Genomic DNA, 55,297 nt, shown 5'->3' on the forward strand with positions numbered 1-55,297 from the left:
CCGGGCACCCCGCTACGACGTCGGCAAAACCGTCAAGCGCCCCGAGACTCTCAAAGCCATCGGCAAGCCTGGCAGGTCCTGGTAGATAAAGAACAAGCTAGGGGCGTCCCGGTCAACCCCCGTAAGGGATGTCACAGCTCGGCCGCAAAGGACCCCCCGAACGGCCGGGCCCGGCACGTCACTCTCCGGGACCAGGTACGTTCGAAGGCGTGGCTGGATTCAGGATCGGACGCGGCCGGGACAACGGCGCTCCAAACGCGCGACCGCAACGCCCCCCGTACGGACAGCAGGCGCCCCAGGGACCGTCGTACGGCGGCCCCGCGACGCCTCAGCCCCCGTACCCGCAGCAGCCGTACGGGGGCGGTGCCCCCGCGCCCGGCGGCTCCCCGTGGCCCCAGGCACACGGCGGCGGACACGGCGGACACGGTGAACCGGAGTACTTCGGCGACGGCGGCTACGGACCCGGCGGCGGCCCCCACCAGGCCCCCTACGACCCGTACGCGGCCAACAACCCGGGCCACACCCAGGCGTTCACCGTCGACGACCCCTACAGCCAGGGCGACACCTACCGCGCCGGCGCCGCCCCGGCCCCCGGCCCGGTCGGCCCCCGCCTGCACTGGAAGGACCTCCTGAAGGGCGTGGTCCTCGCGCCCAACCAGACCTTCCTCCAGATGCGGGACTACGCGATGTGGGCCCCGGCGCTCATCGTCACGTTCCTCTACGGCCTGCTGGCGGTCTTCGGCTTCGACGGCGCCCGCGAGGAGGCGATCAACGCCACCCTCTCGAACGCCATCCCGATCGTCCTGACCACGGCGGTGGCGATGGTGCTCAGCGCCTTCGTCCTGGGCGTGGTCACCCACACCCTGGCCCGCCAGCTCGGCGGCGACGGCGCCTGGCAGCCCACGGTCGGCCTCTCCATGCTGATCATGTCCCTCACGGACGCCCCGCGCCTGGTCGTCGCCATGTTCGCCGGCGGCGACGCGCCCTTCGTCCAGATCCTCGGCTGGGCCACCTGGGTCGCGGCCGGCGCCCTGCTCACCCTGATGGTCGGCCGCTCCCACGACCTGCCCTGGCCCAAGGCGCTCGGCGCGTCCGCGATCCAGCTGATCGCCCTGCTGTCGATCGTGAAGCTGGGCACGTTCTAGAAGCTCGGCGCGTTTCGGAGGCTCGGCGCCTCCCGGTCGCAGACGTACGACAAGAGGGCCCCGGTGTGCGCGTCGCGCACCGGGGCCCTTCCCTGCCGCACCGTGATCACCTCCTGCTACTGTCGGCCTGCTCACGCGGGACGAGCGGCGAACACGTGAAACGCCCCCCTGCGTGACCGCCCTGGGGAGGGACTCCTTTCGTGATTCGTCCGCTGAACAAGCGGGCCGTGCGCCGTCGGCGTGCGCTCGGCCGTATCGCTCTCACCGTCACGCTCGCCGTGACCGCCGGAATCGGCACCGCCACGGCGACGGCCGCCGCCGACACCCCCGCCGCGTCCGCCGACCCCGTCGTCGTCAGCCCGGGCGCGCGCTTCGTGCCCCGCGCCACCCTCGTACTGAACGCCGGCGAGACCGGCTTCCTCACCGCGCAGGAGGGCGACGACCGCCTCCGCTGGATCGACTACGCCACCGGCGCGACGACCGTCCTCGACCACCGGCTGCCCGAGCCGCTCAGCTACGACGTCGACGACTTCCGCTTCGACCGGTACCCCGGCGACTTCGGCCACGGCTCCGACACCGTCGCCCTCTACGCGGCGTCCCCGTCCCCGCACGTGACGCTCCAGCAGCGGGCCGGCGGCGGCCCGACCGTCACGATCCCGGTCCCGGACGGCCAGACGTACGTCGCGACCTACGGCGACACCGTCATCACCCGCACCGGCACCGAGGACGCCGCGACGGGCCTGCACCTGCTGCGCCTGGAGAACGGCGAGGTGCGGGACCGGAGGCTGGAGGGGCTGCCGGAGGGGTGGCACCTCAGCATCAGCAGCGGCGACGCCCGGTCCGTGGCCGTCCGCGCCATCAAGTGGGAGGGCACCAGGATGTCCCAGGGGTGGTGGGTCGTCGACCTCGCCACCGGGTCCCTGAAGGCGCTCTCCACGCACGGCGAGCACGTCTGGTTCGACCAGGACACCGTCTTCCACCTCGGCGCCCCGGAGCCCTACGCCGCCCAGGTGTACCGGCGGGACGACCTGGACGCGGAGCCGACCACCCTCGACCTGCGGGAGGTGGGCACGAACGAGGACACGATCCTGCCCTTCGCCGGCCGGTTCGCCACCGTGACCCCGCCCAACCCCGGCAACGACGAGTACCGCGGCAACCACCTCGCCCTGGAGGACACCGAGGGCGACTGGACGTCCCTGCTGACCGTCGCCTCCCCCTCGGTGCACCGCACGCCCGAGGGTTCGCTGCTGGTGGCCGGCGCCGAGAAGGACACCGACTACGGCCCGCTCGACTGGGGGTACTACCTCCTCACGCCCGCCGCCGACGGCACCGTCACCCGCAGGCGCGTCGCGGACATCGAGGACCGGGAGGCCGATCCGGCCGGCATCTCGCTGGGCAGCGGCATCCTCACCACGGCCGACGACTCCAAGCTCTTCATGCCGCACACCTACGTCGGCGCCTACCGCAGCACCTGGCTGAAGACCTCCGGCCGCCCCGAGGAGCTGAACTCGACCGTCGACGGCCTCGTGTCGGGCAGCGAGAGCGACTGCGGCGACGCCGAGTACGGCTACTGCGTGACCATGTTCGCGAGCGGAGACGGACACCACGGCCGCAGGACCGCGACCGAGCGGGACGTCACCATGCTCTACGCCAACGGCGACGAGTCCTGGGGCCCGCGGGTGACCTCCGGCTACTACAGCCCGGACCTCGTCGACCTGTCCGGCCGGTACGGCATCGTGGAGGAGGCGTCGGGCGGCGTGCAGGCCGTCCTCCGGTTCAAGGACGGCGACACCGGCGGCGTCCTGCAGAAGCGGGAGGTCGTCGCGGCCGCCGTCTGGGGCGACACCCTGTGGAGCGCCACCGGCAGCTGGTACGACGTGCGCCTGGACCTGCCGACCACGGTCACGGCGAAGAACCTGTCCACGAACGCCGCCGGCGAGACCTTCGACGCGGGGTGCGTGCCCCGCGAGCTCCAGGCCGTGGGCCGCTGGGTGTACTGGCAGTGCGACGACTCCTGGCCCAACTACCCGGGCGGCGGCGTCTACGACCGTCAGACCAAGCGCACGGTGCGGCTCGGCACCGACAAGACGCTCCTCGGCGACGGCTACCTGGTCCGCCAGTCGGACACGACCGGCCTGACCCTGGTCGACCTGCACGAGGGCCTTCCCGCCGGCGCCACCGAGGCGGACCTGCCCCGGCGCGTGATCGTCACCGCCGCCGAGCTGGGCGACCGGACCGTGCGCCGGGCCGGCTGGACGGTGGACCGCTTCGGCGGCCACGTCGCCTACATCGGCGCGGACCGCCGGGTGCGGATCGTCCCGTCGGGCGTCCCGGCCTCCCGGATCGCCGTGATCGACGCGGAGACGACGCCCGCCCTGGACCTCAAGGCCACCGGGGCGGCGTGGACGTCGCGCTGGTGGCTGTCCAAGCCCGCCGCCTCCTGGTCGCTGACGCTGAGGAACAAGGCAAGCGGCAAGACCGTGCGCACCCTGTCCGGCGGCGAGGCCCGCGGCATGCTCTCGACCTCCTGGGACGGCAGGGACGCCGCCGGGGCGTACGTCCCGAACGGCGCCTACACCTGGACCCTGACCGCGAAGCCCGCCGACGGCGCCGGGTCCGGCCTGTCCGTCTCCGGGACCGTGCCGGTCACCGGCGGCGCCGCCGTCTGGCGGGACCTGGCGGGCGACGACGGCTTCGGCGACCTGCTGGCGACGGACTCCGCCGGGGCCGTGTCGCTGTACCGGGGCACCGGCACCGGCGGCGTGTCGTCCCGCACCGCCGGGTCCGCCGGCGCCTTCGCCGCCGGCTCGGTGCTCGTGCCCGTCGGCGACGTGGACGGCGACCGGTGCGCCGACGTCCTGGCCCGGGTCGGCGACCAGCTGCGGGCCTACCGCCCCGGCTGCGGCAAGGTCGTGGGCACCTCGTCGCCGTACACGCCGGTCGGCAACGGCTGGGGGCAGTACGACCGGCTGACGTCACCCGGCGACCTGAACGGCGACGGCCACGCCGACCTGATCGGCCGCCAGACGACCACCGGCGACATCTACTTCTACGCGGGCACCGCCGACCACCACCTGAAGTCCCGGGTGCGGATCCAGACCAACTGGAAGCTCTACCAGCGGATCACCGGCGCCGGGGACCTGAACGGCGACGGGCGCGGCGACCTGCTCGGGCTCGACTCCGCCGGTGTGCTGTGGCGGTACTACGGCACCGCCGCCGGCAGCGTGACCAAGCGGGAGCGGGTCGGCGGCGGCTGGAACGTCTACTCCGCCCTCGTCGGCACCGCCGACCTCTCCGGCGACGGCCGCGCCGACCTGCTGGCCCGCGACACCACCGGCAGGCTGTGGCGGTACGCGTCCACGGGAGACGGCACGTACGGCGGCCGGGTGCTGGTGGGCACGGGCGGCTGGAACACCTTCAAGGGCCTGCACTGACCTGAGCAGGGAGAGGGGCCCCGGCGTGACGCGATCACACCGGGGCCCCTCTTGCCTCACACCCGTCAGGCGTCGAGCACCTGCCCGTCCCGTCGGACGACGGGAGGAAGGACGCTCCAGGCTGACTTGACTCGATGACGGTAGTAGTCTGGCCCTGCTCAAGAGGCAGGGGGAGGGCCGACCGTGGCACGCAAGGTAGGCGTCTACACCCGGATTTCGCGGGATGACGAGGGCGAGTCTCTGGGAGTCGCCAGGCAGCAGCAGGACTGCGAACGCCTCGCGGATCTCCGATCGTGGCAGGTCGTGAAGACCTACGAGGACAACGACGTGTCGGCGTTCAAGCGCAACGTCGTGCGCGATGAGTTCGAGCTGATGCTGAGAGACCTCCGCGCCGGCCTCATCGACGGAATCGTGGCCTACGACCTAGACCGCCTAGCCCGACAGCCGCGGGACCTGGAACGCCTCATCGAGATCTTCGACGAGCGGCCCCGCCTGGAGTTCGCCACCGTCACGAACGACATCAACCTTGGCTCTCCGGACGGTCGCACCATGGCCCGCATCATGGTCGCGTTCGCCAACAAGTCGTCGCACGACGCGTCACGCCGGATCAAACGCAAGCACCTGGAGCTGGCCCAGCAAGGCAAGGACAGCGGCGGTCCGGCGCCGTACGGCTGGAGCAAGGACGACCGCACCAAGGTCGACCCCACGGCCGCCGAGGCCATCCGCGAGGCACAGCGCGAAGTCCTCGCCGGCGTCCGCATCGGAACCATCCGGACCCGGTGGCAGCAACAGGGGTTGGGCAACCCGCGCGCAGGCACCAAGCGCATGGCCCACCACCACGTCGAGCAGATCCTGACCAACCCCAGGCTGGTCGGCTACCGGACATACCACGGCGAAATCCTGGTCGGCGAGGACGGCGAGCCGGTCAAGGGCAACTGGGAGCGGATCAACACCCTGGAAGAGTGGGAAGCCGTCTGCGCGGCCGTCGCCGAGCGGAAGCAGAAGCATCCCGGCAGGTCGCTCGCCCGTAAGTACCTGCTCTCGGGCATTGCCCGGTGCGGACTGTGCAAGGCGAAGATCCGAGGGCAGAGCAACAACCGCTGGCAGCCAGGATCGAAAGCCGCGAGATACACGTACCAGTGCTCCGTGGTGAACGGCGGATGCGGCAAGGTCGGACGGGTTGGAGAGCCCGTCGACAGGCTCATAGTCCAACTCGCACTCGAAGAACAGCGCGCGCGAGCAGCAGTAACCGCCGTCCCGGCCGATCAGCAGTGGCCGCGCGAGGACGAGTTGCAGCAGGTCTCCCAAGACATCGCCCAACTCGTGGATGCCGAACGCTCGAAACAGATCACGGTGGCCACCCTCTTGCAGCTCCTGCCGGCCAAAGAGCGGCTGCGCGACGAACTCAAACTGGAACGGGCCCGCTTCTACAAGGAGCAGAAGCAGGCCGAGGCAAAGGGCGACGCGGCGAACCTGACCGTCGAAGAGTTCTTTGCGCTGCCAGTCGAACGCCAGCAAGAGATCGTGCTGCACAGCCTCTCAGCCGTGATCATTCACCCAGCCGGACGAGGACGCCGGAAGTTCGACCCGAGCCTGATCGAACCCGTCTGGCGGTGACGATCAGGCCCGCCCCTGCAACACGAGGGCACGGCGTACCCACTCGGCATCACGCTCAGGAGCACGCCGAAGGTGCATTCGCAGCCACTCGTCAGTGCTCATGACCTCACGCTTAGCCGTTGCCTTACGGGGCTCCGGGTTACTGGTCTGACTCATCAAGGGCACCTCCTGCCAGTTCTTCGCGGGCGGTTTCGCGGTTGTGCTGGATGTCGCGGCGGATGTTGGCGGCGAGCCAGGATTCGCCGGGGGTGTGGCCGTGGCCGGCGTAGGTCCAGTGGGCGAGGGTGAGGGTGGTGGCGTCCTCGTCGTCGGGGTCGGGCAGGCCGAGGGCGGTGCGTTGCTGGGCGGCGCGGTAGTCGGCGCGGGTCTGGCGCAGTTCGCCGAGGGTGGTCGAGTAGCGGCGGGACTTGGTGGAGAAGTGGCCGCGGAAGCCGAGCATGTGGGCCCAGTCGCGCAGCTTCCGGTCGGGGTAGAGCGCGTGCAGGTCGAGGCACGCGGCGATGAGCCGGGCCGGGTGATCCGGGACACCGAGCAGGATCAGCGCGTCTTTGCTGCCGATGCGGCGGTCTACGGTGCCGGTGGTCTCGGCCGCTTTCGTGGCGTACTTGGCGACGTAGGAGGCCACGGCCTGTTCGGTGATGTCCTCGCCGTCGCCGAAGGCCCGGATCGGGCGCACGTCGAGCTGTGTGCCCCACCGCAGGGTGCGGGCGGGCTGGTCCCCGGAGGGGGCTACGTCGACTTCCACGCGGGCGGCGGCGGCTTGGATCGCGTCGGTGAGCAGGTCGAGGGTCGCCCAGGCCGGCGGAGGCGAGTCGGGCCCGTCGGGTCCGTCGAAGCGGATCACGGCGTGGAAGTGCACGGCGCCGCGCTTCTGGTACTCAGCGACCTTCCCGAACGAGACCCGGGACTGCTCCTTGGCGTCCTTCTGGGTGAGTCCGGCGTGCTTGGCGATCTCGCGGCGCAGGTAGATCGTGAAGTAGCGCCACAGTTCGGAGGCGTGGTTGTTCCACAGCACCGCCCCGGCGTAGTCGTACGCGTCGGGGTGAAGCGGGGTGCCCAACTCCGGGGCATCCTCGGAGTGGTGGGTGCCGCAGCGGCAGGGCCGGGTGCCGGGCCGGTTGTGGACCGGGCCGAACGAGGGGGCGGTGAGGGTGGCGAACACCCGGGGGTGGTCCCGGATCGTCTCGGGGGTGCCCTTGGCGGGGTCGCCGACGAGGCCCGCGCGGATGAGGTGGTAGGTGTCGCCGGCGTAGGTCCAGGCGCAGGAGGGGCAGCGGGAGGCACGGCGGTTGCCGCAGGCGACGCGGAGCCGTCCGCCGGGTTCGGTGTCGGTCGAGTAGGAGTGCAGCACCTTGCCGGTGGCTGCGTCGCGGGTGACGGTCGAGCCGGTCAGGTGGATGGGGTCGGAGCAGCCGCCGGTGCTGCGGATCTGGTCCTGGATGCGGTCGAAGCCGGGGGACCCGGCCAGCCTCAGCACGTCGGCGAGGGTGGCCGGGTCCAGGCCCGCCGCAGTGGCGGTGTTGTTCACAGGGCGCCGTCCGGGGTGTGGTCGGTCATCCGGTCGAGTGCCGAGGCGGCCTCGATGGCGGCGCGGGCCAGGTCCCGGAGTACGTCAGCGGTGCCGGGCCGGGCCAGGAGGGCGATGTCGATGGCCTCGCCGCCGATGCGGAGGCTCACGAATCCCTCGTCGTCGGGCGTGCTGTCGAAGACGTTGACCCGGCTGGTGGTGTCGGGTTCCAGGTGCGCGGAGGTCGTGACGGTCCTCACTTGTCGTCCTCCGTGGCGGTGTGGCGGTCGATCCAGTCCTCAGCGCAGACCTTGTGCACGGGCTTGCCGCGGTCGGAGCGCAGCGGGGTCGGCTTGTCGCAGAGGACGCACGGCTTGTCACCGCTGGGGTCGAAGTGCTCGGGAGAGCGCCAGTCGAGGAGAGCCACCGCGGTCACCGACCCGTCCGGGCGAGGGCCGCGGGGGCGGTGTGGCCGGTGCCCTGGCAGGCCGGGCAGGTGATCCGGAGGGTGGCGCGGGAGCCGTCGCGGTGTCGGGTGCCGGTGGTGATGGTGGCGGTGGCGAAGCCGTCGCAGTCGCGGCAGACGCGCGTGTTCTGGGCGTGCTGGGGCATGATGAGGCTTCCCTTTCGGGTCCGTTGGATCTGGATGGGAGGAGCCGTCCGGGGCGGCAGCTACTTGGCGGTTGAGGCCGCCCCGGCCGGTGCTACTTGCTGAGCAGGTTCTTGCGCTTGGTGGTGCGGTTGATCGTGTAGCTGAGGCCACCGGTGGCCGACAGGACCGCTACGGCGGCGCCGGCGACGACCTGTGCGACGAAGGCAATCACCAGCAGCAGCGCGATCGACCCGGTGAGGACGACGAGCGTCAGGACGATCGGACCCTTGTAGGAGCGCGGGGCTTCCTGGACGATCACGATGCGGCGCAGGTCGGTGCCGGGCGGAATCTGCCGGTAGAGGTCGGCGGGGATGTGTCCAGCGCGGATCTGGTCATCGGGCAACTGCATGGCTCAGCCCTCCTTTCAGACGCAGCGGTGGGTGCGGGCGGCGAGTTCGGCGGCCGACCGGTCGCCGTATTCGTTGGAGAAGCCGCACTTCGGGGCGGTGCAGGCGGCGGTGTGCCGGGTCTGGCCCCGGCCGTTGTTGAACGTGCCGACCTGCACGGGGCCGATGCGGATCACGTCGTAGAAGCGGTTCGGGCGCACGCGGGTCACCTCCTTTCAGGCGAGTTGGGCGACGATCGCGCCGGCGAGGTCTTCCGGGACCCCGAGGCGAGCGCGCAGGGTGGCGGTGTCGATGTCCGTGCCGGTGCGCGTGCGGTGCTCGGTGGCGACCTTTCGGGCGTGGTCGACCAGGGCAGGCGGCACCGCGGGGACCGAGGCAGCAGCCGGTGCTTGCGGCAGTGCCGGGGCAGGCTCCGGCGTTGGGATCTCCGGGACCGGAACCGGCTCCGAGGTCGGTTCGGGCGCCGCGGGGCGGTCCACGACCGGATCGGGCCGGGTCGCAGGCTCCGGAGCCGGGACGGGGGCCGGGTCGGTGGGAGTGTGGGCGAGGAGGGTGCCGCCGAGGAAGGCCAGGGCGGGCCAGCCGGCGACCAGGATGCGCAACCAAGCTGGAACGTGGTCGAGGTCGAGGAGTCCCGCGGTGGCGATGTTCGCGCCGAGGGAGGCGACCAGGGCGACCAGGAACCAGAACCAGGCCAGCTTCGAGCGCTCAGTGCGCAGCCGGTGCCACACCGCGACCAACAGGAGGTCGACGGAGACGGGGTAGGCCCATGCCTTCCATCCGGTCTGTCCGGCCGCTTCGGCAAGGTCGTGCAGGTGGGCGAAGGACAGGGAACCGGCGATCACGGCCTGAATGAGTACGGCATCGATGCGGATCGAGCGGACCACGACTCTTCACCTCCCCTCGGAGGGTGAGTCGTCGGCGGGGATCTCGCCGGCGCCGAAGCAGTTCAGGCACATGCCGGTCTGCTGGCCGACCGTCCTGCGCTGGCGTCCGACGCGGACGGGGCGGGAGACCTCCCCGGTGCCCTTGCAGGGCGGACACGGGATGGTCTGGGGCGTGGTGGTCTTGCGCGGAGCCATGAGCGATCCCCCTTTCAAGGGGTCAGGGCTGCGAGGTGACCAGCGGCGGGACGGTGGGCATCGGCGGCACCTGCCGGGCCGGGGGCCGGAACGGGGCCAGGAACGGCAGATCCGGGGTCAGGTGCGCGAACTCCCGGCACACGGCCGCCGCTTCAGCCGGCGTGGTCTCGGGGGTGCGGATGCGGGACCAGCCACCGGAGGTGTCACCGGCCACCGCGACACCGGGACGATCGGCCCGGATCGAGGTCGCCGCCATCACCGCGTCCGGGGCGATGTCCCCCAGGCCCATTTCGGCGGTCTGCTTGTCGTTGACCCGGTGGACCACACGGCCGGTGAGCTGGGCCCGCAACGCGGTGGCGCCCCTGCCGAGGTCGGAGCCGAAGCGCTGCCCGCAAACCTCCAGGTAGATGCCGACCGCACGGGCCATCTGACCCAGCCGCACGAGCTGCATGACCGTCCGGTCGCGGGCCGCTTCGTCCTTCTTCGAGGTGACGAAGAACAGCTCTGCCACCTCATCGATCAGGACGATCAGCGGCACCGGCCGCAGCTTCGCGGGCAGGTCCCACACGTCCGAGACACCGTGGAGGGCGAGGAGATCGAAGCGCTCGCTCATTTCCAGGACCAGCGCGTCTATCAGCCGCCCGGCCATGTCCGGGTCCGTGGCCAGAGCCGACAGGCGGGGCGCGTAGCGGCTGTGCTCGACACCGCGCTTGCAGTCGATGCCGATCAACCCGACCGGGAGCTTCGCCAGGCCCTTGACCAAGTTCCGCTGGTACACGGACTTGCCGGACTGGTTCGCACCCAGGGTCAGCGCCATGGGGACCGCGCGGTAGTCCCGCTCGAAGACCGTGCCGTCCTCCCGCAGGGCCACCGGGACCACGAGGCCGCGGGGCTGTGCGGAGCGCGGAAGGCGGACGCGGCGCAGCACGTCGTAGCCCGTCATCCGCAGTTCCACGTAGCCGGGCCGGGTTTCCGCCACGGTGACTGAGTGGACACCGAAGGCGTGGCGCAGCCGTTCCGAGGAGGTGGCCACGTCGGCGGGCTCCAGGCCGGCCGGGAGACGCAGCGTGATGCGCAGCCCGGTCGAGGAGGGGCGGACGCGTCGGACCTTCGGCGGCACCGGCCGGACCTCACGGCGGGCCAGGTTGCGCGTCATGAAGGCCCGCAGTCCGGACGGCTGCACCGTGAGTCCGCACACCTCCATCGTGGACGCGTACGACCAGGTGAACCGGCCCCACGTCAGCGGCAGGCCCACGGTCGACCAGTACACGCGGGGCGCCCGCTGCTTGGCGTAGCCGAGACCGCCGGCACCCGCTAAGGCGCCCGTGGCCTCCAGCCACATCGTCAGGTCGCTCATGGTCAGGCCGCCGCCGTGATCGCGACCGCGCGGAACGAGATCCCGTGGCGCTTCTGGCCGTTGAACTCGTTCTCCCAGTCACGGGCCTTGAGGCCGACCACCCGCACCGGCATGCCCGGGGCCAGACCCTCGGGGTAGCCGGTCTCGGGGATGGTGACCTGGTAGAGGTTGCCCTCTCCGTCGTCCGAGACGAGCAGGCCCACGGTCGACAGGCCCGCACCGGTGTCCCGGTCGATGGCCCGCTCACCGGTCTTCTTGTTCGCCATCTTCGGTTCCGGCGCGGTCGCCACGAACACGATGGCGGTGGAGAGATCGATCTTGAACGACGGCATAGCTCACTCCAGAGCAGGTCAGAGTTAGGCCCCTTGGACCTCTTGCTCAACTTGTTGGTCAAGCTGACACCTAGAGATTGACCCACCGAGAGTGAGACGTCAAGCACTTCGCGCGAACATGTACCAACAAGTTGAGCGAGTGCGTCATGATGGAGGCATGAGCAAGCAGCCGAAGTACCAGCAGGTGGCCGACGCGCTGCGTCGTGAGATCGACAACGGCATGTACGCCCCTGGGGACCGGTTGCCGTCCGAAGCCGAGCTGGCCAGCCGGTTTGACGCCTCGCGGAACACTGTCCGATCCGGTTTGAGCTTGCTGGTCAGCCAAGGGCTCGTTACGTCCAGCCAAGGGCTGGGCTACGAAGTGCGGAAGCACGAAGTCTTCGAGCTGAACGCGTCCCGCTTCGAGAACCTGACTTTCCCGCAGAACGGCGACGCCTACTCAACCGACGTGACGAACGCCGGCCGCCGCCCGCACCAGACGTTCCGAGTCGAGATGACGCCCACCCCGGAGTACATCGCCGAGCGGCTCAAGGTGGAAGTCGGCTCCCGGTCCGTGCTGCGCTTCTGTCACCGGTTCGTCGATGACGTGCCGTGGTCTACGCAGGCGACTCACTACCCGGATTGGCTGATCCAGGAGGCGCCGAGGCTCGCTGAACCAGGCGACATCGACGAAGGCACCACCCGCTACCTGGCTGGCCGAGGGATCGAGCAGGTGGGCTACGCCGACGAAATCTCTACCCGGATGCCGACCCCGGAGGAAGCGCGCCTCTTGGAGATCGGTCCCGGTGTACCAGTCCTGCTTTGGACGCGCACGGGTTACACGACCGAGCGTCCCGCACGCTGCACGGTGACTACCTTCCGCGGGGACCTGAACCGCATGAACTACGAGATTGGCGACCTGGCCGCCCGGAACGAGAACGACGCCAAGTGAGAATCACGAGCGCAACACCCGATGACCTTGATCGGCTGCTCAGCTTCCGGACCGAAGCTGCGGAATGGATCAGCCAGCTCGGTAGCGACCAGTGGAGTCGGCCGTACCCGGCGGACCGCCTCTTGGCGACCATCGAGGCAGGAACAGTCTTCATGCTGAGGGATGGGGAGCGTACCGCCGGCACCATCACACTTACGCCCGAGGCCGAGGAAGGGTTGTGGAGCGCCGAGGAACTGGGCGACTGCTCGATGTTCGTGAACAAGCTGACGGTCGCGCGGGAGTACGCCGGACGAGAGCTTGGAAGCAGACTCCTGGACTGGGCTGGCGATCGCGCGTACCGCGCCGGCGCGAAGTGGCTACGACTCGACGCGTGGACCACCAACGAACGCCTACAGCGGTACTACCTGGACGAAGGTTTTCAGCACGTGAGGACCGTTCTCGAAGGCAACGCCGTCAACGGCGGACCGCGAGTATCTGGCTGGCTTGCCCAACGCCCAACCCGTCCAGCCGAACACGGTCTCACCGACGAGACACCGACCCCTGAACCGCTGCGCACCTGAGTTGTTACAGGTTTCTCTACCTCATCAAGCCCCGGCTGCGCTCCGCTCCGCCGGGCGCGCTTCCCGGCTCCGCTCCGGGCGCCGCTCCTGCCTTCGGCCCGCTCCGCCCGCGCTGCGCCGACGCGCGCCCACACGTGGATAAGGCCCGAGGCCATGAGTCGATCACCGCATAGAACGGGGCGCGGTCAAAGACGATGCCTCCGGCGGGGGATCGGCCGACACCGGGGGGAGGGGGCGCCGTCGCCGACCGCGGGCACGTAGTGGCGTGCGTGGTGTGCTCCCATCCCGCACACCGTCGACCCAGGCAGAGCCGAGCAGACGCGGCCCAGGGGCGTCAAGGTCGTTCGTACAGTGGCGCGCTCCACCTTGACGCCCCTGAACCACGCCCGCTCCACGGTGTGTGGGTCGACGGCGTACGGGATGGGAGCTGGGGTAAGTGGTGGGTTGCTGAAGACCGCCTTCGCGTTACTCCCGGCCGCCCTGAGGCGTCCGTAGGAGCTAATCAAAGCCTGGCGCTCTCCCGCCGATCGCATCGCTCGCAGCACGCATGAACGCCCCGCGTGCTGAGTGACGAGCCCCCTCGAGTGCCGCCTGCTCACTAGTAGCCAACGTGAAGAGGTACTGATCACTGCCGTGATTGGCGAGGGAGACGTCATTGGTCACGTCAGCCACGGACTGACAGGCCGTCCACAGCCTGTGGGCAGCCTGCGCCACCTCATCGGGGCCTTCGAGTATGACGTTGGCGCACGCCTCTCTCAGGTCAAGGATGGCAGCGTCAACCTCTAAGACGATGGGCGCCACAGGAGCTTCAGGCGCGGGCGAGGGCTTAGTTCGCCACAGGTCCTGGATCTTTCGGTCAGCTTCGTGGTACTTCCGCAAAACCTCTAGATAGGCGTCTCGCCTCGCCTCGCGATGCATGATTTTTCGCTGTTCGCGGCGTTCCGCTTCCTTGTCGCGAAACTCTTGGCGACCCCGAAGCAGGCTGAAGCCACCAGTGAGAGCGACACCGAGCAACGCCCCACTAGCACCAATGGCAGCACTCCAGCGGTCAACAGCCATGGGCCCTCAGAGAGCTTCCTTGTTCTGCTTCACAGACTCGCCCGACCTATGTACTGGAGGCAAGACACTCCACGGGAAGTTGATCCAGTCATCGGTCCGCTTCCACACGTACTCGCACTGGACGAGGGAGTGCGACTTCTCGTAGATCACCGCGCTGCGGACCTCGGCGACCGTGTCCAGGCAGAAGTCCCGCACCAGCTTGAGCGTCTTGCCGGTGTCGGCGACGTCATCGGTGATCAGGACCTTCTTGTCGGAGAAGTCGATGACGTTGGGGACCGGCGCGAGCATGACGGGCATGTCGAGCGTGGTCCCGACGCCGGTGTAGAACTCCACGTTCACCAGGTGGATGTTCTTGCAGTCGAGCGCGTACGCCAGCCCGCCGGCGACGAAGACACCCCCGCGGGCGATGGACAGCACTATGTCCGGCTCGTACCCGTCGTCGGCGACGGCCTGAGCGAGTTCGCGCACGGCGACGCCGAACTGCTCGTAGGTCAGGTTCTCCCGAACATCACTCATGCGCGCGTCCTGCTCGTCACTGGGTTCATACCTGGGTCCGATGGAAATTGAGGAAGGAGCGGGAGGCGGTCGGCCCCCGCTGCCCCTGGTAACGGGACCCGTAGCGCTCGCTCCCGTAGGGGTGCTCGGCCGGCGAGGTGAGCCGGAACATGCACAGCTGCCCGATCTTCATCCCCGGCCACAGCTTGATCGGGAGGGTCGCGAGGTTGCTCAGCTCCAGCGTCACGTGCCCCGAGAAGCCCGGGTCGATGAACCCGGCGGTGGAGTGCGTGACGAGCCCGAGCCGCCCGAGCGAGCTCTTCCCCTCCAGCCGCGAGGCGAGGTCGTCGGGGAGGGTGATCACCTCGTACGTGCTGGCCAGCACGAACTCGCCGGGGTGCAGGATGAACGGCTCGTCGCCCTCCGGCTCCACGAGCCGGGTCAGATCCACCTGCTCGACGGAGGGGTCGATGTGCGGGTACCGGTGATTCTCGAACACCCGGAAGTAGCGGTCGAGACGCACGTCGATGCTCGACGGCTGCACCATGGAGTCGTCGAAGGGCTCGATGCGGACCCGTCCGGCGTCGATCTCGGCCCGGATGTCCTTGTCTGAGAGAAGCACGCACCGAGGATACGCAAGGCGCGCGGAGCAGCGACAACCGCCGCCGCGCCGCGCGCCCGGACCCGTACCTGTACTGCCCTGTACTGCTCCCGCTACCGCTTCTCCGCACCCACCGGCACGGCGCTCCGCAGCCGCGCACACCGCGGACATCGGACGAGCCGACCGGGGCCGAGTCGCTCGGCCTGCTGCATCGGGAACGAGGTGGCGGTGAACACGTGCCCATCGGCACAGCGGACGACGGTGCGCTCCATCAAGTCCTTCAAGTCCCTTCCCCAAGAGCCGCGTCTGGCTTACTACCCTGACGACAAAAGCCACAGTACGGGATGAAAGAGACGACTCTCCAGACGGCACTCCGCCCTCACGCACACCTCTCCGGGGGCCCCACCGTACGCCCCAACTCGGAGCCCCCGCAGCCTCATCCCCACCCCCGCACGACCACCGGCCCCACGGGCGCGAACACCGAGGGCCGGGCATGGGGTAGAGTGAGCGAGCGTCCAGGCACCGACCACGGTCGGCGTCTTACGCGGGTGTAGTTTAATGGTAGAACATCAGCTTCCCAAGCTGAGAGCGCGAGTTCGATTCTCGTCACCCGCTCCATAATCAAACCCCAGGTCAGCGATCTGGGGTTTATGCCTTGTCTAGACCATTTTGAGGGCTCCGCTCCCTTTACGTGCCCTAAGTCGAGGCACGGCGGTCATTTGTGCGGCACTACCGAGCCCATCTGAACGACTCGACCCTTCAGCGTCTCAAATAGTGAGACGTTTCATGTGGCCTGCGCCGCTATCACGTGACAAGACCGCGAAGTCGCTTACGCAAAGCAGTAGTTAACAGCGGCTACGTGCAGATCACGACGCGCCATGCTCCGGCAGGAGCCGAAGCGGTCGTACTCACTTCACCGCGTAAGCCCTGAAGCCCGCTCAGAAGCCGCGTTGCCAGTGGTGCTCATTAGGCTCTTGACGTCACCCCGATGACAGGAGGCCGCGCATGGCCGGGTTCGAGATCAACAAGCGGGCCATCGAGAAAGTGCGGCGAGAGATCGCGAAGGAATTCGAGCGAGCGGCCCATAAGCATCCGATCCGAGTCCCGATCGAGGTGAGCACCCCAGACGTTGCCGCCTGGGTGCCAGCAGGGCCCATCGAAAGGGATCCGTACCTCTCTCGCCTCTTGCTGTGGATTGACGACCTGGCCACTCTCCAGCCAGCGGTTTCTGCCTACGGCAGTTCGCCCCCACACTGGGAGCTCGCCGGAGCAGCAGGAAGTCCTCATCCAGGACGTCGAGGTGCTGGAGGTAGCCACGTCCGCCGAGCAGCCGGAGCCCGGACGGATCAGGGCCGCCTATCTGCGCGTGCAGGAAGCCCTGGGCACGATCACGGCCACGACCGCTGGCCTCACGCTGTTGGTACAGCAAGGGCAGGACGCGTACCAAGCAGTGAGCCTTTTCCATCATCGGTCTGAGCTGACCAAATGCAGGGTCACGACGGCTCGGACGAGGCTTGTGACGCGAGTGGTCGAGCACCGCAGCTTGCGAAGGAGTCGCTAGGACTTGAGGGTGGCGACGGCTTGCTCGACCAGGGCCCGGATCTTGGCGTGAGACCGGTTGACGGCTTCCTGACCTCGGGAGAGTGCCTCCCGACGTCCCCAGTATGGGACGCGGACCGTGCCCCCGGCGCCTCGGTATCCCTTGTCGGCCCAGCACGGGATGCCAGCGTCCGTGAGAGTGCGGACGACGCCGTGTTCACGGGCGGCCCGGACCTGGTGGACGGCACCGGGCAGAGCCGGAGAGGCCCACAGCAGCCGCCCGGACGGATCGGCCAGGACCTGCACGTTCATCCCGTGTTTCTTGCGCTTGCCGGAGTAGAAGGGGCGGTCCGCGGCGATGCGGTCGATGGGCAGCAGGGTGCCGTCCAGCAGCACGAATGCCTTCGTCGATGCCGTACGGGCTGCCTCCTCGAGGGATGGGGCAAGTGCGGCCAGGAGCTCGACGGCCTCGGCGACGTACCGGTAGGCGGTCGTGGTGCCGATGCCGAACCCGGCCGCGAGCTGGGCATATGGGTGACCGTTGCGAAGGTGGGCGAGAGTGAGCAGGGCCTGCCGGCCCGGGCTCAGGCGCCGCCACCGGGTGCCGAGCTCGTGACGGTGTCGGCGGATCTTGGCGGACAGGAAGCGCAGGGCAGAGCTGGACACGTCGATGCCCGACGGGTAGACAAGCACACGAAGCCTCTGGTGGAGACGGTTCTCTTGGTCGAAAACCCATCTACCAGGGGCTTCACCTGTCTGTCAGCCCAACTGGACTGTCCAGCGGACTGGTTGGAAAGGGCCCACTGACTTACCCGTACCGTGCTCAGCGCCCGGGGATGCCGTGATATCCGTGGATCTCCTCCTCGTCCCCTGGAGTGTTGCAGTGGAGCAGTACGCGTCGGCCTCGGGCTACGCGAGCATCGTGCAAGCAGGCAGAGATGTGGTGATGCACGGTGAGAGCGCGCCGTACGAGCTCAGGATGTGGCCGTCACCCTCACAGACATTGTCGGCCGAGGAGGCGCGCGCTCAGCCCAGTCGGTTGCTCCGAGCCGGGGAGGAGATCGTCGAGTTCGTCGGCCGGGAGGCCGAATTGGGCACCCTGCGCTTTTGGTGGGACGGCTGTCGAAAACGCGCGCCCGTCGCGTTGCGGCTTATTTATGGGCCAGGAGGTCAGGGCAAGACGCGGCTGGCAGCTCAGGCCGCCCGTATATGGCGGCAGGAGGGGAGGAGTACTTTTCATGCGGTCCCGCGGCCGTACTCCTCGACTGGTCCCGTACCGGAGACCCCGGCGGTCGGAACCGGCTCAGGGACGCTGATCGTGGTCGACTACGCCCAGGAGTGGGACACCAACAGTCTGCTCCGGCTCATCCACGACATGTCCTCCCCTGAAACAGCACCGGTACTGATACTGCTGCTGGCGCGGTCGGCGGGCATGTGGTGGCAGATGCTCGTATCTCGTGTCGTCAGAAGTTTCGACTTGGTGCCGGAGGCGCTCCGACTCGAACCTCTCGTCAGTCGGCCGTCGGACCGAGCGCCTCTCTTCTCCGAAGCCGTCCGTCAGTTCGCCGCCGCTCTCGATGCCCCCGTCGCACCCCTCTCCGGCCTCCGCCTTCCTTCCAGCCTCCAGGACAACAGCGCCTACGACCAAGTACTGACGTTGCACATGTCCGCCCTCGCCCACGTCCTGGCGGCCGTGCAGGACAGCACCGCGCCCAACGACCCCGACAAGCTCTCGGCCTACCTCCTGGCACGCGAGTGCGACCATTGGGCGCGCTTGCACGAACGTGGCCTGCTCAAGGCCGACCCGAACGCAATGTCCCAGGTCATGTACATCGCGGCGCTGACGGGGCCGTTGTCGCACGCGGACGGGACAGCAGCTCTCGAGACCGCCCCCGTCGAGTTGTGGGAGCATCCGGGAAGGCTCATCAAGGACCACTCCGTGTGCTACGCACCGAGCCGAGCGGGCTCCGTGCTCGAACCGCTCTACCCGGACCGGCTCAACGAGGACTTCCTGGCGCTGATGTCCCCCGGGCACGATTGCGCGTTCCCGGCGGACTCGTGGAGCGCTCAAGCACTCGGTCTTCTCCTGAAACCAGACGGCGCCCCCTGGACGCGTACCGCGCTCACCACACTGGCCGAGACCGCCAAGCGATGGCCCCATGTCGCACACGAACATCTCATCCCGCTGTTACATGAACACCCCGAGCTCTGTCTGGAAGCGGGGAGCGCCGCGATCATTGCCCTGACAGAACTGCATGACCTCGACGGCATGCTGGTACTGGACTTGCACGAGCTTCTCGCTGAGCGTCGTCCCGTCGACCTCAATGCCGGCTACGTCGCCCTCCTCACCTGGCTGTCGGACAGGGCTCACCTCTTCCCTGACGACCAACGGGCGCTCGTGAACGCCGCGTTGTGCGGAGCGCTCGGTGAGGTCGGCCGCTATGTGGAAGCCGTCGACTACGGCGAGGCGGCCGTCGCTCTTCTCCGGCGGCTCATGGCGGACGGTGCGGAAGACTGCCGCGGCCATCTCGCCGGCGCTCTGTCCAATCTCTCCGAATACCTCTCCTTGACCGGGGCGTATCAGGCTGCTCTGGATGCCGCATGGGAGGCGGTCTCCTACTATCGGAGCCTCGCGCGCCATGCTCCTGGCGAGTTCGAACTCCGGCTGGCCGTCGCACTCAGCAACGTCGGAAACTGCCTGGCCGTACATCTGGACAGGGCGTCGGAGGCACTGGCTCCCGCCGACGAAGCAGTCCGCATCCTGAGGGGCTTGGACGAGACCGATCCGAACACCCATGCCGGGGTACTCGCCGCGGCGCTGGCGGCCCTCAGCCGAGCAGCCGCCGCCTGGCGCAACGACGCTCTGGCTCTCGAAGCCGCCGAGGAGTCCCTCAACCTCCGCAGGCGCCTGGCCGAGGCCCAGGGAGCCATTCACTCTCCAGAGCTCTCCAGGGCCCTGGACACCTTCGGCAGGGCCCTGTGGAGAACTGGCCGGACGGACGAGGCACTTGCTTCCCTGGAGGAATCCGTCACGATCCAAAGGAGACTCGCCACGATCGTGCCCGACCGCTTCGAACCCATGCTGAACAGCCAACTCCACTACCTCTTCGCACGCTACCGGGAGTTGGGACTCCGGAAGAAGCTGGTATCCATCGCCGAGGAACTGGTCGCGCTGGACCAACGCCGGGTCGACAGAGGCCGACAGGAATACCGGCCCGCTCTGGCCGTCACCACGTACAACCTCGCAGTCGCACGAGGCGGAGCCGGACAATGGGACGAGGCGTGCTCGGCGGCAGACCTTGCGGCCGACCTGATCCGCCCCCGCGCCACACTCGGTGTCGTGGCTTCCGAGGTCGCGCTCGTCCGTTTCCTCTGTGGAGCCGCCCTGATACGCGTGGAAGGACGGAGGGATCCGGGCGGAGTGCCGGGCAAGATCAACGAAGCGCTCGCGGTCTATGCAAGACTCCCCGTCACCCTTCCGGCGTACCTGCGGCGCGAATGCCTCGACGCTTTCGAGGTGTTGGAGGAATCGCTGGAAGCCGCAGGAGACCGTAGCTCGGCAGTCGAACTGAGGAGACGGCGCATGCGCCGCACTCCGATTGGTCAGGTCAACTTGTAGGTATGACGGCGAAGATGAGGGGAGAAGCCATCGGATTTTCCTTGAGCGCACGGGCGTTCAGCCGAATGCCTGTCGCAGGGGGAACGCCGCGATCGGGGGAGCGAATGGATCCGCAGGTGGTGCAGTTCGCACAGACCGCCGGCACGACCGTGGTCGCACTGATGGCCACAGAGGCGTGGAGCGCGACGCGCGACCGGGTTGTCGCGCTGTGGCAGCGTTTCCGGCCGGGCGACGTAGATGGCGTCGAGGCCGCCCTCGACGAGGCACGGGCGCAGATCGTCCTCGCGCGTGAGGGTGAAAGCGAGGCAGAGGACAGATTGGCCGGCGAGTGGCAAGGGCGGATGGTGCTTCTCCTGACGACCGACCCCTCCACAGCACCAGCCCTGGAGCGGGTTCTGCGCGAGGCTCGCGAGCTCCTTCCTCCTGGTGAGCAGTCGTCCATCGGCTCGGTGCGCATCTCGGCCCACGCGACCGGAAACTCCCACGTCTACCAAGCAGGGCGCGACCTGCACATCACCGAGCGGAGTGTCGGCCGCCATACGCGCCCGTGACGTCCGTCCGGACAGGGTGTTCCGTGCCCAACGCGACCAGCACTTCGAGGAACATCATCAGCACAGTCCGGCCGAGCCCGCGAACGGGTGGCTGGGGCCGGTGCCGCGCTCCGTCCGGGTGCCGCTGACGTCCGCTCTGGGTCACGTGGGGACATTCGGCCATCCATTCGGAAGACCTGCCCATCCACGGCCTGCCGGGCGGCACCGACACCTCAAGCGATGTCGTGGACGTTGTGCTCGCTCAGGTCGGATGCATGACGGGCGACGGCGCGGTAGTCGGCATCGTCGTGGAGGACAGCCAGGCCATGGTGGGCAGCAGTACCGGCGATGATGAGATCCACTGCCGAGGCACTGCGATGCTCCCCAGCCTGGGCCATCCGGTGTTGCACCGCACTGATCCAGCGCCCCGCGTTCTTCGGCACGGACACGTCAGGGTATAGGTCAGTGAACATCTCCGCGATCTCGTCGTACTCGCGCCTGTTCCGGGCGCTGTAGAGGAATTCGGCGCGCTGCACGTAACAGGACGCAACGGCCCCCGCGTCGATTGCGTCGTACCAGGCCGATTGCAGCTTAGGATCGCGGAGCAGCCGTACCAGGCCGGACGTGTCGAGCAGGTAGATCACCGGTTGTTCTTCTCCGCCCGGTGCAGACGCTCGGCGTCCTCGACGGCACCCCACTCACGCGCACGCTCGAAGTGCCTGCTGATCCGTGCCGCTCGCTCCTGCTGCTCGGCGTAGAAGTGCAGAGCGAGATTGACCGCCTCCTTCTTGGTCCTGACCTTGGACAGAGCCATGGCGCGCTCTAGGGCATCGTCATCGATGTCGATCTGTGTCACAGACATGCGACACCTCCTGCGCAATGTTGCTGATATACATAGAAGAATACGCCACCAACATCCACGGGTCCACGGCCTACTTAGGCCCGGCGAGATTGAGTCTCAGCGGTAGTCCGGGTGGGCGCGTCGAAATGGCAGCCAGCGTCCCGCTGCGAGCGCTGGTTGCCATATGCCCGGGACGCCGCCGTAGCGCTATGGCTCTGAGTATCTGTACGGATGCGGCTGGTGCCCAGGGGGCTGCATGATCGCTCCGGCAGGGCCCGAACGACGAGGAGGGCAGAGTGAAGCGGTCACAGCGGCGTCGTGCAGGCAAGGCAGGACATAAGGCGGCGCGTGCAATGCCCGTCCTGGAGCCGAGCAGCCGAGACGTCGATGGCACTCGTGTCGGTTACCTCGTCATACATGGGATCGGCAACCAGCACAGGCGCATCGGCTCGGGGCGTTCAGTGCTGCACCACATGGGCCGGAGCATGGTGGACCCGATCGCCAAGGCACACGGTGCGTCATCGGTGACGTGGACGGAGACTCCCGAATGCAGGGAAAGCTCTGGTCAGTGGCCTCTCGGTACCCCGGCCCACGCAACGGTCGGCATCACCGTTCCTGACCAGCCGACGAGGAGGGTGCTCATCGCGGAGGCGGTCTGGGCAGACCGCTTCCGCCGACCAGCGTGGTACCTCCGGTGGCTGCTGACCCTGGGCTACGTCCTGCTAAGCCTGCCCGCAGTGCTTCTGCTGGTCGGTCCAGACCGCCGCGACCGCAGCTTCTGGGCGCCCGTCGAAACCTCGTTCAAGCGCACCTTCCTGAGCTCCCTCCGTGACGGCCTACGCCCCGACGCTTTCCTCACCAGTCCGGACTTTCGCCACTTGGCCCGCATGGGGTGGCGGTTTCTGACTTTGCTCGTGCTCCTGGCCGCATTCATGGCGCTATTCATGAAGCACCCTTGGTGGAGCATCGGCGGTGCGGCCGCCCTGATCTTCCTCCTGTGCACACGGCTGAATCTCGCAGACCATGTGATCACGGCTGCTGCACGAGACCACGAACGAGAGCGGCTGCTCGACTTCTTGGAGGAGCGGCTGCGCTGGATGCGAGAGAACTGCGACAAGATCGTGATCATCGCTCACTCGCAAGGTGGCTTTCTGGCCCACCAGCTCATGGCTCGCCACGGAGGTCGCAATCAGTCGAAGGCGATTCGACTCGTGGGGGTCGGATCGGGCCTCAAGCCCATCTGGGTTCTCCGACAGATCAAGCGTCCGCTCGTTTGGGCGGTGGCATGGATGCTGCCCATCGCCTCGCTCTGCATGGTCTGGGGTACGTCGCCTCTCATCGAACCGAGCAATTCAGAGGTTGCCGCTGCAATGCTGATGCAGTTGAAGGCCATTACACCTTCTCTGGCGTTGCCACTGGCCGTACAGTCCCCCGAGTTCGTCACAGCCATGCTGCACGGCGTGGCTGAGTCGATGGAGCGGACCCAGTTCGGCCTTCTCCTCGTGGGTGACATGCCCTGGGAACGGTGGACCGCCGTCGTGGTGAGTGCGATGCTGACCATCGCTTGCGGGCTGATCGTCAGGTTCCGCATCCACCCCGAGACGAAGGCGCCTTTTGTCTTGCCGCCGTCCAGCGACTCGAAGCAGTTGGAGTGGGAGGAATACAGCAGCCAGCACGACATGGTGGGAAGAATGCTGCTGCCCCCACTCCCACAGAATGTCGAGCAAGAGGCCACACCAGTACTCGGCCACCCATTGGGGGACCACACCAACTACTTCGGGAATGATGGACTTCTCTCGCGCCATCTAGCAGCCAGGCTGCTTACTGACGTTGATTCCCCAACACACGCAAGCCTGGGCGCGCAGCGGTGGGCAGAGGCAGTCGCCCGATACGAACGTGCCCTGCGGAAGCAACATGACCGACGACGCTGCTTTCAAGCAGTGCTCATTCTATGGGTGACTTCAGCTGTTCTAATCCCGCGAATAGCGCGCGGAGCTACCATCGTCGAGGCGGTCATCGCGAGCTGGCAGCCGCTTGCACTAGTGACGGTGGTACTCAGCGCCATATTTACCTGGCGAGGCCGGAAGAGCCACCGGGAGCTGGTTGCCATGCTCGACAACGAACTGCGAGGCGAACTGCAGCCGATGTCGCCAATCAATATCGTGGCCCCCGAACACAGGACCACTACGACACTGGCGCTGGCGATTGGTGCCGTATTCTGCTTCTTCGGGGCCCTGGGGTTGAGTCTGTTGTCGGACCTACAACCAGCCTGGAACGTTCAGTCGATTGGCGCGGCCATGCTCGCCGCCTTCATCCTCGCCGCCCTTGCTGCCGCGACAGGATCCGGTTACCGGATACGGCGACGCTGGGTTGCTGGTGCGGGACTCCTGGCCTGCCTTCCTGCCCTGACCTCTAGCGGTCCCCTCGGCTCAAGTGCCCCTGCGTGGGCGACGGCCCCTGGGGGACTCCTCGCTGCCGTTGTATCGGTGGCAGTAGCGATCGCGCTGATCGGCCTGACCAGGGCACGCGTAGTTTCCCTCCCAGAGGTTGCGTCGGGCCATTCGCTCGTGGTTCCCGGCCAGCGGGAAGTCGCCAATAATCTCGCAACACTCAAGGCCGAGCGCAGATGAGGCAGAAGTCGCAGTCAGACTCCTGATCATTTCGACGCCTCAGGATCTGGGGTGCCCGGGGTTGGGAGGCCGCACACGCTCCCGCACGGAAGAAGCTCTGGATCGCGATGGCGCTCCGACCTCACGCTCCTACCAGCGCAAGGTCCGGCATGTCTCGTCTTCACCGATTCCGACGGATGCCACCGCTCGAGGGGCTACTGTCCAGGCCCAGCGGCGCAGCGCCCGCCCATCCCTCATCACGGGAGTTTCGACATGAGCGGCCACCCGATGTGGTCAGACACGGAGTTCGCGGCATCCGAGACAGCGGCCGGCATGACTGCGGAGGAGATCGACGCGACACTGTCGGCCATGGCCCTCGCCGCGACGGCCCTCCTCCAAGAGTGCAAGGCCGTACAACAGCGCAGGGAGGAATGGGACACACTCAGCGAAGGCGAAATCCGGGATCGGTCGGGTCACCCAGGCTTGCCCTACCGCCCGGAGCGCGTCCTGCTCTCGGTCCGCCTGCAGCTGGCCACCGACTCCGCGCGAGCGTACGAGTCCGCCGCGCACGAGTTCGTCAGCTGGTGGACCGACATCGCGATGGCGGCGTGGAGGTCCGCGGTCCACGGCACACCCCTGCTTCGCGCACGTATGGGAGGGGCGGCGCCGAACACCCTGATGACCAAGGAGGAACTGGCTCTACTGCCACGAGTGGATGAGCACACTCGGCAACTCGTTGAGCTTGGCGCGTTCCTGAGCGCACCGATGGCGTACGAGTCGGCACATGATCACGATCAGGACCTCGAAGCCCTCACCACCGACCTGGGGGCCCGCTCCGGACTGCGCGTTCAGTGGGACGAGACAGGCAAGGCGCGGGCGCTTCCCGAAGACGAACCGGAGGCAAGGCGCCGCCGCCTCTGGGGTGATTTCTGGATCGAACACCGCATCCCCAGGCTCCCGGATCCGCACGAACTGAACCTCCTTGCGGCCCATGCACCGTCACAGACTGCGGAGAGCATTCGCACTGCAGCCAAGGCTGTGATCGAGTCGGTATCGGCGAGACAGCGCCTCTCGGAGATGGAGAACAACGAGGCGCCCTGGACCCCCGTCGAAGCCACCGAATACGACTGTCTGTCCGCGCTGTGGAACGACCTGACCACGCGCCTGGCCGACTTCGCACAGGTCATCACCGCCGGACTGCCCGAAATTCGCGCAGCGCACAGTGACCAGGACGGCAACGGCAGCTGATCTGCCCGACGCGGAAGCTGCCGCTGGCCACGTACTGAAATCTTCCGTGCGGTCCGACATCGATGGACCGGACAACCTCGACAGCGGACTGTGCTTGCCTCGGTGCACCACAATCGTTTCGACAAGGCGTCGTCGCGGTCGACGACGGCCACCGCGGCCTCATCTCCCAGCGCATCGTCGGCCATAGCCCGGCTGATCGCGAGCAGGTGACAGCGCTCCGCTCGTCGGCCCACGACCGGACGCCCACCCTGTCGCGGTCGGCCACCGCGCCTGGCACACCAGCCAGCTGACTGCCCTACTGAACCCGCTCGCGGGTCAGCTGCTCGACGGCACGCGTGCAGGGGGCACCGTACACACCGCGGTCACCTGGGACGACCTGCTGCCGCTCATGTGAGGGATCGCCTTACCGCCGACGTTCATGCCGATGACCAGCAGACATGCTTGGAGTCCGGCCGCCGCTACTTGGAAGTGGTGCTGCAAGGACTGCACAGCTGAGCCGCCAACCCCATCAGCGCGGCCAGGCCCTTGCCGTATCCATGTGTGCAGTCGCGACCACCACGCCGTGCTGCCTGCGTGTCAGAGCCGCTCTCGGTCGCCGCGGACCGAACGCCTGTCCTTGCTCTCCCTCCGCGGTGCGCCGTGCCCATAGCGTGCCCATAAGACCGGACAACCACGGTAAACAGCGGTGCGATCCGCCCCCTGCGATGAGCCAGCGGTAAGGCAACCGTGCAGGTCAGAGGCATAATGCCCGCGCAATCCCGTCGCTTCCCAAGCTGAGAGCGCGAGTTCGATTCTCGTCACCCGCTCCATGCAGAGGGCCCAGGTCATCGACCCGGGCCTTCTTTGTTGTCTGGACCGACCAGGGAATCACACCGTTTGTGCACTGTGTCCGACGGTTGCGCTGTGGCCCGCGCACGCGGTGCTTCCCCGTGATGTCCGGGAAGTGAGGCCGACGTGGCGCGGACAGCATGGTGGAGACACGGCTGCATGTGTTCTCAGCGACCACCGTTCCCATCCTGCTGCACAACATCCGTGCCACCAGAGCCGCACGAGTTGCCCGAGCACCGTCACTTCCCGAGCGGCGAGCGCGAGTTCGGCTCTCGTCGTGTCAGAGCGGGAGATCGTCGGGGAGTACCCGAAACACCTTGTGGTGGCCCAAGGGGCGTACGGCCCGGAAGTCACGTCGGTCGAGGGTGAGGATCGCGTCCGTGTCGTAGTCGGCGGCGAGCGCCACGTTGACCGCGTCGGCGAGGTCGAGGTCCAGCGCACGGTAGCGGACACGGACGGACTGCGCGGCGCCCAGGTGGTCCTCCGTGATCTCCGGCATGACGACGCGCCCCCGGTTCATCCAGCGCCGGAGGTCGTCGACCGCGCCGAGGGCGGCCGTCCTGCCGAGCTCGCGCGTGGCGACGTGGTCCAGTTCGGCCAGCAGCAAGGGGGACATGACCAGGAGGCCGGCCGCCATGATCGCCTCGTTCGCCGCCCGGTGTTCCGGGTGAGCCGAGTCCAGGGCCGCCAGGAGGCCGGACGTGTCGGCGATGACAATGATCACGCGGCGGTTTCGGAATCCGAGTCGGTCTCACGGCGGACGGCGTCGGCGACCGCGTCACGGACCTCCGCCTTGGAGGGCGTGCGGCCCGTCCCCTCGAAGGTGCGCGAGAACAGCGGCTCGTCCCAGACCCTGTTCGCCATGGCCGCGAGGTGGATGCCCTGGCGGATGATCTCGGCCTCGCTGATCCCCCGACGCTTCGCGGCCTCCTTGATGATCGCCAGGTCCTCGGGGTCGGCGTAGACGTTCGTGCGCTTCATGGGCATGTACCAACAGTAGTCCATGTACCGGATTGACACACGCAGGTTCCTCGCTCTTCGGACCATCGGATGCTGGCCGCGCCCACCGAGCCGAGGCGAGGGCCCGGCAGCCCTGTGCGACCGCGACTGCCATGGAGAACTTCTTGACGAGCGCGAGCCTGGCACTGACCGGCAGATTGGCCGCGTTGGCCGCGTTCATCTCCGGAGTGCACTCCTCCGCCACCGCGCCGATCCGCATCAGCGCCTCACCCATGGCTTCTCTGTCCGTGAGTACGGAGTCCATCTGGTCTCGGTCTGCGCCAGCCGGTCGACGAGGCACACCAGCACAGCGGCACAACCTCACAATGCATCACTGGAGATATAGTCGATAGCATCATTGATATCTCTGGAGGCACTCATGAGTCGAACTGTGATCGACCTTGACGATCAGCTGGTCGCGGAGGTGGCCAAAGCGCTCGGGACCAGCACCAAGAAGGAGACGGTCAACACCGCCCTGCGTGAGGTGCTCCAGAACCGACGGCGCGCTCTTGCGCTCACTCGTCTGCGAGCGGCAGCGGAGGACGGCGCTTTTGATCTGGACCTTCTTGAGGACAAGGGGAACCACCGCCGGTGAACGCCGCGCAATTCCTCATCGACACCAGCGCGCTCGCCCGCTTGCTGCGGGGCGATGCCGAGCAGTACGGATGGGACCGGGCGGCAGCAGCCGGGCTCATCGCCACCTGCTCCATCACCGAGCTGGAGTTCTTCTACAGCGCACGCTCCGCCGACGACAGGGCCCAGGGCATCGAGAACATGCGTCTGCTCTTCGGCTGGGTTCCCGTCGATGACCGGGCCTACGACCGCGCCTGGCAAGTCCAGGAGATCCTCACCCAACGCGGGCAGCACCGCAGCGCCGGGCCTGTCGACCTCGTCGTGGCCGCCACGGCTGAAGTGCAGGGACTCACCCTTCTGCACCGCGACCGGGATTTCGAATGTGTGGCGGCTGTCACCGGTCAGGCGCTCCAGTGGTACGGCCCCGAAGCCGGCAAGTGAGCGCGACGGGCACGTCGAACACACGAAGCCCTTGGATACGGAGTCCGGGTTCACCGAGAACAGTGTGAGGTAGACCTGGAAGGCCAGCACGTACGAGCCGCTCTTCGCGGCGGCGAAGAGAAGGAAGGGGCGGTTGGCCGCGATGGTGCGCGCCAGTCGGCGGCGAGCGGGCCGATCAGGATGCCCGCCTGGTGGAAGACGTTGAAGGCGGCGAAGGCGTGCGTTGTTCGGTGGGCTAGTCGCGTCGCTGCGCGGTCGGGATCCGGGGGTGGTTGCCGTCCGCCGGGGGTGACGGCATACGGATCAGTTCGCGTTCGAGTTCGTCCAGGGCGCGGCGGGCTTCCTCGATGCGGTGGGCCAGTGCGGTGTGCTCCGGGCGATCCGGGTGAGGTCGGGGCTCCGAGGAGGTCGTCCCGTCCATTTCGCGGGCCTCGTCGAGGGAGGTGATGACGACGCCGATGAGGATGTTGACGAGGACGAAGGAGGCGAGGAGTACGTAGGAGCCGTAGTAGAGGAGGCTCCAGCGGGAGATGTCGAGGCCCGCGTGGACGGCGTCGCCGATGCCGTCCAAAGTCATCAGCAGGAAGAGGGTGAGCACGGCGCGGCCGATGGAGCCGTAGTGCTCGGGGTCGTGGCCGCCGAAGAAGACCCAGCCCACCATCGCGTAGACGTACAGCAGCAGGGCGCCGACGAGGAGGAAGCTCAGCGTGCCGGGCAGGCTGCGGGCGACGGCTACGAGCACGATGCGCAGTTGGGGCAGGAAGCGAGCGGTTCGCAGGACGCGGGCCAGGCGCAGCAGGCGCAGTACGGTCGTGTTCTCGCGTACGACGGGCAGGAACGCGCACAGGACCACGGCCAGGTCGAAGAGGTTCCACGGGTCCCTGAAGAACTCCCCGGGGCGGTCGGCGTGCGCGGCCAGGCGCAGCACGATCTCCACGGTGAAGGCGGCCAGGCAGAGGTGCTCGGCCAGCCGTAACCAGTGCTGGTGGTCGGCGACGATGCCGGAGTAGGTCTCGACGCCGAGCAGCGCGGCGTTGAGGAGGATCAGGGCGAAGACGGTGACGGCGAACCAGCGCGTCTCGACGACGGCAGTGCACCGGCGGGCCAAGGCCGCTCGGGAACGGGGGATCTGCTGCTGGGGCATCTGCTGCCCGGCCTCCTTCACAGGGCGCGACGGCCCGCTCGGCCCACTCGCGGATGAGGGGCCGACGCGAGGAGCGGTCACGCCGCAGGAGGTTTTCTACAGCACTGTAGATCACGCCGGGCGCACGGCCCGGCTACCGGTGACCGGGGGCGTTACGGGACCTGTCGCTGGAGGTAGCGGGCCAGCAGGTCGTCCAGGCTCACGATGCCGGTGAGCCGCCCCGCGCCGTCGCGGACCACGGCGAGCGACGCCCGCCGTCGGCGCAGCACCTCGATGGCCTCGGCGACCGTGGCGTCCTTTGCCAGTTCGGGCACGGGACGGGCCAGCGCGCGGGCGCCGGTGGACCGTCCCTGTGCTCGCGCCACCAGGACGTCGCGTACGTGCAGGGAGCCGAGGACGGCGTCCTCCCGGCGGACCAGCAGCCGGGTGCGGTCGTGCGCGGCGGCCAGGGCGAGGATCTCCTCTGCCTCGGCGTCGGCGTCGACCGCCACGATGCCGGCGGCCGGAAGCATCAGGTCGCGCACGGGTGTCTCGGGCTCGGTCAGTGACCGGGTCAGCAGGTCGGAGTCGGTTTCACTGATCAGACCCAGCCGTTCGGACTCCTCGACCAGGTGGGTGAGCTGGTCCCGGTTGTGGACGGAGGCCAGTTCGTCGCGCGGGGTGACCCGGCAAAGGCGGACCAGGGCGTTGCTGATGCGGTTGAGGATCCAGATCAGCGGCCGTACGGCACTCGCGACGGCGCGGAAGGGCGGGGACAGCAGCATCGCGGAGCGCTCGGGGTGGGCAATCGCCCAGGACTTGGGCGCCATCTCGCCGAGGACCATGTGGAGGAACACCACGACGATCATCGCCACGGCGAAGGCAACGCCGTAGCTGAGCGCGGGCGGCAGGCCCAACTCGTGCAGCAGCGGGTCCAGTTCGTGGGAGATCGCGGGCTTGGACACCGAGCCGAGTCCCAGCGTGCACACGGTGATGCCGAGCTGGGCGCCCGCCAGCATCAGCGAGAGCTCCCGCATGCCCGCCAACGCGGCCTTGGCGCCGCGCTGTCCGTCGGCCACGGCCTTCTCCATACGGTGCCGCTTGGCGGCGACCAGCGCGAACTCGGCCGCGACGAAGAACCCGCTGCCGACGAGCAGCAGGACGGTGACGAAGAGAGCCATCGGGAAACTCATGCCTGCTCCTCTGCCTTCTCGGCCGGCCGCTCGATCCGGATCCGCTCGGGCACGTGCCGGTCCAGGGTGCGTACGTCGATCTCGGCGCTGCCGCCGCCGCGCAGCTCCACGGTGAGCCGGTCCCCGATCGCCGGGAAGCGGCCGAGCCGGTCGACGATGAGCCCGGCCACGGTCTCGTAGTCGTCCTCCTCGGGCAGCTCGACGCCGGTGGCCTCGGCCACCTCGTCCAGGCGGCGCCCGGCGTCCACCAGCCAGCCCTCGCCGTCCGCGACGGCCACCTCGGTGACGGTGTCCGACTCGTCGGCGATGTCACCCACCAGCTCCTCGGCGATGTCCTCGTAGGTGACGACGCCGGCCACGCCGCCGTGCTCGTCCAGGACGACGGCGAACTCGTCGTCGTCCTCGCGCATCCGCTCCACGGCGTCCGGCAGTGGCAAGGTGTCCGGCAGCAGCAGGGGCCGCCGGGCCGCTGCCCCGGCCGTGGTGGCGGAGACCTGCCCGGCGGGCAGTGCCATCAGCTCCCGCACCCCCAGTACGCCCGCGACGTCGTCCGGGTGGTCCCCGAGTACGGGGTAGTTGGAGTGGCCGTGCCGGGCGATGAGGGTGATGGCCTCGGCGGCCGTGGCGTCCTTGCGGACGAAGACCGCGTCGGCCCGCGGCACCATCACCTCGTGCAGCGTCCGCTCGGAGAACTCCAGGGCGTGGTCGAGCAGCCGGGCCGTACCGCGCGGCAGCTCGCCCTGTTCGTGGGACTCGCCGATCAGGTGGCCCAGCTCCTCCAGGGTGGCGCCGTGGTGCAGTTCTTCGACCGGTTCGATACCGACCTTGCGCAGCAGCTTGTTGGCCGCCCCGTCGAAGATCCGGACGACCGGGCCGACGACTTTCAGATAGGCGAGCGTCGAGCCCGCGAGCGACTTCGCGAGCCTTTCCGGGACGGCGATGGCGAGGTTCTTCGGGGCCAGCTCGCCCAGCACCATCTGCACGACCGTGGCCAGGACGAAGGCGAGGACGACGGAGATGCCGGTGACGGCCCCGTCGGGGATGCCGATGCCGGACAGCACGGGCCGCAGCAGCGCGGAGACGGACGGCTCGGCGATGAAGCCGACCACCAGCCCGGTCACCGTGATGCCGAGCTGGGCGCCCGAGAGCATGAACGACAGCCGCTCCAGCACCTTCAGGGCGCGGGCGGCCCGCTTGTCGCCCCCTTCGGCCTCACGGGCGAGGGCGAGCCGGTCGGCCGAGACGTAGGCGAACTCCTGGGCGACGAAATAGCCCGTACCCGCGGTCAGCACGAACACGGCCAGCACACCCAGCCAGGCTTCCACGACGCTCATCCCGCACCGCCCCGCCGGGTGCCGTGCTCAGGAAGTACTGGGCGCGATGGTCGAGGGCCGTGCCCCGAAGGGTCCGTCGATCTGGCGGACAAGCTCTGGCTCCCTCACTGGATGGGTGACACGAGAACGATTCTGGCCGAAACCGGGTTCCCGGCTCGCTCACTCCCCGGACCCGTGTCGGGGACGGCCGCCTGCTCCGTACCGGCACGTCGCCGAAGGAGGGACCCCCTCACGGAGTGCCTCTCTGGCCAGGTCGGGAGCGTCTTTCGGCCTTTCCGGAGGCGTCCGGCCGGAGCGCGCTCCCCGCCCGTCGGGGCAACTCTATGCTTCTACTCGTTTGTAGAAACAGGCCCCGGGGTGACCCTGGCCGCACACCCGTGGAGAGGGCCGAGTCGGCTTCCGGCCGGACGGCGCCACCTCATGGAACACACGTACGCATAAGGAGTGGACGCCACGATGGTGTTCAAGCGACTTCTCGGCTCGCTCGGTGTGGGCGCCCCCACGGTCGACACGGTGCTCGATCCGGCTCCCGTCCTGCCCGGCGGTACGCTCACCGGCCAGGTTCACCTCAAGGGCGGGCAGGCCGACTTCGACATCGAGCACATCACCCTGGAGCTGGTGGCCCGGGTCGAGGCGGAGCACGAGGACGGGGAGAGCGAGGGCGTCGTCGTCTTCGACCGGTTCACCGTCGGCGGCGGCTTCCGGCTCGGGGCGGGGGAACCGCGCAGCGTGCCCTTCCGGGTCACGCTGCCCTGGGAGACGCCGATCACCGAGCTGTACGGACAGCCGCTGGGCATCGTGCTCGGCGTGCGCACCGAGCTGGCGGTCGCCGGCGCCAGGGACAAGGGCGACCTGGACCAGCTCACCGTCACGGCCCTGCCGGTCCAGGAGGCCGTCCTGGAAGCCTTCGGACAGCTCGGTTTCGGCTTCAGGTCGGCCGATCTGGAGTACGGGCACATCGGTGGGACGGGCCAGCAGCTGCCCTTCTACCAGGAGATCGAGCTCGTCCCCGCTCCTGAGTACGCTCACCGGCTCAACGAGGTCGAGCTGACCTTCCTGGCCGCACCCGGCGGGCTCGACGTGGTCCTGGAGGGGGACAAGCGCGGCGGGCTCTTCTCCTCCGGCCAGGACGCCGTCACCCGCTTCACCGTCGGCCACCACGACGTCCGCGACTGGACCGCAGAGGTGGAGGGGTGGGTCCGGCAGCTCCTCGACCACCACGCGACGCACGGGGCCCACAGCGCGTACGGGCACGGCACGCCGTACACCGACCACGGACACCACGGACACCACGACGACCACCGCTCGGGCCCCGGCGTGGGCACGGCCGTCGCAGCCGGAGCGGCCGGGCTCGCGGTCGGCGTGGTCGGCGGCATGGTCGCCGCGGAAGTCGTGGACGAGGTCGGCGACTTCTTCGCGGGCGACGACGAGGAAGAGGACGAGGGCTGAGGGCCTGCGACCGCCCGAGGGCGGATCACGTCCCCTGGCTGGTGGGCAGCGGGGCGGCCGGCCGGACCGCGGTGAAGTCCTGGAGCTGAAGGCGAGTGGCGGAGAGCAGCAGCAGCCACTCGTCGCAACCCTGCCACGGAGAGAGATCGCCGCCGCCTCCGCGCACCACCCGCGGCCCGTCCCCGGTGCGAGGGCGTGCGTCCGCGGGTGCGTTCGTGAAACGGGGGATCCACACGTCGGCGCAGATCTCGTTCGCCGATCCCATCGCCGCAAGCCCGAAGGCGTTCTCGGCGGCGGCGGTGCGGTCCTCGTCGGCGAAGTCGTCGAGGACCTGGTCCTCCTCCGGCCTCCCGTCCCCCCGGAAGGTCAGCGTGGTCGTCCCCGCCCGGGCGGCATACTCCCACTCCGCCTCACTGGGCAGCCGGAAGGGCAACGCTCCGAGCAGATCGTCCAGGTCGCCCTCGATCCGGGCCGTGCCCGCATCCGACTCGGCGAAGCCGTCCTCGTACTCGGGCAGCCAGTGCCGTACCTGCGCCACCGTGAGCGGATGCCGTGCGATCAGGAACGGCTCGACCCGCACGGTCCGCACCGGCCGGGCCTGGTCGGCGCCGTTGAAGAACGCGTCGAGGTCGTCATCGGCGCCGTCGGTCCGCTCGATGGCACGCACCGCGTCCAACTCCGCGTCGGACAGGCCCATCCGGAACGTCCCACCGGGAACGCTCCGGAAGACCACTCCGGAGGGAGTGTGTCGCCAGGCCGGTCGGCCGGCCACTGTTTCTCGAGCCCACATGGCGCCGGACGCTAGCAGCAGCGGGGCCCCTCGGCCGAAGGAGGGGATCCGGAGCGCGAGTTCGGTTCTCGTCTCCCGCTCCATGCGGAAGGCCCAGGTCGACCTGAGCTTGCCGGTGCCCGGCTACCGGGGCCGGTCGCCGCCGAAGACCTCCTCGACGAGTCGCCGGGTCGCCTTCTGGAAGGCGGCTGCCATGGACATCGTCGTGTCGTCGACGTAGTGCAGTGCGGCGGTCAGGGTCCTGGCGCCGTCGGGTGTGCTGTGCATCAGTGCCGCGTGGCCCGCCATGCCGTCGTTGTGGGTGATGACGGTGCCGCCGCCTTCGCCCGCCTGCTGTACGAACACCCCGAGGCCGTAGCCGGCCTTGGGATGCGGCTCGCACATCTCGGCCAGCAGCGCGGGCGGTCGGGGAGTTGTTCACCACGGTCTTCATGCAATCGGGCCTGCCCAGGATGACGGCCCGGGTGCTGGCCGGCCTCTACACCACCGACGCCGGCAGTCTCACCGCCTCCGAGCTCGCCGAGGGCCTCGGGATCAGCCCGGCGTCCGTCTCCAAGGCGGTCGCGTTCCTGGAGGGCCAGGGCCTCATCCGCCGGGAACGCGACGAACGCCGCCGGGAGCGTTACGTCGTCGACGACGACGTCATGTACCAGTCGATGATGGCCAGCGCCCGCGCCACCGCCCACCTCGGCGAGGTCGCCCGGCAGGGCGTCGGCATCCTCGGCCCCGGCACCCCGGCCGCCGCCCGCCTGGAGAACATCGCCCGCTTCGTCGACTTCGTCTCCGAGAGCATCGCCCGCGCCGCGGACCAGGCCCGCGAGATCCTCCACACGCACCCCGGAACGACCTCGGACGGCAGTGCCTGACCCGCGCCGGGCGGGCGAGGGAGAGAGAAGCGGTTGTCAGCCGGCGGCCTTGAAGCCGCGCAGGCGCAGGCTGTTGCCGACGACGAAGACGGAGGAGAAGGCCATGGCGGCTCCGGCGATCATCGGGTTGAGGAGTCCGGCGGCGGCCAGGGGCAGGGCGGCGATGTTGTAGGCGAAGGCCCAGAAGAGGTTGGACTTGATGGTGCCGAGCGTCTTGCGGGCGAGGCGGATGGCGTCGGCGGCGGCGCGCAGGTCGCCGCGGACGAGGGTGAGGTCGCCCGCCTCGATGGCGGCGTCGGTGCCGGTGCCCATGGCGAGCCCCAGGTCGGCCTGGGCGAGGGCGGCGGCGTCGTTGACCCCGTCGCCCGCCATCGCCACCGCACGTCCCTCGCCCTGGAGGCGCTTGACGACGGCGACCTTGTCCTCGGGCATGACCTCGGCGATCACGTGCTCGGGAGCGATGCCGACCTGAGCCGCCACCGCCTCGGCGACGGCCCGGTTGTCACCGGTGAGGAGGATCGGGGTCAGCCCCAGGGCGCGCAGCCGACCGATGGCTTCGGCGCTGGTCTCCTTGACGGCGTCGGCGACCTCCAGGACGGCCCGCGCCTCGCCGTCCCAGGCGACCGCGATCGCGGTGCGTCCCGCCGCCTCCGCTTCGGCCCTGGCGCGTGCCAGGTCGGCGGGCAGCTCCATGGCCCACTCGGCGAGGAGCTTCTCGCGGCCCACGAGGACGGCATGCCCCTCGACGACGCCCTGCACGCCGAGACCGGGGACGTTGGCGAAGTCCTCCGGGACGGGCAGGGTGCCCGTGCGCTCGGCCGCCCCGGCAGCCACCGCCCGCGCGATCGGGTGCTCGGAGGCGTGCTCCAGGGCGCCGGCCAGGCGCAGTACGTCCCTCTCCCCGGTGCCCTGCGCCGTGTGTACGGCGAGCAGGGTCATGCGGCCGGTGGTGACGGTGCCGGTCTTGTCCAGGACGATGGTGTCGGCCTTGCGGGTGGACTCCAGGACCTCGGGCCCCTTGATGAGGATGCCGAGCTGGGCGCCGCGCCCGGTGCCGACCATGAGCGCGGTCGGGGTGGCCAGCCCCAGGGCGCAGGGGCAGGCGATGATCAGGACGGCCACGGCGGCGGTGAACGCGGCGGTCAGCCCGGAGCCGTTGCCGATCCAGAAGCCGAGGGTGGCCAGCGCGAGGGCGATCACGACCGGGACGAAGACGCCGGAGATGCGGTCGGCGAGCCGCTGGGCGGCCGCCTTGCCGTTCTGCGCGTCCTCCACCAGCTTCGCCATCCGCGCCAGCTGGGTGTCCGCGCCGACCCGCGTCGCCTCGACCACGAGCCGGCCGCCCGCGTTCACGGTCGCACCGGTGACCACGTCGCCCACGCCGACCTCGGCCGGCACCGACTCGCCGGTGAGCATCGACGCGTCGACCGCGGAGGTGCCCTCGACGACCGTGCCGTCGGTCGCGATCTTCTCGCCCGGGCGGACCAGGAAACGGTCGCCGACCCCCAGCTCGCCCACCGGGATCCGCGCCTCACGGCCGTCGCGCAGGACCGTGACGTGCTGGGCGCCCAGTTCCATCAGGGCCTTCAGCGCGGCACCGGCCTTGCGCCTGGAACGGGCCTCGAAGTAGCGCCCGGCGAGGAGGAAGGCGGTCACCCCGGCGGCGGCCTCCAGGTAGATGTTCCCGGCGCCGTCGCTGCGGGCGATGGTCAGTTCGAAGGGGTGGGTCATGCCGGGCGTGCCCGCCGTGCCGAGGAACAGCGCCCACAGCGACCACAGGAACGCCGCCGACGTGCCGACCGAGATCAGGGTGTCCATGGTGGCCGCGCCGTGCCGGGCGTTGGTGAACGCGGCCTTGTGGAAGGGCCAGGCCGCGTACGTCACCACGGGCGCCGCCAGGGTCAGCGACAGCCACTGCCAGTACGCGAACTGGAGCGCCGGCACCATCGCCATCGCGATCACCGGGACGGCCAGCACCACGGCCGTGACCAGCCGTTCCCGCAGCGGCCGCAACGCGTCGACGGCCTCGGCGCTCTCCGGGCCGGACTCCGAGCCGGTGCGCACCGGCTCGGGCTCGCGGGCCGTGTAACCGGTCGCCTCGACCGTGGCGATCAGCTCGGGGACGGACACGTCGCCGGCATAGCTGACCTTCGCCTTCTCGGTGGCGTAGTTGACGGTCGCGGTGACCCCCTCCATCCGGTTCAGCTTCCTCTCGATCCGGGCGGCACACGAAGCGCAGGTCATGCCGCCGATGGCGAGTTCCACCTCGGTGGTGTCGGGGACGGTGGTGTCCATCACTACTCCTCGTGCGGCTCGGGTGGGGCGAACGGGGGAAAGGGGGCCGGGCCCCTGGGGCGGGCCCGGCCGGTCGCGGGACCGTCAGGCGGCGCGGCCGGTGAGCTCGTAGCCGGCGTCGTCGACGACCTCGGCCAGCAGTGCGTCGTCGGGCCGGTCCGCCGTGGTGACCGCGACCCGGCCGGTCTCCAGGTCGACGTCGACCGCCAGGACGCCGTCGAGGGCGCCGATCTCCCGGGTGAGCGTGGCCTCGCAGTGCCCGCAGGTCATCCCGGAGACCTCGTAGACGGTGGTGACCCCCGCGGTCGCGGTGCCGGTGGCGGTGCGCGGGCCGGTGGCGGCGCCGGTGGAGCAGCTGCCGTCAGGGGTGCAGCAGGACATGGTTTCCTCCATGGTTCCTCCATGGTGTTCGTCCATGGTGTCGTCCAGGACGAGGGGCGGACGGGTACCCCCAGGGGGTAGCCGCTGATGTCTCAGGTATACCCCCCTGGGGTATATTTGGCAAACCTCTCGCCGGGTCGGTTGCGGATACCCCCCAGGGGTATAGAGTCGAGACAGTTCGACAGATGCGGCAACGCCGACCCGAGAGGACACGCCATGAACACCGGCGCAAAGATCACCGCCTTCGCCGCCGCGCTCGCGGCCACCTTCGGCACCGCCTACGGCGTCGGTACGGCGGTCGACCCCGCCGCCCCGGAGCGGAGCTCAGCGGCCCACTCGGAGCACGAGAACCCGGCCCCCTCCGGCCACGGCGGACACCCGGACGCGACCCCCGCGGGCCTGCAGATCACCGAGGCGGGACACACCCTGGACCTCAAGACACCGCGCGTGACCGCGGGCGAGAAGACCGAAGTCCGCTTCGCCGTCCGCGACCGGGACGGACGGCAGGTGACGTCCTACCGGCGCGAGCACGGCAAGGAACTGCACCTCGTCCTCGTCTCCCGCGACCTGGCCACCTACCGCCACCTGCACCCCACGCGCGCCGCCGACGGCACCTGGAGCACCCCCGTCGACCTGCCCACCGCCGGCACCTACCGCGTCTTCGCCGACTTCACCCCGGACACCGAGAACGCCACCGACCTCACCCTGGGCGCGGACCTCGCCGTCTCCGGCACGTACAAGGCACCGGCCCCGCCCAAGCCCTCCGCCACCACCACGGTCGACGGCTACACCGTCACCCTCAACGGCGACCTGCGTCCCGGCGAAGCCTCCGCCCTGACCCTCGACGTCAGCCGCGCCGGCCGCCCGGTCACCGACCTGGAGCCCTACCTCGGCGCCTACGGCCACCTGGTCGCGCTGCGCTCCGGCGACCTCGCCTACCTCCACGTCCACCCGAACGGCGAACCCGGCGACGGCACCACCGAGCCCGGCCCCGGCATCTCCTTCACCGCCACCGCGCCCAGCGACGGGACGTACCGCCTCTTCCTCGACTTCCAGCACCGGGGCACCGTCCGCACCGCGGCCTTCACCGTCCGCACCGGGCCGAAGGCGGCCGCCGAAACGCCGAAGCCGACGACCACCGGAGAGACCGGCGGGGAGACCGGCGGGGAGACCGGCGGGGAGACCACCGGAGAGCACGGCGACGGCGACCACCGGCACTGATCCCACCCGGGCGCATCACCTGCCCGAAGAACTCGCGTGCCGCTGTCTATCCCGTCGCCTCCCGTTCGACATCTTGATGTAGGACGCATCGCCCGGAGCCCACAGGACCTGATGAGGGAACACATGGATCAGCTGCTGCGAGTACAGAACTTCACCGTGTCGAGCGATGGCATCGCCGCGGGCGAGGACCAGAGTCTGGAGCGGCCCTTCGGCCACGCCGTCGATCCGGCACGGCTCATGTCCTGGGCCGGCGCCACGGCGAGCTGGCCCAACCGCACCGAGCCAGGGGGGAGCCGGGGCCTCGACGACTACTTCACCCGGGACTTCAGCCACAACATCGGCGCCGAGATCATGGGCCGCAACAAGTTCGGGCCCCAGCGCGGCCCGTGGCAGGACCACGAGTGGCAGGGCTGGTGGGGCGACGAGCCGCCGTTCCGCACGCCGGTGTTCGTCCTGACCCACCACACGCGTCCCTCGTTCACGCTCTCCGACACCACGTTCCACTTCGTGGACGGCGAGCCCGCCACCGTGCTCGCCCAGGCCCGGGAGGCCGCGCAGGGCAAGGACGTACGGCTCGGCGGCGGCGTGACCACCGTCCGGGAGTTCCTGGACGCCGACCTGGTCGACACCCTGCACGTGGTCGTCGCGCCGGTGGAGCTCGGAACCGGGCTGCGCCTGTGGGACTCGTCCGACGAGCTGCTGGACCGGTTCCACAGGGAGGTCGTGCCCAGCCCGAGCGGTGTGACGCACCACCTCTTCTGGCGCAGGTGACGAGCGGGCCCCGCCCGGTGTCACCCCGCGCGTATGACGGCCGCCGCGGAAGGGAGCGTCCGTCCCTCGCGCGCGGCCCCTGTGGGGCTCCGTCGCACCCGGCGCGGCCGGGGCCGTGCCGGCCCGCATCGTCCACGCGCTGGGTGCCGCGAGGACGTCCGCGGACGCCGCGCCCTCGGGGGCCTGACGGCGGCTCGGGCGGGGCGCGTGGGATTGCCGGGCCCCGACGGGGAGCGGCCCCGAGTCCGTGCCCGGAAGACCCGCTCACGTCGGGCGGAGCGGATGCCTGGGCCCCGTCAGGAAGGAGCCGTGCCATGGCTGTTCGGCTGGACACGGACGGCTGGTCGCTCCTCGCGGCCGGGGTCACCGTCCTCTACGCGGCGGCGACGCACTGGTGCATGCCGACTCCCACCGCGAGGCTGCACGCGTTCGCCGCCCCGCTGGCCGGCTGGGTGTTCCTGCTGCCCAGCGCCATGGTGAAGGGCTACTCCGTCGAGCGCACCCTCTACCTCTACAGCGGCGTGCTGCTCACGATCCTCGTGGTCCTGGTGCCGACCGCCAGGAGGGCCGCGGCGGACATCAAGGAGCAGGAGGACAAGCCCTGGGACAAGGTGCCCCTCAACACCTTCTCCCCGTACTGGATGATCGGTTCCGGGACGGCCTGCACAGCCCTGGGGGCGTACCTCTGGCCGCACCTCGGCGCCGCCTGGGAAGCGGGGCGGCGTCACAGGTGGCGGCGGCGAGTCGTCCCCGAACTCCCCCGAGTCGTCCCCGAACTCCCCCGGGTTGTCCCCGAACTCCCCCGGGTTGTCCCCGAACTCCCCCGGGTTTGTCCGTGATCCGTAACGGACGGATCCCCGCGGAGCCCTCCCCCGTCCTGTCATGTGGTCCCCGACGTGATCGCGGACCGGCGGCGGCGAGGAACTACGCGAAGGCGGGGCGGCGGACATGGCGCGACACGGTGGCGGGCGGGGCTGGTACGGCAAGGTCGTCGGGGCGGCGCTCGGTGTGACGATGCTCGCCGTCGGCGCCTCGGTGTGGACCGCGCAGGCCGACTCCGTCGGCGTCGGCGCGACGCCCGGGCCGTCCGCGTCGGCCACGCCGGGCAACGACACCAAGCCGGTCGACGCCGGCATCGTGCACGCCTCGGACGCGGGACCGCGCGGCGTGAACATCACCATCGACGACGGCCCCGACCCGGCGTGGACGCCCCAGGTGCTCGACCTGCTGGAGGAGTACGGGGCGAAGGCCACCTTCTGCATGACGGGCGTTCAGGCCGAGGCCCACCCGGACCTCGTGAAGGACGTCGTCGCCGCCGGGCACCGGCTGTGCGACCACTCGGTGTCGCACGACACCGCCATGGACAAGAAGTCCGAGGCCTACCAGTCCAAGGAGATCCTCGACGCCGAGCGCATGATCACCGAGGCGTCCGGGGGCGTCCGCCCGATGTACTACCGGGCGCCCGGCGGGGCGTTCACCCCCTACAGCCGCAGGCTCGCCGCCTCCCACGGCATGCGCCCGCTGGGCTGGAACGTGGACACCAAGGATTTCGAGCGGCCCGGCACGGAGGCCATCGTCACCACCGTCCAGCGGGAGCTGGCCAATGGTCCGACGATCCTCTTCCACGACGCCGGGGGCGACCGCACCCAGACCGTCGAGGCCCTGCGGCAGGTCCTGCCCTGGCTGAAGGAGCAGGGCCACACCTTCGGGTTCCCGGTGCGCTGAGCGCGGCGTTCGCTCAGACCGTCGGCGCCGGCTCCGGGGCGGGGGCCGTGACCGGACGGCGGCGGGTCGGGATGCCGAGGGTCGGGTTGGCGACGCCCCAGGCCGCGGACTTGCAGACCAGTTCCTTGTAGAGGGCGGCGAGCCGTCCGGTCAGGGCCGCGCCCACGGCACGGTCGTCGGCGGTGACGTACTGGATCAGTCCCTGGCCGCGGCCCAGCGAGATGCACTGGTTGAAGTAGCGCGGCGTCACCTTCGGCAGCTTCCCGTCGGTCAGCCGGGCGGCGATGGCGTCGGCGGCCTGCCAGGCGGTGGGCACGCCCGAGGCGCACGACATCCGCAGCGGCTTGCCCCCGGGGCCCGCCGCCAGCGCGGCGTCGCCGACGGCGTAGACGTCCGGGTGGGACACCGAGCGCATGGTCGCGTCGACCACGATCCGGCCGGTGTCGCAGACGTCCAGCCCGGTGGCCTTCGCCAGGGGGTGGACGGCGAAGCCGGTGGTCCACACCGTGACGTCGGCCGGTACGGCCGTCCCGTCGGCGGTGACGACGTGGTCCGCGGCCACCTCGGTGACGGCGGTGTTCTCGTACGCCGTGACGCCGAGGGCGGCGAAGACCTTCCGCAGGTGGCGGCGGCCCTTGGGGGAGAGCCAGTCGCCGAGGCCGCCGCGGGCCGTGAGCGACACGTCGAGGTCCGGGCGGGCCTCGGCGATCTCGGACGCGGCCTCCAGGCCGGTGAGCCCGCTGCCGACCACGACCACGGACCGGCCGGCCTCCAGCCCCGCCAGGCGCTCGCGCAGCCGGAGCGCTCCCCGGCCACCGGCGATCTCGTGGGCGTGCTCCACGGCACCGGGGACGCCCTGCGGGTCCCAGGCACTGCCGAGGGCGTAGACGAGCGTGTCGTACGCCAGCTCGCCGGCGCCGTCGGGACCGGTGACGAGGACGGCCTTGCGGTCGACGTCCACACCGGTGACCCGCGCGATCCGCACGTCGACGCCGGTGTTCGCGAACATCTCGTCGAGCGGCCGGGCCCTGAGATCCTGGCCGACCGCGAGCTGGTGCATCCGGACCCGTTCGACGAAGTGGGGCTCGGCGTTCACGAGGGTAAGGGCGGCGTCCTCGCTCCGCAGGCGCCTGGCCAGCCGGCCGGCGGCGACGGCTCCGGCGTATCCGGCGCCCAGGACGACGATGCGGTGCCGCGGGGTGTGCTGCATGGCGTGCTCCCTTGTCTCCGGCCGCTGAGGGCTCTCTCCAGCGGGACTCGCCCCTTGAACCGGGCGGCCCGCGGATTCCTGACAGGAGCAGGGAGTGACCTGAGTCACATTTCACGGGGGGGTCAGAAGGCCTGGAGCAGGGGCTCCCCGTGGTCGGCGGCGGCCCACCGACGGGTGGCGCGTTCGAGCTTGTCGGGGTTGACCTGGTTGCGGACGCCCGCGAGCCCCTCGGGCGTGACCTCCAGGCACATGATCCCGATGACCCGGCCCTGCACGACGGCCACGAGGGCGGGGTCGCCGTTGGCGGTGACGGCGTAGATCTCGGCGGGACCGCCGGTCAGGGCGCGCTTGGCCTTGCCGGGCTTGAACAGGCCCCGCAGGAACGTCGCCACGGCGCGGGCACCCTCGAACGCCTTGGCGTGCGCCGGGACCTTCCCGCCGCCGTCGCCGATCGACACCGCGTCCTGGGTGAGCAGCCGGACCAGCGGTTCGGTCCGGCCGCTGGTGGCCGCCGCGAGGAACTCGTCGACGATCCGCCGGGCCGCGGCCTCGTCGACCTCGGTGCGGGCCGTGCCCCGCGCGACGTGCTTCCTGGCCCGGTGCAGGGTCTGCTGGCTGGCGTCCTGCGTGATGTCGAGGATCGCGGCGATCTCCCGGTGCGCGTACCCGAACGCCTCCCGCAGGACGTACACCGCCCGCTCGGTCGGTGAGAGCCGCTCCAGCAGGGCGAGGACCGCGAAGGAGAGCGACTCGCGCTGCTCGGCCGTCTCCGCCGGGCCGAGCATCGGGTCGCCGGCGAGCAGCGGCTCGGGCAGCCACTGCCCCACGTAGGTCTCCCGCCGGGCGCGGGCCGAGGTGAGCTGGTTGAGGCACAGGTTGGTGAGGACCTTGGTCAGCCAGGCCTCCGGGACCTCGACGTGCTCGACGTCGGCCGCCTGCCAGCGCAGGAAGGTCTCCTGCACGGCGTCCTCCGCCTCGCTCGCGGAGCCGAGGAGGCGGTAGGCGATGGCCTCCAGACGGTGCCTGGAGGCCTCGAACCGTTCCACGTCGCGCACGGTCAGTGCCATGGCCCGGAGTCTAACCGCGCCTCAGCGCCCGGCCGCCGGGGCCACCAGGTCCCGCAGCGCGATGTTCAGTTCCAGCACGTTCACCCGCGGTTCGCCGATGAAGCCGAGCGTGCGGGAGCTGGTGTGCTCGTCCACGAGCCGCTGGACGCGCGCGGCGGGCAGGCCGTTCTTCTCGGCGACCCGGCGCACCTGGAGGTCGGCGTACTGCGGGGAGATGTCCGGGTCCAGTCCCGAGCCGGAGGAGGTGACGGCGTCCGCGGGCACGTCCTCGGGCCGCACCGGGTGGCCGGGCACGGAGTTGTCCTTCACCACGGCGGCCTTGGCCTCCTTCACCCACCCGAGCAGTTCCGCGTCGTCGGCGGAGCGGTTGGTGGCCCCGGACAGGATGAGGTCGTACCGGGTGTTGACGCTGTTGGTGCCGAGGCCGTTCCGGGGGCGGCCCTGGAACCACTTCAGGTCCGGCTGGGGGGTCTCCTGGCCGTCCCGCAGGGGCAGGTTGTACGCCTGGCCGATGAGGGACGAGCCGACGACCCCGCCGCCGTCCGCGGTGACCTCCGAGCCGTTCGCCCTCCCGGGGAACAGCCCCTGGGCGAGGCCGGTGACGACGAGCGGGTAGACGATGCCGGTGACGACGGTCAGGACGAGCAGGGCGCGCAGGCCCGCCGCGAACAGCCGGGCGCCGTTGGTCAGCGAAGTGTTCATGTCGGTCAGCCGATCCCGGGAACGAGCGAGACGATCAGGTCGATGAGCTTGATGCCGATGAACGGGGCGACGAGGCCGCCCAGCCCGTAGACGGCGAGGTTGCGGCGCAGCATCCGGTCGGCGCTCATGGGCCGGTACCGCACGCCCTTCAGCGCGAGCGGGACGAGCACCACGATGATCAGCGCGTTGAAGATCACCGCGGACAGGATCGCGGAGGACGGGGAGGACAGGCCCATGATGTTGAGCTTGTCCAGGCCCGGGTAGACGGCCGCGAAGAGCGCCGGGATGATCGCGAAGTACTTGGCGACGTCGTTGGCGATGGAGAACGTCGTGAGCGCCCCGCGCGTGATCAGCAGCTGCTTGCCGATGCCGACGATCTCGATGAGCTTGGTCGGGTCGGAGTCGAGGTCGACCATGTTGCCGGCCTCCTTGGCGGCCGACGTGCCGGTGTTCATGGCCACGCCGACGTCCGCCTGGGCCAGCGCGGGGGCGTCGTTGGTGCCGTCGCCGGTCATCGCGACCAGCTTGCCGCCGGCCTGCTCCCGCTTGATCAGCGCCATCTTGTCCTCGGGCGTGGCCTCCGCGAGGAAGTCGTCGACGCCCGCCTCGTCGGCGATCGCCTTGGCCGTCAGCGGGTTGTCGCCCGTGATCATGACGGTCCTGATGCCCATGCGGCGCAGTTCCTCGAACCGTTCCCGCATGCCCTGCTTGACGACGTCCTTGAGGTGGATGACGCCGAGGACGCGGGCGCCGCGCTCGTCCTCGACGGCGACGAGCAGGGGGGTGCCGCCCGCCGCGGAGATGCGCTCGACGGCCGTGTCCGCGTCCTCGGCCACCGTCCCGCCGCGCTCCCGGACCCAGGCGACGACGGAGCCGGCGGCGCCCTTGCGGACCTGGCGCCCGTCGGCGTTCACGCCGGACATGCGGGTCTGCGCGGTGAACCGGATCCATTCGGCGCCGACCAGTTCGCCCTGGTGCCGTTCCCGCAGGCCGTACTTCTCCTTCGCGAGGATCACGACGGAGCGGCCCTCGGGCGTCTCGTCGGCCAGTGAGGAGAGCTGGGCGGCGTCCGCCAGCTCGGCCCCGGTGGTGCCGCGCACCGGCACGAACTCGGCCGCCTGCCGGTTGCCGAGCGTGATCGTGCCGGTCTTGTCGAGGAGCAGCGTGGAGACGTCGCCGGCGGCCTCGACCGCGCGGCCCGACATCGCCAGCACGTTGCGCTGCACCAGGCGGTCCATGCCCGCGATGCCGATCGCGGAGAGCAGGGCGCCGATCGTGGTCGGGATGAGGCAGACCAGCAGGGCCACCAGGACGACCAGGTCCAGGTGGGTGCCGGCGTAGTCGGCGAAGGGCGGGAGGGTGGCGCAGGCCAGCAGGAAGACGACGGTCAGCGAGGCCAGCAGGATGTTCAGCGCGATCTCGTTCGGCGTCTTCTGCCGGGCCGCCCCCTCGACCAGGTTGATCATCCGGTCGATGAAGGTCTCGCCCGGCTTGGTGGTGATCTTGACGACGACGCGGTCGGAGAGCACCTTGGTGCCCCCGGTGACCGCGGACCGGTCGCCCCCGGACTCGCGGATGACGGGCGCCGACTCCCCGGTGATCGCCGACTCGTCGACCGAGGCGACGCCCTCGACGACGTCGCCGTCGCCGGGGATGACGTCCCCGGCCTCGCAGACGACCAGGTCGCCCACCGTGAGTGCGGTACCGGGGACCGTGCTGCCGTCCACCCGGCGGGCGAGGGTGCCGGTCTTCGCCCGGCGCAGGGTGTCGGCCTGGGCCTTGCCGCGGCCTTCGGCGACCGCCTCCGCCAGGTTGGCGAAGAGCACGGTCAGCCAGAGCCAGGCGCTGATCGTCCAGCCGAACCAGTCGCCGGGGTCGGTGAAGGAGAAGGCCGTGGTCAGGACGGAGCCGACGAGGACGACGAACATCACGGGCGACTTCACCATCACCCGCGGGTCGAGCTTGCGGAACGCGTCGGGCAGCGAGGTGAGCAGGTGCTTCGGGTCGAAGAGGCCCGCGCCGACGCGGCCCGCGCCGGGCTGGTGCGCGGCGGGTGCGTCGTCGTGCGGCGCCCGCTCCGGGGTGCTGGCTGTGGACATGGAGTCCTCTTGCTTCCGCGTGTCGGTGGTCATGCCAGCCCCTCGGCGAGCGGGCCCAGGGCGAGGGCCGGGAAGTAGGTCAGACCGGTGATGATCAGTACGGCGCCCACCAGCAGCCCGGTGAACAGGGGCTTCTCGGTGCGCAGGGTGCCCTGGGTGGCCGGCACGGGCTGCTGTCCGGCCAGCGAGCCGGCGAGGGCCAGGACGAACACCATCGGCACGAAGCGGCCGAGGAGCATGGCGAGACCGAGGGTGGTGTTGAACCACTGGGTGTCGGCGTTCAGGCCCGCGAAGGCCGAGCCGTTGTTGTTCGCGGCGGAGGTGTAGGCGTACAGGATCTCGGAGAAGCCGTGCGCCCCGCTGTTGGTCATCGAGTCGCCCGGGGTGGGCAGGGCCATCGCGGCGGCGGTGAGGACCAGGACCAGGGCGGGGGTGATCAGCAGGTAGCAGGCGGCGTACTTGATCTCGCGGGTGCCGATCTTCTTGCCCAGGTACTCGGGGGTGCGCCCGACCATCAGGCCCGCGATGAAGACCGCGATGACCGCCATGACCAGCATGCCGTAGAGGCCGGAGCCCACCCCGCCGGGCGCGATCTCGCCCAGCATCATGCCGAGCAGGGTGATGCCGCCGCCGAGGCCGGTGAAGGAGGAGTGGAAGGAGTCCACGGCGCCGGTGGAGGTGAGGGTGGTCGACACCGCGAAGATCGACGAGCCGCCGATGCCGAAGCGGACCTCCTTGCCCTCCAGCGCGCCCCCGGCCGCCTGCAAGGCGGGGCCGTGGTGGGCGAACTCGGTCCACATCATCAGGCCGACGAAGGCGAGCCAGATGGTGGCCATCGTCCCGAGGATCGCGTAGCCCTGGCGCACCGAGCCGACCATGACGCCGAAGGTGCGGGTCAGGGCGACCGGGACCAGCAGGATCAGGAAGATCTCGAACAGGTTGGTGAAGGGCGTCGGGTTCTCGAAGGGGTGGGCGGAGTTGGCGTTGAAGTAGCCGCCGCCGTTGGTGCCCAGCTCCTTGATGACCTCCTGCGAGGCGACCGCCCCGCCGTTCCACTGCTGCGAACCGCCCATGAACTGGCCGACCTCGTGGATGCCGGAGAAGTTCTGGATGACCCCGCAGGCCACCAGGAGCACCGCGCCGACGACGGCGAGGGGCACCAGGACGCGGACGACACCGCGGACCAGGTCGGCCCAGAAGTTGCCCAGTTCGCCGGTGCGGGACCGGGCGAAGCCGCGGACCAGGGCGACGGCCACGGCGATGCCGACGGCGGCCGAGACGAAGTTCTGCACGGCCAGACCGGCGGTCTGCACGACGTGGCCCATGGCCTGCTCGCCGTAGTACGACTGCCAGTTGGTGTTGGACACGAAGGACACGGCGGTGTTGAACGCCTGGTCCGGGTCGATGGCGGCGAAGCCGAGCGAGCCGGGCAGGACGCCCTGGAGCCGCTGGAGCAGGTAGAGGAAGAGGACTCCGGCGAGGGAGAAGGCCAGCAGACCGCGCAGGTACGCGGGCCAGCGCATCTCCGTGTCCGGGTCGGCGCCGATGCCCTTGTAGATCCACTTCTCGACCCGCAGGTGCGTGTGCGAGGTGTAGACCCTGGCCAGGTAGTTGCCGAGGGGGACGTAGGCGAGCGCCAGCGCGGCCATGAGCGCGAGCAGCTGGAGCACGCCGGCGAGGACGGGGCTCATGCGGTGCTCAGAACCTCTCGGGGTGGATCAGGGCGAGGACGAGGTAACCGAGCAGGGCGACGGCCACGATCAGGCCGACGATGTTCTCCGCGGTCACAGCTTCGTCACCCCCTTGGCGACCAGGGCGACGAGCGCGAACACCGCGATCGTGGTGACGACGAAGGCCACGTCGGCCATCGCGAGCTCCTAGTGAGGTGCGGAAGAGAAGCTGACAAGGAGATAAGAGCCCTCTTCCGACCGGTTTCGGCCACCGTTGACGGCTTCCATACGGTGATGCGAACGCCTTTGACACGTCTCTGACGACGGGACCGACGGGACGGTCCCCGAGCGCCCGAGGACGACGAGGCGCAGGAGCACGCAGCGCGCCGGCGTGCGGCTCGGTGCCGAGCAGGGTGGACGCCGGGCGTGGCAGAAATGACCGATGCCTCCGTGGTGCCGCTCATGGCACCACGGAGGCATCACCGGCGATCGGCTACTCCGGGAGCCCGTGGGCCGCCACGCGCTTCACCGTTCCCCCGGCCAGGCGGTAGGACAGGCCGACGACCGCACACCGGCCGGCGGCCACCTCGGCCGCCAGCAGCGCCGAGCGGCCCACCAGCCCGTCGACGCTCCGGCGGATGTGCTCGTCCACGAACTCGTCGACCCCGGTGCCGCCCAGGGCGCGCGCCGCGAGCACGCTCGGGATCACCCGCTCCACCACGTCCCCGAGGTAGCCGGCCGGGGCCGTGCCGCCGCCGTGCACGGTTTCGGCGGCCGCGGTGACCGCGCCGCAGGAGTCGTGCCCCAGCACCACCACGAGCGGTGCGCCCAGCACCTGGACGCCGTACTCGACGCTGCCCAGCACCTCCGCGCCCGCCACATGGCCGGCCGTGCGCACCACGAACAGGTCGCCCAGCCCCCGGTCGAAGATGATCTCGGCCGCGAGCCGCGAGTCCGAGCAGCCGAAGAGCACCGCGAACGGATGCTGGCGCGGGGCCAGTTCCGACCGGCGGTCGGCGTCCTGGTTGGGGTGCAGGCGGTCACCGCTCACGAAGCGGGCGTTGCCCTCGAGCAACGCGGCGTAGGCCTCGGCGGGGGAGGAAGGGCTCAGATCGGGCATGGGTGCACGGTACTGGCTCGGCGGCCGGACACCGGGTGACTGGCCGACCGGGCGGCGGGGCGGCGAAGTGGCGGGTCGGCGGGGTGCCGCGGCGCTACGCCGGTGGTGGTCCCGGCTCCGGCTGTCCCGCTCTCAGATCCGCGAGCAGTTCCGCCTGCCCGGCGAGCACGCCGGAGAGGATGCCGCGCGCGACCCTGAGCAGCTCGGCGACCTGCGGGCTGGTCAGGGAGTAGTACACGGTCGACCCCTCCTTGCGGGAGACCACCAGGTTCGACCGGCGCAACACCGCGAGCTGCTGGGACAGGTGAGCCGGCTCGATCCCCACCTCGGGGAGCATCTCCGCCACCGCGTGCTCCCGCTCGCTCAGCAGTTCCAGCACGCGGATGCGCGCCGGGTGGCCGAGCGTCTTGAAGAACTCGGCCTTCAACTGGTACAGCGGCGTGCTCATCGCGCCATCGCCTTCCTCGCACCGCGGCGGCGCGGCCCGGTCGCCCGGCCCCGGACGCCCCGTGTCCGCCCCGTCCTCATCAGCATGCCGCCCATCCTCGCCCGAGCCACCCCTCAGGCCGAATCCGCGGGGGCCGCATCCGGCCTTGCGGAGCGGTGCCCGGTTACTCCGACCGGCCGTGGACGGACGGCATGCCCCGGGCCGCCGGGCGAGGGTGGACGGAAGGCGATCCGCACGGCGGGAATCGAGGCAGACGCGATGGCGGAGGAATGGCGGCGCTCACCGGACGAGGCGAGCTCGGCCGACGAGGGCCCCGGCCCGGACTCCGGTGGGGGATCCGAAGCCCGCCCCGACGCGGGCCCCGACGCCGGCCCCGACGAGCCGTACGCCTCGCTCCTCGACCTGCCGCTCAGCTCCGACCTGAACCGCATCGGCGAGCAGCTGCACGCCCTGGCCCGCGCCCAGCGGACCTTGCAGGAACTGCTCCAGGCGGTGGTCAACATCACCGGCGAGCTGGAGCTGCCCACGGTGCTGCGCCGCATCGTGCGCACCGCCATGGACCTGGTGGGCGCCCGCTACGGCGCCATGGGCGTCCTCGACCAGGAGGGCAGGCTCTTGGAGGAGTTCATCCCGCTGGGGCTCACCACCAAGGAGCTGGCCGATCTGGAAGGGGTGGAGCTGCCGCGGGGCAGGGGCCTGCTCGGGCATCTGATCCACCACCCCGAGCCGCTGCGGGTCATCGACATCGCGCGCCACCCGGAGTCGGCCGGCTTCCCGCCGGGGCACCCGCCGATGCGCAGCCTGCTCGGGGTGGCGATCAGCGTGCGCGGCCGGATCTACGGCAACCTCTACCTCTCCGAACGCAAGGACGGGCAGCCCTTCGACCGGCACGACGAGGGCGTGATCCGGGCGCTGGCCGGCACGGCGGGCGTGGCGATCGAGAACGCCCGGCTCTACCAGCGGGTCCAGAACAGCAGCGAGCAGTTCCAGCGGCTGCTGCTGCCCCGCCTGCCCGACCTGCGGCCCTTCACCGCGGGCGCGGCCTACCTCCCGGCGAGCGCGCCCGCCGCCGTGGGCGGCGACTGGTACGACGCCATGCTGCTGCCCGGCGGGGCCTGCGCGGCGGTGATCGGGGACGTCGTGGGGCACGACCTGCGGGCCGCCGCCGACATGTCCCAGATCCGCAACATGCTGCGCGCCCTGTACTACGACCAGGACGCCCCGCCCAGCACCTCCCTCGCCCGGCTCGACCGGATCATGGACGCCGCCCTGGACGAGGCCCCCGTCGCCACGGCGCTCCTGGCCCGGCTGGAGCCGGCCGACGGCACCTGGCAGCTGCGGTGGTCCAGCGCGGGGCACCCGCCGCCGCTCGTGGTGCTGCCCGACGGGCGGGTCCACTACCTGGACATGGAGCCCGGACTCCCGCTCGGGGTGGCGCCCGACCTGCCCCGGCCCGACCACTGCCGTCCGCTCCCGGTGGACAGCACCGTCATCCTGTTCACCGACGGCCTCGTGGAGGTCCCCGGCCAGCCGCTGGACCGGGGCCTGGACTCCCTGGCCGTGACCGCCTCCCGGCTGGCGGGACTGGCACCCGAGGAGCTGTGCCGGGCCCTGGTCACCCACCGGCCCGGCAACGGCCACGACGACAAGGCCGTCATCGCCCTGCGCACCCCGCCCCTGACGGGCTACGGCTCCTCGTGAACCCGGCCCGCGCACCTCACAGCGGGAGGGTGACCCAGATGCTCTTGCCCCGGCCGTCGCCGTCGCCCCGGACCACCGCGGTGCCGCCCAGGGTCCCGGTGAGCTCCATGACGGTCGCCAGGCCACCGGTCCCGCGGCCGGCGGTGCCCTCGCCGCGCAGCCGCGGCCGGTGCGGGTGCCGGTCGTGCACGGCGAAGGCCAGGCAGCCGGCCCCGGCCGCGTACGTGACGGTCACCTGCTCGCTCGGCGGCGCCGCGTGGCGGACGCTGTTGGTGACCAGCTCGCTGAGGATCAGCAGGGCGGGCGCCACGACGGGGTGCCCGGGGTTCACCCCCCACTCCGCGAGGGCCTGCTCGGCGGTCTCGCGGGCCACCCGGACCGCCGGGGGCGCCGCGGGCAGGGTGAGCACGTGCCGGTGGGACAGGGGCTGGAGCTGGGTGCTCATCGCGTCTCCACATGAGAACCCGGTCCGCGGCTGCCTGACCGGGGTCCACAGCATCCAACGACTTGCGAACTTTCGCAATTCAGCAGACGTGCGGATCCGGGGCTCCCGGGCCGCCCCGCGTCGCGGTCCGCGTCGCTCAGGCCGCCTCGAGTCGCGGTTCCGGCCGCGCCGGCGGTACCGCGGTCACCGGTTCCCACGCCTTCGTGGTCCGTACGTAGCCGTGGATCACCGAAGCCATCGCCAGCAGCAGGAGCGGCCCGAAGACCCACGGGTGCCGGGCCATCTCCGGCGCCAGGTAGCGCGTCGACGCCAGGATCGCGGTGAACACCAGCACCCCGTGGGCGACCAGCAGGCTCCCCGACCGGTCCCAGCCGCGGTCCAGGGCGCGCAGCCCCGCCTCGACCGTGACCGCGAACACCACGCCGGCGACGAGGTCGATGGCGTAGTGGTAGCCGAATCCCAGCGTCGCGGTGAGCGTGGCGACCAGCCAGAACGCGCCCGCCCAGCGCAGCACGCGCGGGCCCTTCCGGGAGTGGATGAAGATCACGGTGGCCCAGGCCGTGTGCAGGCTGGGCATGCAGTTGCGGGGAGTGACCCCGTCGTACGTGAACGGGTGGGGCGAGCCGATCGGCGGGGGGGTGTGCGGCCACAGGTCGGCGATCGCCCAGTCGGTGCCGCCGGTGCCGAAGGCGCCGCCGCCGTAGGCGAAGACCGGTCCGACGACCGGGAAGATCATGTAGATGCCCGGTCCGAGCAGTCCTATCAACAGGAAGGTGCGGACCAGGTGGTGGCGCGGGAACCGGCGCTCGGCCGCCACCGTGCGCAACTGGTACAGGGCGACCACGACCGCGGCCACCGCGAGCTGGACGTAGACCCAGTCCAGTACGTGCTCACCGACCGCGCCCGTGGCCTCGACGGCCCGGCCCATCAGCCACGAGGGGTTGCCCAGCGCGTGGTCGGCGGTCGCCACGTACGGGTCGAGGACCTGCGGGCGGGTCTTGGACGTGATCAGCAGCCAGGCGTCGCCCGTCTTGCGCCCGGCCACCAGCAGGAGGCCCAGCCCGACGCCCTTCAGCAGGAGGATCCGTTCGGGGCCGGTGCGTCGCGTCAGGGCGAGGACCCCGCAGCCCAGGACCACCCACAGCGCGCCGTTGCCGAAGGAGTGGCTGCCGGAGGCGGGGGCCCCGGCCCCCCACCGCACCAGTACGACGGCGAGGTCGATCCCGACCGCGACGGCCGCCGCGACGAACCGCTGGCGCCAGGTCAGCACCACCATGGTCAGTGCCAGACCGGCGTAGAGCAGGGGGCCCGAGGCGGGGGCGAACACCAGCTCCTTGGCCTGGTTGGTCATCGGCCCCGGCAGGCCGTAGCGGCGCGCGGCGATCTCCAGCGCGATGAGGAACGCGAGGGTCGCCGCACCCGCCACGGCCCAGAGTCTCGCCCGCGCCCGGCGCCCGGGTATTCGCGGAGTTTCCCGTGATGACATGCACAGGAAACTAGCCGATCAGCGACTGGGCTCCGGCTGCCAGGCGAAGCCGTCCGGGTCGGCGAACGGGCGGCTGCCGCCGGAGACGACGAGACGGTGCGAACCGGTGCCCTCGGCGGACACGCCCGCGACCTTGGCCAGGGCCCGGCGCTTGTAGAGGGAGAGCTTGACGGTGTCCGGGCCGGTGGCGAACTCGACGTACTTGCCGCCGAAGCTCTTGCCCACGGTCAGGCCCCGCTCGACGTAGAACCGCTTGGTGGCCCTGACGTCCTCGACGCCCAGGAGCAGCACGATCTCGTCCACGTCGCGGGTGATGGGCGCGGTGTCCTTCTTCGCCGACGTCGCGATCTGCCAGACCGTGCCGTCCGGTGCCCGCACGACCCCGCCGTAGCCCCACAGCGACTTCGCGGCGGGCTTGAGGACGGTGGCGCCGGCGTCCACGGCGGCGGTGAAGAGCGCGTCGACGTTGCCGGGCTGCGCCACCACGAGCGACAGCGTGAAGCCGCGGAACCCGCTCGTCGGTGCGTCGCCGGCGCGGACCCGCACCCGCGATCCGTCGAGCCCGAAGGCGTCGGAGTAGAAGCGGGCGGCGGCCTCGGGGTCGGCCACCTCGAGTGTGACGGAGTCGATGGAGTTCATGCCTTCGACGGTAGGGGCGGCCGGTTCCGCCGTGCTTCTCGAAAACTGACCGGTCGTCCGTTCGTTCAGCCGCTCGGGCCCGGCTCGCCCGCGCGCGCCCCCGCCGGGAACCGCGACCCGGCGGCGGCAGAAGTCGGCCCCCGACCCGGGAATATTCCCGCGACGCCGATCGGCCCAAGATTGTCTCCGACGCCCGGCCGAACACGGCGTGCTAGTGTCGAGGGAAGTTGCAGTTGTGGTTGCCTGAAGGTTTTGTCCGACGGGGTGATCATCGCGGCGACCGGAGTGCACACAGGGTGAACTCCGAGCACCGTACCGAAGGAGAAAACATGGCTTCCGGCACCGTGAAGTGGTTCAACGCCGAAAAGGGCTTCGGCTTCATCGAGCAGGACGGCGGCGGCCCCGACGTCTTCGCCCACTACTCCAACATCAACGCGCAGGGCTTCCGCGAGCTGCTCGAGGGCCAGAAGGTGACCTTCGACATCGCGCAGGGCCAGAAGGGCCCGACGGCCGAGAACATCACCCCGGCCTGACGCTCACGCACACTCCGCAGCTGGGGCCCGCACCTTGGGGTGCGGGCCCCAGCTCGCCGCGTTTCCGGGCGCACAGCGCCCCACCCCGCCGCGGGGGCCACCGGCTTCTCCCCGCGCGTTCGCTTCACCCGTGTTTCCCGCAATTCACCGATTCTCCCGGTCCCCTCGGCCCACCACGCCGAAACCGACCGGGCCGGCTCGTTCTTGCGATTCCCTGCGCCGCTCGTCCGCTGCGGGTCTCCCTTGATACGTGCCGTATCAAGGAAGGTTCCCCATGAACCGCACACGCACCAACGACCGCCGACGCACCGGCGAAGGCCCGCGTCGCTCCCGGTCGGGCGGCCGTCCGCAGAACTCCGGCCGCCGTCCGGCCGCCGCCCCCCAGGGCGGTGAGTTCGCACTGCCGAAGACGATCACCCCGGCGCTGCCCGCCGTCGAGACGTTCGCCGAACTCGACCTGCCGGCCCGCATGCTGGCCGCCCTCGGCGACCAGGGCGTGACCGTGCCCTTCCCGATCCAGGCGGCGACCCTGCCGAACTCCCTGGCCGGACGGGACGTCCTCGGCCGCGGCCGCACCGGTTCCGGCAAGACGCTCGCCTTCGGCCTGGCCCTGCTGGCCCGTACGGCGGGCAGGCGCGCCGAGCCGCGGCGTCCGCTCGCGCTGGTCCTCGTCCCCACCCGCG

General features: G+C 70.2%; 54 protein-coding genes, 1 tRNA gene and 4 pseudogenes (1 of these 59 cut by a window edge). 22 read left to right on the top strand and 37 right to left on the bottom strand.

Features of this window, described 5'->3' with window-relative positions:
• The first annotated feature begins 128 nt into the window (after nt 1-128).
• From IE94_RS0108120 to IE94_RS0108135, 3 genes are all read left to right on the top strand, one after another.
• Nucleotides 129-1,145: a Yip1 family protein gene (locus IE94_RS0108120; RefSeq protein ID WP_037922156.1), complete on the top strand. Its 1,017-nt coding sequence runs from the start codon at nt 129-131 to the stop codon at nt 1,143-1,145.
• A gap of 200 nt (nt 1,146-1,345) precedes the next feature.
• Nucleotides 1,346-4,579 carry an FG-GAP-like repeat-containing protein gene (locus tag IE94_RS41525; RefSeq protein WP_030180384.1) on the top strand — a complete coding sequence of 1,078 codons (3,234 nt, stop codon included), beginning with the start codon at nt 1,346-1,348 and terminating at the stop codon, nt 4,577-4,579.
• A gap of 183 nt (nt 4,580-4,762) precedes the next feature.
• Entirely contained in the window at nt 4,763-6,196 is a 1,434-nt protein-coding gene (locus IE94_RS0108135; RefSeq protein ID WP_030180386.1) for a recombinase family protein, read from the top strand.
• Nucleotides 6,197-6,335: 139 nt separating this feature from the next.
• Here IE94_RS0108135 and repSA read toward each other — a convergent pair whose 3' ends face one another.
• The 10 genes from repSA to IE94_RS0108185 form a co-directional block, all read right to left on the bottom strand.
• Nucleotides 6,336-7,724: a replication initiator protein RepSA gene (repSA, locus tag IE94_RS0108140; protein WP_030180388.1), complete on the bottom strand. Its 1,389-nt coding sequence runs from the start codon at nt 7,722-7,724 to the stop codon at nt 6,336-6,338.
• Entirely contained in the window at nt 7,721-7,963 is a 243-nt protein-coding gene (locus IE94_RS0108145; RefSeq protein ID WP_030180391.1) for a hypothetical protein, read from the bottom strand. Before IE94_RS0108145 ends, repSA begins: the two co-directional genes overlap by 4 nt.
• Nucleotides 7,960-8,139: a hypothetical protein gene (locus tag IE94_RS35290; RefSeq protein WP_037922159.1), complete on the bottom strand. Its 180-nt coding sequence runs from the start codon at nt 8,137-8,139 to the stop codon at nt 7,960-7,962. The genes IE94_RS0108145 and IE94_RS35290 overlap by 4 nt, the downstream gene beginning before the upstream one ends.
• Nucleotides 8,136-8,315 (bottom strand): hypothetical protein, encoded by a 180-nt coding sequence (locus tag IE94_RS0108155; protein ID WP_030180394.1) that lies wholly within the window; start codon nt 8,313-8,315, stop codon nt 8,136-8,138. Before IE94_RS0108155 ends, IE94_RS35290 begins: the two co-directional genes overlap by 4 nt.
• Before the next feature lie 92 nt (nt 8,316-8,407).
• Entirely contained in the window at nt 8,408-8,704 is a 297-nt protein-coding gene (locus IE94_RS0108160) for a hypothetical protein (protein WP_030180397.1), read from the bottom strand.
• 15 nt (nt 8,705-8,719) lie between these two features.
• Nucleotides 8,720-8,902 carry a mobile element transfer protein gene (locus IE94_RS0108165; RefSeq protein WP_030180399.1) on the bottom strand — a complete coding sequence of 61 codons (183 nt, stop codon included), beginning with the start codon at nt 8,900-8,902 and terminating at the stop codon, nt 8,720-8,722.
• A gap of 15 nt (nt 8,903-8,917) precedes the next feature.
• Entirely contained in the window at nt 8,918-9,589 is a 672-nt protein-coding gene (locus IE94_RS0108170) for a DUF2637 domain-containing protein (protein WP_030180402.1), read from the bottom strand.
• A 6-nt stretch (nt 9,590-9,595) separates the two neighbouring features.
• Nucleotides 9,596-9,784 carry a hypothetical protein gene (locus IE94_RS0108175; protein ID WP_030180406.1) on the bottom strand — a complete coding sequence of 63 codons (189 nt, stop codon included), beginning with the start codon at nt 9,782-9,784 and terminating at the stop codon, nt 9,596-9,598.
• A gap of 22 nt (nt 9,785-9,806) precedes the next feature.
• A complete protein-coding gene (locus IE94_RS0108180; RefSeq protein ID WP_030180409.1) occupies nt 9,807-11,141 on the bottom strand; it encodes an FtsK/SpoIIIE domain-containing protein in 1,335 nt (444 codons plus the stop codon).
• 2 nt (nt 11,142-11,143) lie between these two features.
• Complete coding sequence (locus IE94_RS0108185) at nt 11,144-11,473, bottom strand: SCO3933 family regulatory protein (protein ID WP_030180411.1); 330 nt, start codon at nt 11,471-11,473, stop codon at nt 11,144-11,146.
• A 157-nt stretch (nt 11,474-11,630) separates the two neighbouring features.
• Between IE94_RS0108185 and IE94_RS0108190 the strand changes: the two genes are divergently transcribed.
• Complete coding sequence (locus tag IE94_RS0108190; protein ID WP_030180413.1) at nt 11,631-12,404, top strand: GntR family transcriptional regulator; 774 nt, start codon at nt 11,631-11,633, stop codon at nt 12,402-12,404.
• The gene (locus IE94_RS0108195; RefSeq protein WP_030180415.1) at nt 12,401-12,964 is read left to right on the top strand and encodes a GNAT family N-acetyltransferase; all 564 of its coding nucleotides are present in this window, start codon (nt 12,401-12,403) and stop codon (nt 12,962-12,964) included. The genes IE94_RS0108190 and IE94_RS0108195 overlap by 4 nt, the downstream gene beginning before the upstream one ends.
• A gap of 498 nt (nt 12,965-13,462) precedes the next feature.
• On the opposite strand, the gene IE94_RS39845 is transcribed toward IE94_RS0108195, so the two are convergent.
• The 3 genes from IE94_RS39845 to dcd are packed head-to-tail and all read right to left on the bottom strand — an operon-like array spanning nt 13,463 to nt 15,140.
• Nucleotides 13,463-14,023: a hypothetical protein gene (locus IE94_RS39845; protein ID WP_157849328.1), complete on the bottom strand. Its 561-nt coding sequence runs from the start codon at nt 14,021-14,023 to the stop codon at nt 13,463-13,465.
• A gap of 6 nt (nt 14,024-14,029) precedes the next feature.
• Nucleotides 14,030-14,539, bottom strand: coding sequence for a phosphoribosyltransferase (locus tag IE94_RS0108205; RefSeq protein WP_030180419.1), 510 nt, complete (start codon nt 14,537-14,539; stop codon nt 14,030-14,032).
• Between the two features lie 25 nt (nt 14,540-14,564).
• Complete coding sequence (gene dcd, locus IE94_RS0108210) at nt 14,565-15,140, bottom strand: dCTP deaminase (protein ID WP_030180420.1); 576 nt, start codon at nt 15,138-15,140, stop codon at nt 14,565-14,567.
• A 523-nt stretch (nt 15,141-15,663) separates the two neighbouring features.
• Here dcd and IE94_RS0108220 point away from each other — a divergent pair.
• Nucleotides 15,664-15,737, top strand: a tRNA-Gly gene (locus IE94_RS0108220).
• An 846-nt stretch (nt 15,738-16,583) separates the two neighbouring features.
• Here the strand turns inward: IE94_RS0108220 and IE94_RS35295 are convergent.
• A pseudogene (locus tag IE94_RS35295) lies at nt 16,584-17,351 on the bottom strand (transposase family protein).
• 157 nt (nt 17,352-17,508) lie between these two features.
• Here IE94_RS35295 and IE94_RS0108230 point away from each other — a divergent pair.
• Together IE94_RS0108230 and IE94_RS0108235 are read left to right on the top strand one after the other, a co-directional pair.
• A complete protein-coding gene (locus tag IE94_RS0108230) occupies nt 17,509-20,277 on the top strand; it encodes a tetratricopeptide repeat protein (protein ID WP_157849329.1) in 2,769 nt (922 codons plus the stop codon).
• 104 nt (nt 20,278-20,381) lie between these two features.
• Entirely contained in the window at nt 20,382-20,828 is a 447-nt protein-coding gene (locus IE94_RS0108235; protein WP_030180433.1) for a hypothetical protein, read from the top strand.
• 212 nt (nt 20,829-21,040) lie between these two features.
• On the opposite strand, the gene IE94_RS0108240 is transcribed toward IE94_RS0108235, so the two are convergent.
• Together IE94_RS0108240 and IE94_RS0108245 are read right to left on the bottom strand one after the other, a co-directional pair.
• On the bottom strand, nt 21,041-21,451 hold the full coding sequence (locus tag IE94_RS0108240; protein WP_030180436.1) for a PIN domain-containing protein: 411 nt from the start codon (nt 21,449-21,451) through the stop codon (nt 21,041-21,043).
• On the bottom strand, nt 21,448-21,669 hold the full coding sequence (locus IE94_RS0108245) for a type II toxin-antitoxin system VapB family antitoxin (RefSeq protein WP_030180438.1): 222 nt from the start codon (nt 21,667-21,669) through the stop codon (nt 21,448-21,450). Before IE94_RS0108245 ends, IE94_RS0108240 begins: the two co-directional genes overlap by 4 nt.
• A 332-nt stretch (nt 21,670-22,001) precedes the next feature.
• Here IE94_RS0108245 and IE94_RS0108250 point away from each other — a divergent pair, with 332 nt between their 5' ends.
• The 3 genes and pseudogenes from IE94_RS0108250 to IE94_RS41695 form a co-directional block, all read left to right on the top strand.
• The gene (locus tag IE94_RS0108250) at nt 22,002-24,278 is read left to right on the top strand and encodes an alpha/beta hydrolase family protein (protein WP_030180440.1); all 2,277 of its coding nucleotides are present in this window, start codon (nt 22,002-22,004) and stop codon (nt 24,276-24,278) included.
• A gap of 252 nt (nt 24,279-24,530) precedes the next feature.
• A complete protein-coding gene (locus tag IE94_RS0108255) occupies nt 24,531-25,505 on the top strand; it encodes a hypothetical protein (RefSeq protein WP_030180442.1) in 975 nt (324 codons plus the stop codon).
• A 64-nt stretch (nt 25,506-25,569) separates the two neighbouring features.
• Nucleotides 25,570-25,899 (top strand): annotated as a pseudogene (locus tag IE94_RS41695) (hypothetical protein); the annotation flags it as partial.
• A gap of 714 nt (nt 25,900-26,613) precedes the next feature.
• Here IE94_RS41695 and IE94_RS0108260 read toward each other — a convergent pair.
• Nucleotides 26,614-27,057, bottom strand: coding sequence for a PIN domain-containing protein (locus IE94_RS0108260; RefSeq protein ID WP_030180445.1), 444 nt, complete (start codon nt 27,055-27,057; stop codon nt 26,614-26,616).
• Nucleotides 27,054-27,320, bottom strand: a complete 267-nt coding sequence (locus tag IE94_RS0108265) for a ribbon-helix-helix domain-containing protein (RefSeq protein ID WP_030180448.1) — start codon at nt 27,318-27,320, stop codon at nt 27,054-27,056. The genes IE94_RS0108260 and IE94_RS0108265 overlap by 4 nt, the downstream gene beginning before the upstream one ends.
• 391 nt (nt 27,321-27,711) lie before the next feature.
• Here IE94_RS0108265 and IE94_RS0108270 point away from each other — a divergent pair, with 391 nt between their 5' ends.
• Nucleotides 27,712-27,927, top strand: coding sequence for a type II toxin-antitoxin system VapB family antitoxin (locus IE94_RS0108270; protein ID WP_030180451.1), 216 nt, complete (start codon nt 27,712-27,714; stop codon nt 27,925-27,927).
• Nucleotides 27,924-28,346 carry a PIN domain nuclease gene (locus IE94_RS0108275; RefSeq protein WP_030180454.1) on the top strand — a complete coding sequence of 141 codons (423 nt, stop codon included), beginning with the start codon at nt 27,924-27,926 and terminating at the stop codon, nt 28,344-28,346. Before IE94_RS0108270 ends, IE94_RS0108275 begins: the two co-directional genes overlap by 4 nt.
• Before the next feature lie 60 nt (nt 28,347-28,406).
• Here the strand turns inward: IE94_RS0108275 and IE94_RS40905 are convergent.
• The 4 genes and pseudogenes from IE94_RS40905 to IE94_RS0108290 form a co-directional block, all read right to left on the bottom strand.
• Nucleotides 28,407-28,594: pseudogene (locus IE94_RS40905) on the bottom strand (MFS transporter); the annotation flags it as partial.
• Nucleotides 28,582-29,490, bottom strand: a complete 909-nt coding sequence (locus IE94_RS0108280; RefSeq protein WP_030180456.1) for an ion transporter — start codon at nt 29,488-29,490, stop codon at nt 28,582-28,584. The gene IE94_RS0108280 and the pseudogene IE94_RS40905, both read right to left, overlap by 13 nt.
• Nucleotides 29,491-29,642: 152 nt before the next feature.
• On the bottom strand, nt 29,643-30,662 hold the full coding sequence (locus IE94_RS0108285) for a hemolysin family protein (RefSeq protein WP_030180458.1): 1,020 nt from the start codon (nt 30,660-30,662) through the stop codon (nt 29,643-29,645).
• A complete protein-coding gene (locus IE94_RS0108290; RefSeq protein ID WP_030180459.1) occupies nt 30,659-31,996 on the bottom strand; it encodes a hemolysin family protein in 1,338 nt (445 codons plus the stop codon). Before IE94_RS0108290 ends, IE94_RS0108285 begins: the two co-directional genes overlap by 4 nt.
• A gap of 456 nt (nt 31,997-32,452) precedes the next feature.
• On the opposite strand from IE94_RS0108290, the gene IE94_RS0108295 reads away from it, so the two are divergent.
• Complete coding sequence (locus IE94_RS0108295) at nt 32,453-33,445, top strand: sporulation protein (protein WP_030180461.1); 993 nt, start codon at nt 32,453-32,455, stop codon at nt 33,443-33,445.
• A gap of 25 nt (nt 33,446-33,470) precedes the next feature.
• On the opposite strand, the gene IE94_RS0108300 is transcribed toward IE94_RS0108295, so the two are convergent.
• Both IE94_RS0108300 and IE94_RS0108305 read right to left on the bottom strand, forming a co-directional pair.
• A complete protein-coding gene (locus tag IE94_RS0108300) occupies nt 33,471-34,142 on the bottom strand; it encodes a formylglycine-generating enzyme family protein (protein ID WP_209441047.1) in 672 nt (223 codons plus the stop codon).
• Nucleotides 34,143-34,358: 216 nt separating this feature from the next.
• Entirely contained in the window at nt 34,359-34,619 is a 261-nt protein-coding gene (locus IE94_RS0108305; protein WP_030180468.1) for a hypothetical protein, read from the bottom strand.
• Between IE94_RS0108305 and IE94_RS0108310 the strand changes: the two are divergent.
• Nucleotides 34,544-35,101: pseudogene (locus IE94_RS0108310) on the top strand (GbsR/MarR family transcriptional regulator); the annotation flags it as partial. The gene IE94_RS0108305 and the pseudogene IE94_RS0108310 sit on opposite strands and share 76 nt — an antisense overlap.
• Nucleotides 35,102-35,137: 36 nt before the next feature.
• Here IE94_RS0108310 and IE94_RS0108315 read toward each other — a convergent pair.
• Nucleotides 35,138-37,396, bottom strand: coding sequence for a heavy metal translocating P-type ATPase (locus IE94_RS0108315; protein ID WP_030180472.1), 2,259 nt, complete (start codon nt 37,394-37,396; stop codon nt 35,138-35,140).
• 84 nt (nt 37,397-37,480) lie between these two features.
• Nucleotides 37,481-37,777: a heavy-metal-associated domain-containing protein gene (locus tag IE94_RS0108320; protein ID WP_030180474.1), complete on the bottom strand. Its 297-nt coding sequence runs from the start codon at nt 37,775-37,777 to the stop codon at nt 37,481-37,483.
• 216 nt (nt 37,778-37,993) lie between these two features.
• Between IE94_RS0108320 and IE94_RS0108325 the strand changes: the two genes are divergently transcribed.
• The 4 genes from IE94_RS0108325 to IE94_RS0108340 all read left to right on the top strand — a co-directional run bounded on the left by IE94_RS0108325 (nt 37,994) and on the right by IE94_RS0108340 (nt 41,494).
• Nucleotides 37,994-38,998: a hypothetical protein gene (locus IE94_RS0108325; RefSeq protein ID WP_051777368.1), complete on the top strand. Its 1,005-nt coding sequence runs from the start codon at nt 37,994-37,996 to the stop codon at nt 38,996-38,998.
• A gap of 123 nt (nt 38,999-39,121) precedes the next feature.
• The gene (locus IE94_RS0108330; protein ID WP_030180477.1) at nt 39,122-39,769 is read left to right on the top strand and encodes a dihydrofolate reductase family protein; all 648 of its coding nucleotides are present in this window, start codon (nt 39,122-39,124) and stop codon (nt 39,767-39,769) included.
• Nucleotides 39,770-40,083: 314 nt separating this feature from the next.
• Nucleotides 40,084-40,608, top strand: coding sequence for a hypothetical protein (locus IE94_RS40910; protein WP_245235199.1), 525 nt, complete (start codon nt 40,084-40,086; stop codon nt 40,606-40,608).
• 109 nt (nt 40,609-40,717) lie between these two features.
• Nucleotides 40,718-41,494 (top strand): polysaccharide deacetylase family protein, encoded by a 777-nt coding sequence (locus IE94_RS0108340; RefSeq protein WP_030180481.1) that lies wholly within the window; start codon nt 40,718-40,720, stop codon nt 41,492-41,494.
• Nucleotides 41,495-41,507: 13 nt separating this feature from the next.
• On the opposite strand, the gene IE94_RS0108345 is transcribed toward IE94_RS0108340, so the two are convergent.
• The 8 genes from IE94_RS0108345 to IE94_RS0108385 all read right to left on the bottom strand — a co-directional run bounded on the left by IE94_RS0108345 (nt 41,508) and on the right by IE94_RS0108385 (nt 49,810).
• Nucleotides 41,508-42,704 carry an NAD(P)/FAD-dependent oxidoreductase gene (locus IE94_RS0108345; RefSeq protein ID WP_030180482.1) on the bottom strand — a complete coding sequence of 399 codons (1,197 nt, stop codon included), beginning with the start codon at nt 42,702-42,704 and terminating at the stop codon, nt 41,508-41,510.
• 122 nt (nt 42,705-42,826) lie between these two features.
• Nucleotides 42,827-43,771, bottom strand: coding sequence for an RNA polymerase sigma factor SigJ (sigJ, locus tag IE94_RS0108350; protein WP_030180483.1), 945 nt, complete (start codon nt 43,769-43,771; stop codon nt 42,827-42,829).
• Nucleotides 43,772-43,792: 21 nt separating this feature from the next.
• Nucleotides 43,793-44,473, bottom strand: a complete 681-nt coding sequence (locus IE94_RS0108355) for a potassium-transporting ATPase subunit C (protein ID WP_030180484.1) — start codon at nt 44,471-44,473, stop codon at nt 43,793-43,795.
• Between the two features lie 5 nt (nt 44,474-44,478).
• Nucleotides 44,479-46,605 (bottom strand): potassium-transporting ATPase subunit KdpB, encoded by a 2,127-nt coding sequence (kdpB, locus tag IE94_RS0108360; protein ID WP_030180486.1) that lies wholly within the window; start codon nt 46,603-46,605, stop codon nt 44,479-44,481.
• Nucleotides 46,602-48,263 carry a potassium-transporting ATPase subunit KdpA gene (gene kdpA / locus IE94_RS0108365; RefSeq protein ID WP_030180489.1) on the bottom strand — a complete coding sequence of 554 codons (1,662 nt, stop codon included), beginning with the start codon at nt 48,261-48,263 and terminating at the stop codon, nt 46,602-46,604. The genes kdpB and kdpA overlap by 4 nt, the downstream gene beginning before the upstream one ends.
• Nucleotides 48,264-48,270: 7 nt before the next feature.
• The gene (gene kdpF, locus IE94_RS35300; protein ID WP_037922167.1) at nt 48,271-48,360 is read right to left on the bottom strand and encodes a K(+)-transporting ATPase subunit F; all 90 of its coding nucleotides are present in this window, start codon (nt 48,358-48,360) and stop codon (nt 48,271-48,273) included.
• Between the two features lie 375 nt (nt 48,361-48,735).
• On the bottom strand, nt 48,736-49,362 hold the full coding sequence (locus IE94_RS0108380) for a carbonic anhydrase (RefSeq protein ID WP_030180492.1): 627 nt from the start codon (nt 49,360-49,362) through the stop codon (nt 48,736-48,738).
• Between the two features lie 94 nt (nt 49,363-49,456).
• Complete coding sequence (locus IE94_RS0108385; RefSeq protein WP_030180495.1) at nt 49,457-49,810, bottom strand: ArsR/SmtB family transcription factor; 354 nt, start codon at nt 49,808-49,810, stop codon at nt 49,457-49,459.
• Nucleotides 49,811-50,068: 258 nt separating this feature from the next.
• Here IE94_RS0108385 and IE94_RS0108390 point away from each other — a divergent pair, with 258 nt between their 5' ends.
• Nucleotides 50,069-51,511 carry a GAF domain-containing SpoIIE family protein phosphatase gene (locus IE94_RS0108390; protein WP_030180497.1) on the top strand — a complete coding sequence of 481 codons (1,443 nt, stop codon included), beginning with the start codon at nt 50,069-50,071 and terminating at the stop codon, nt 51,509-51,511.
• 16 nt (nt 51,512-51,527) lie between these two features.
• Here the strand turns inward: IE94_RS0108390 and IE94_RS0108395 are convergent, their stop codons facing one another.
• The 3 genes from IE94_RS0108395 to IE94_RS0108405 all read right to left on the bottom strand — a co-directional run bounded on the left by IE94_RS0108395 (nt 51,528) and on the right by IE94_RS0108405 (nt 54,081).
• Nucleotides 51,528-51,956: an ATP-binding protein gene (locus tag IE94_RS0108395; RefSeq protein WP_030180499.1), complete on the bottom strand. Its 429-nt coding sequence runs from the start codon at nt 51,954-51,956 to the stop codon at nt 51,528-51,530.
• Nucleotides 51,957-52,092: 136 nt separating this feature from the next.
• A complete protein-coding gene (locus IE94_RS0108400; protein WP_030180502.1) occupies nt 52,093-53,382 on the bottom strand; it encodes a phosphatase PAP2 family protein in 1,290 nt (429 codons plus the stop codon).
• A gap of 78 nt (nt 53,383-53,460) precedes the next feature.
• Entirely contained in the window at nt 53,461-54,081 is a 621-nt protein-coding gene (locus IE94_RS0108405; RefSeq protein ID WP_030180505.1) for a VOC family protein, read from the bottom strand.
• Between the two features lie 329 nt (nt 54,082-54,410).
• On the opposite strand from IE94_RS0108405, the gene IE94_RS0108410 reads away from it, so the two are divergent.
• Together IE94_RS0108410 and IE94_RS0108415 are read left to right on the top strand one after the other, a co-directional pair.
• Complete coding sequence (locus IE94_RS0108410; RefSeq protein WP_003975209.1) at nt 54,411-54,614, top strand: cold-shock protein; 204 nt, start codon at nt 54,411-54,413, stop codon at nt 54,612-54,614.
• 274 nt (nt 54,615-54,888) lie between these two features.
• Nucleotides 54,889-55,297, top strand: the 5' portion of a protein-coding gene (locus IE94_RS0108415) for a DEAD/DEAH box helicase (protein WP_030180509.1). 1,172 nt of this gene lie beyond the right edge of the window; only the first 409 of its 1,581 coding nucleotides appear in the window; the start codon lies at nt 54,889-54,891; its stop codon lies off the right edge, out of view.

Source organism: Streptomyces violaceorubidus (assembly GCF_000717995.1).
Taxonomy (GTDB): domain Bacteria; phylum Actinomycetota; class Actinomycetes; order Streptomycetales; family Streptomycetaceae; genus Streptomyces; species Streptomyces violaceorubidus.

Bases quoted from the DNA above. Each gene is read 5' to 3' on its own strand.
- IE94_RS0108120 (WP_037922156.1), top strand. From the start codon at position 129: ATGTCACAGCTCGGCCGCAAAGGACCCCCCGAACGGCCGGGCCCGGCA.
- IE94_RS0108155 (WP_030180394.1), bottom strand. From the start codon at position 8,315: ATGCCCCAGCACGCCCAGAACACGCGCGTCTGCCGCGACTGCGACGGC.
- IE94_RS0108160 (WP_030180397.1), bottom strand. From the start codon at position 8,704: ATGCAGTTGCCCGATGACCAGATCCGCGCTGGACACATCCCCGCCGAC.
- IE94_RS0108175 (WP_030180406.1), bottom strand. From the start codon at position 9,784: ATGGCTCCGCGCAAGACCACCACGCCCCAGACCATCCCGTGTCCGCCC.
- IE94_RS0108180 (WP_030180409.1), bottom strand. From the start codon at position 11,141: ATGAGCGACCTGACGATGTGGCTGGAGGCCACGGGCGCCTTAGCGGGT.
- IE94_RS0108185 (WP_030180411.1), bottom strand. From the start codon at position 11,473: ATGCCGTCGTTCAAGATCGATCTCTCCACCGCCATCGTGTTCGTGGCG.
- IE94_RS0108190 (WP_030180413.1), top strand. From the start codon at position 11,631: ATGAGCAAGCAGCCGAAGTACCAGCAGGTGGCCGACGCGCTGCGTCGT.
- IE94_RS39845 (WP_157849328.1), bottom strand. From the start codon at position 14,023: ATGGCTGTTGACCGCTGGAGTGCTGCCATTGGTGCTAGTGGGGCGTTG.
- IE94_RS0108205 (WP_030180419.1), bottom strand. From the start codon at position 14,539: ATGAGTGATGTTCGGGAGAACCTGACCTACGAGCAGTTCGGCGTCGCC.
- IE94_RS0108235 (WP_030180433.1), top strand. From the start codon at position 20,382: ATGGATCCGCAGGTGGTGCAGTTCGCACAGACCGCCGGCACGACCGTG.
- IE94_RS0108245 (WP_030180438.1), bottom strand. From the start codon at position 21,669: ATGTCTGTGACACAGATCGACATCGATGACGATGCCCTAGAGCGCGCC.
- IE94_RS0108250 (WP_030180440.1), top strand. From the start codon at position 22,002: ATGCCCGTCCTGGAGCCGAGCAGCCGAGACGTCGATGGCACTCGTGTC.
- IE94_RS0108255 (WP_030180442.1), top strand. From the start codon at position 24,531: ATGAGCGGCCACCCGATGTGGTCAGACACGGAGTTCGCGGCATCCGAG.
- IE94_RS0108265 (WP_030180448.1), bottom strand. From the start codon at position 27,320: ATGCCCATGAAGCGCACGAACGTCTACGCCGACCCCGAGGACCTGGCG.
- IE94_RS0108270 (WP_030180451.1), top strand. From the start codon at position 27,712: ATGAGTCGAACTGTGATCGACCTTGACGATCAGCTGGTCGCGGAGGTG.
- IE94_RS0108280 (WP_030180456.1), bottom strand. From the start codon at position 29,490: ATGCCCCAGCAGCAGATCCCCCGTTCCCGAGCGGCCTTGGCCCGCCGG.
- IE94_RS0108285 (WP_030180458.1), bottom strand. From the start codon at position 30,662: ATGAGTTTCCCGATGGCTCTCTTCGTCACCGTCCTGCTGCTCGTCGGC.
- IE94_RS0108290 (WP_030180459.1), bottom strand. From the start codon at position 31,996: ATGAGCGTCGTGGAAGCCTGGCTGGGTGTGCTGGCCGTGTTCGTGCTG.
- IE94_RS0108295 (WP_030180461.1), top strand. From the start codon at position 32,453: ATGGTGTTCAAGCGACTTCTCGGCTCGCTCGGTGTGGGCGCCCCCACG.
- IE94_RS0108300 (WP_209441047.1), bottom strand. From the start codon at position 34,142: ATGGGCCTGTCCGACGCGGAGTTGGACGCGGTGCGTGCCATCGAGCGG.
- IE94_RS0108305 (WP_030180468.1), bottom strand. From the start codon at position 34,619: ATGTGCGAGCCGCATCCCAAGGCCGGCTACGGCCTCGGGGTGTTCGTA.
- IE94_RS0108315 (WP_030180472.1), bottom strand. From the start codon at position 37,396: ATGGACACCACCGTCCCCGACACCACCGAGGTGGAACTCGCCATCGGC.
- IE94_RS0108320 (WP_030180474.1), bottom strand. From the start codon at position 37,777: ATGTCCTGCTGCACCCCTGACGGCAGCTGCTCCACCGGCGCCGCCACC.
- IE94_RS0108325 (WP_051777368.1), top strand. From the start codon at position 37,994: ATGAACACCGGCGCAAAGATCACCGCCTTCGCCGCCGCGCTCGCGGCC.
- IE94_RS0108330 (WP_030180477.1), top strand. From the start codon at position 39,122: ATGGATCAGCTGCTGCGAGTACAGAACTTCACCGTGTCGAGCGATGGC.
- IE94_RS40910 (WP_245235199.1), top strand. From the start codon at position 40,084: ATGGCTGTTCGGCTGGACACGGACGGCTGGTCGCTCCTCGCGGCCGGG.
- IE94_RS0108340 (WP_030180481.1), top strand. From the start codon at position 40,718: ATGGCGCGACACGGTGGCGGGCGGGGCTGGTACGGCAAGGTCGTCGGG.
- IE94_RS0108345 (WP_030180482.1), bottom strand. From the start codon at position 42,704: ATGCAGCACACCCCGCGGCACCGCATCGTCGTCCTGGGCGCCGGATAC.
- sigJ (WP_030180483.1), bottom strand. From the start codon at position 43,771: ATGGCACTGACCGTGCGCGACGTGGAACGGTTCGAGGCCTCCAGGCAC.
- IE94_RS0108355 (WP_030180484.1), bottom strand. From the start codon at position 44,473: ATGAACACTTCGCTGACCAACGGCGCCCGGCTGTTCGCGGCGGGCCTG.
- kdpB (WP_030180486.1), bottom strand. From the start codon at position 46,605: ATGACCACCGACACGCGGAAGCAAGAGGACTCCATGTCCACAGCCAGC.
- kdpA (WP_030180489.1), bottom strand. From the start codon at position 48,263: ATGAGCCCCGTCCTCGCCGGCGTGCTCCAGCTGCTCGCGCTCATGGCC.
- IE94_RS0108380 (WP_030180492.1), bottom strand. From the start codon at position 49,362: ATGCCCGATCTGAGCCCTTCCTCCCCCGCCGAGGCCTACGCCGCGTTG.
- IE94_RS0108385 (WP_030180495.1), bottom strand. From the start codon at position 49,810: ATGAGCACGCCGCTGTACCAGTTGAAGGCCGAGTTCTTCAAGACGCTC.
- IE94_RS0108390 (WP_030180497.1), top strand. From the start codon at position 50,069: ATGGCGGAGGAATGGCGGCGCTCACCGGACGAGGCGAGCTCGGCCGAC.
- IE94_RS0108395 (WP_030180499.1), bottom strand. From the start codon at position 51,956: ATGAGCACCCAGCTCCAGCCCCTGTCCCACCGGCACGTGCTCACCCTG.
- IE94_RS0108405 (WP_030180505.1), bottom strand. From the start codon at position 54,081: ATGAACTCCATCGACTCCGTCACACTCGAGGTGGCCGACCCCGAGGCC.
- IE94_RS0108410 (WP_003975209.1), top strand. From the start codon at position 54,411: ATGGCTTCCGGCACCGTGAAGTGGTTCAACGCCGAAAAGGGCTTCGGC.